The organism is Trinickia symbiotica (genome assembly GCF_003028655.1).
GTDB lineage: Bacteria > Pseudomonadota > Gammaproteobacteria > Burkholderiales > Burkholderiaceae > Trinickia > Trinickia symbiotica_A.
In genome coordinates this window covers 398,083-455,753 of sequence record NZ_PYUC01000004.1, presented here as the reverse complement: position 1 = coordinate 455,753, position 57,671 = coordinate 398,083, and the positions used below count along the sequence as shown (strand labels likewise).

General features: G+C 63.7%; 45 protein-coding genes (2 of these 45 only partly in view). 17 read left to right on the top strand and 28 right to left on the bottom strand.

Features of this window, described 5'->3' with window-relative positions; genetic code table 11:
- Window positions 1-59, top strand: partial view of an RNA polymerase sigma factor gene (locus C9I57_RS10445; protein WP_440130190.1) — the final stretch only. The gene continues 688 nt to the left of window position 1, outside the view; 59 of the gene's 747 nt are visible here — the last part of the coding sequence; the start codon falls outside the window, past its left edge; the stop codon is at window positions 57-59.
- Complete coding sequence (locus C9I57_RS10440) at window positions 59-979, top strand: anti-sigma factor family protein (RefSeq protein WP_107150531.1); 921 nt, start codon at window positions 59-61, stop codon at window positions 977-979. The genes C9I57_RS10445 and C9I57_RS10440 overlap by 1 nt, the downstream gene beginning before the upstream one ends.
- A 26-nt stretch (window positions 980-1,005) precedes the next feature.
- On the opposite strand, the gene C9I57_RS33600 is transcribed toward C9I57_RS10440, so the two are convergent.
- The 6 genes from C9I57_RS33600 to C9I57_RS10410 all read right to left on the bottom strand — a co-directional run bounded on the left by C9I57_RS33600 (window position 1,006) and on the right by C9I57_RS10410 (window position 8,358).
- Window positions 1,006-2,247 (bottom strand): response regulator, encoded by a 1,242-nt coding sequence (locus C9I57_RS33600; protein WP_107150530.1) that lies wholly within the window; start codon window positions 2,245-2,247, stop codon window positions 1,006-1,008.
- A 67-nt stretch (window positions 2,248-2,314) separates the two neighbouring features.
- Window positions 2,315-2,923 (bottom strand): PqiC family protein, encoded by a 609-nt coding sequence (locus tag C9I57_RS10430; RefSeq protein ID WP_107150529.1) that lies wholly within the window; start codon window positions 2,921-2,923, stop codon window positions 2,315-2,317.
- A complete protein-coding gene (locus tag C9I57_RS10425) occupies window positions 2,920-4,245 on the bottom strand; it encodes an MlaD family protein (RefSeq protein WP_107150528.1) in 1,326 nt (441 codons plus the stop codon). The genes C9I57_RS10430 and C9I57_RS10425 overlap by 4 nt, the downstream gene beginning before the upstream one ends.
- On the bottom strand, window positions 4,242-5,507 hold the full coding sequence (locus C9I57_RS10420) for a paraquat-inducible protein A (RefSeq protein WP_107150527.1): 1,266 nt from the start codon (window positions 5,505-5,507) through the stop codon (window positions 4,242-4,244). Before C9I57_RS10420 ends, C9I57_RS10425 begins: the two co-directional genes overlap by 4 nt.
- 97 nt (window positions 5,508-5,604) lie before the next feature.
- Complete coding sequence (locus C9I57_RS10415; RefSeq protein ID WP_107150526.1) at window positions 5,605-6,753, bottom strand: DUF1501 domain-containing protein; 1,149 nt, start codon at window positions 6,751-6,753, stop codon at window positions 5,605-5,607.
- Window positions 6,754-6,756: 3 nt separating this feature from the next.
- Window positions 6,757-8,358 carry a DUF1800 domain-containing protein gene (locus tag C9I57_RS10410; protein ID WP_107150525.1) on the bottom strand — a complete coding sequence of 534 codons (1,602 nt, stop codon included), beginning with the start codon at window positions 8,356-8,358 and terminating at the stop codon, window positions 6,757-6,759.
- A gap of 229 nt (window positions 8,359-8,587) precedes the next feature.
- Between C9I57_RS10410 and C9I57_RS10405 the strand changes: the two genes are divergently transcribed.
- Complete coding sequence (locus tag C9I57_RS10405) at window positions 8,588-9,073, top strand: aminoacyl-tRNA deacylase (protein WP_026229992.1); 486 nt, start codon at window positions 8,588-8,590, stop codon at window positions 9,071-9,073.
- Window positions 9,074-9,114: 41 nt separating this feature from the next.
- On the opposite strand, the gene C9I57_RS10400 is transcribed toward C9I57_RS10405, so the two are convergent.
- Genes C9I57_RS10400 through C9I57_RS10390 form a run of 3 tightly spaced genes read right to left on the bottom strand, consistent with a single transcriptional unit; the run spans window position 9,115 to window position 10,687 of the window.
- Window positions 9,115-9,645, bottom strand: a complete 531-nt coding sequence (locus C9I57_RS10400; protein WP_107150524.1) for a periplasmic heavy metal sensor — start codon at window positions 9,643-9,645, stop codon at window positions 9,115-9,117.
- The gene (locus C9I57_RS10395) at window positions 9,642-10,088 is read right to left on the bottom strand and encodes a hypothetical protein (protein WP_107150523.1); all 447 of its coding nucleotides are present in this window, start codon (window positions 10,086-10,088) and stop codon (window positions 9,642-9,644) included. Before C9I57_RS10395 ends, C9I57_RS10400 begins: the two co-directional genes overlap by 4 nt.
- Window positions 10,085-10,687 carry an RNA polymerase sigma factor gene (locus C9I57_RS10390; protein ID WP_440130189.1) on the bottom strand — a complete coding sequence of 201 codons (603 nt, stop codon included), beginning with the start codon at window positions 10,685-10,687 and terminating at the stop codon, window positions 10,085-10,087. The genes C9I57_RS10395 and C9I57_RS10390 overlap by 4 nt, the downstream gene beginning before the upstream one ends.
- Window positions 10,688-11,104: 417 nt before the next feature.
- Here C9I57_RS10390 and C9I57_RS10385 point away from each other — a divergent pair, with 417 nt between their 5' ends.
- From C9I57_RS10385 to C9I57_RS10375, 3 genes are all read left to right on the top strand, one after another.
- The gene (locus tag C9I57_RS10385) at window positions 11,105-11,320 is read left to right on the top strand and encodes a DUF3311 domain-containing protein (protein ID WP_107150521.1); all 216 of its coding nucleotides are present in this window, start codon (window positions 11,105-11,107) and stop codon (window positions 11,318-11,320) included.
- A complete protein-coding gene (locus tag C9I57_RS10380) occupies window positions 11,317-12,789 on the top strand; it encodes a sodium:solute symporter family protein (RefSeq protein ID WP_107150520.1) in 1,473 nt (490 codons plus the stop codon). The genes C9I57_RS10385 and C9I57_RS10380 overlap by 4 nt, the downstream gene beginning before the upstream one ends.
- A 110-nt stretch (window positions 12,790-12,899) precedes the next feature.
- Window positions 12,900-15,449 (top strand): PIG-L family deacetylase, encoded by a 2,550-nt coding sequence (locus tag C9I57_RS10375; protein ID WP_107150636.1) that lies wholly within the window; start codon window positions 12,900-12,902, stop codon window positions 15,447-15,449.
- A gap of 46 nt (window positions 15,450-15,495) precedes the next feature.
- Here C9I57_RS10375 and C9I57_RS10370 read toward each other — a convergent pair whose 3' ends face one another.
- Window positions 15,496-16,593, bottom strand: coding sequence for a glycosyltransferase family 4 protein (locus tag C9I57_RS10370; protein ID WP_107150519.1), 1,098 nt, complete (start codon window positions 16,591-16,593; stop codon window positions 15,496-15,498).
- Between the two features lie 336 nt (window positions 16,594-16,929).
- Here C9I57_RS10370 and C9I57_RS10365 point away from each other — a divergent pair, with 336 nt between their 5' ends.
- Entirely contained in the window at window positions 16,930-17,727 is a 798-nt protein-coding gene (locus C9I57_RS10365; protein ID WP_107150634.1) for a sulfite exporter TauE/SafE family protein, read from the top strand.
- Window positions 17,728-17,805: 78 nt separating this feature from the next.
- On the opposite strand, the gene C9I57_RS10360 is transcribed toward C9I57_RS10365, so the two are convergent.
- Together C9I57_RS10360 and C9I57_RS10355 are read right to left on the bottom strand one after the other, a co-directional pair.
- Window positions 17,806-18,927 (bottom strand): glycosyltransferase family 4 protein, encoded by a 1,122-nt coding sequence (locus tag C9I57_RS10360; protein ID WP_258187580.1) that lies wholly within the window; start codon window positions 18,925-18,927, stop codon window positions 17,806-17,808.
- Window positions 18,894-20,141, bottom strand: a complete 1,248-nt coding sequence (locus tag C9I57_RS10355) for an oligosaccharide flippase family protein (RefSeq protein ID WP_107150518.1) — start codon at window positions 20,139-20,141, stop codon at window positions 18,894-18,896. The genes C9I57_RS10360 and C9I57_RS10355 overlap by 34 nt, the downstream gene beginning before the upstream one ends.
- 342 nt (window positions 20,142-20,483) lie before the next feature.
- Here C9I57_RS10355 and C9I57_RS10350 point away from each other — a divergent pair, with 342 nt between their 5' ends.
- Window positions 20,484-21,734, top strand: coding sequence for a glycosyltransferase (locus C9I57_RS10350; protein WP_181321797.1), 1,251 nt, complete (start codon window positions 20,484-20,486; stop codon window positions 21,732-21,734).
- Between the two features lie 115 nt (window positions 21,735-21,849).
- Here the strand turns inward: C9I57_RS10350 and C9I57_RS10345 are convergent, their stop codons facing one another.
- On the bottom strand, window positions 21,850-23,085 hold the full coding sequence (locus C9I57_RS10345) for an acyltransferase family protein (RefSeq protein WP_107150516.1): 1,236 nt from the start codon (window positions 23,083-23,085) through the stop codon (window positions 21,850-21,852).
- A gap of 415 nt (window positions 23,086-23,500) precedes the next feature.
- Between C9I57_RS10345 and C9I57_RS10340 the strand changes: the two genes are divergently transcribed.
- Together C9I57_RS10340 and C9I57_RS10335 are read left to right on the top strand one after the other, a co-directional pair.
- Window positions 23,501-25,042: a hypothetical protein gene (locus C9I57_RS10340; protein ID WP_107150515.1), complete on the top strand. Its 1,542-nt coding sequence runs from the start codon at window positions 23,501-23,503 to the stop codon at window positions 25,040-25,042.
- 97 nt (window positions 25,043-25,139) lie between these two features.
- Entirely contained in the window at window positions 25,140-26,342 is a 1,203-nt protein-coding gene (locus C9I57_RS10335; RefSeq protein WP_107150514.1) for a glycosyltransferase, read from the top strand.
- Here C9I57_RS10335 and C9I57_RS10330 read toward each other — a convergent pair.
- The 8 genes from C9I57_RS10330 to tssF all read right to left on the bottom strand — a co-directional run bounded on the left by C9I57_RS10330 (window position 26,339) and on the right by tssF (window position 38,109).
- A complete protein-coding gene (locus C9I57_RS10330; protein WP_107150513.1) occupies window positions 26,339-27,376 on the bottom strand; it encodes a T6SS immunity protein Tli4 family protein in 1,038 nt (345 codons plus the stop codon). The two genes, C9I57_RS10335 and C9I57_RS10330, sit on opposite strands and share 4 nt — an antisense overlap.
- A gap of 1 nt (window position 27,377) precedes the next feature.
- On the bottom strand, window positions 27,378-28,409 hold the full coding sequence (locus tag C9I57_RS10325) for a T6SS immunity protein Tli4 family protein (protein ID WP_258187579.1): 1,032 nt from the start codon (window positions 28,407-28,409) through the stop codon (window positions 27,378-27,380).
- Window positions 28,410-28,456: 47 nt separating this feature from the next.
- Window positions 28,457-28,726, bottom strand: coding sequence for a PAAR domain-containing protein (locus C9I57_RS10320; protein WP_107150511.1), 270 nt, complete (start codon window positions 28,724-28,726; stop codon window positions 28,457-28,459).
- A 297-nt stretch (window positions 28,727-29,023) separates the two neighbouring features.
- Complete coding sequence (locus tag C9I57_RS10310) at window positions 29,024-30,079, bottom strand: DUF6708 domain-containing protein (RefSeq protein WP_181321790.1); 1,056 nt, start codon at window positions 30,077-30,079, stop codon at window positions 29,024-29,026.
- Between the two features lie 3 nt (window positions 30,080-30,082).
- Window positions 30,083-32,665, bottom strand: coding sequence for a T6SS effector BTH_I2691 family protein (locus C9I57_RS10305; RefSeq protein ID WP_107150509.1), 2,583 nt, complete (start codon window positions 32,663-32,665; stop codon window positions 30,083-30,085).
- A 21-nt stretch (window positions 32,666-32,686) separates the two neighbouring features.
- The gene (locus C9I57_RS10300; protein ID WP_258187577.1) at window positions 32,687-33,544 is read right to left on the bottom strand and encodes a DUF4123 domain-containing protein; all 858 of its coding nucleotides are present in this window, start codon (window positions 33,542-33,544) and stop codon (window positions 32,687-32,689) included.
- 39 nt (window positions 33,545-33,583) lie between these two features.
- A complete protein-coding gene (locus tag C9I57_RS10295) occupies window positions 33,584-36,073 on the bottom strand; it encodes a type VI secretion system Vgr family protein (protein ID WP_107150507.1) in 2,490 nt (829 codons plus the stop codon).
- Window positions 36,074-36,213: 140 nt separating this feature from the next.
- Complete coding sequence (gene tssF / locus C9I57_RS10290; RefSeq protein ID WP_107150506.1) at window positions 36,214-38,109, bottom strand: type VI secretion system baseplate subunit TssF; 1,896 nt, start codon at window positions 38,107-38,109, stop codon at window positions 36,214-36,216.
- A 210-nt stretch (window positions 38,110-38,319) separates the two neighbouring features.
- On the opposite strand from tssF, the gene C9I57_RS10285 reads away from it, so the two are divergent.
- On the top strand, window positions 38,320-39,360 hold the full coding sequence (locus C9I57_RS10285; protein ID WP_107150505.1) for a hypothetical protein: 1,041 nt from the start codon (window positions 38,320-38,322) through the stop codon (window positions 39,358-39,360).
- Window positions 39,361-39,487: 127 nt separating this feature from the next.
- On the opposite strand, the gene C9I57_RS10280 is transcribed toward C9I57_RS10285, so the two are convergent.
- Together C9I57_RS10280 and C9I57_RS10275 are read right to left on the bottom strand one after the other, a co-directional pair.
- Window positions 39,488-41,209 (bottom strand): FAD-dependent oxidoreductase, encoded by a 1,722-nt coding sequence (locus C9I57_RS10280; protein ID WP_107150504.1) that lies wholly within the window; start codon window positions 41,207-41,209, stop codon window positions 39,488-39,490.
- A gap of 157 nt (window positions 41,210-41,366) precedes the next feature.
- The gene (locus C9I57_RS10275) at window positions 41,367-42,005 is read right to left on the bottom strand and encodes a putative colanic acid biosynthesis acetyltransferase (protein ID WP_107150503.1); all 639 of its coding nucleotides are present in this window, start codon (window positions 42,003-42,005) and stop codon (window positions 41,367-41,369) included.
- Between the two features lie 200 nt (window positions 42,006-42,205).
- Between C9I57_RS10275 and C9I57_RS32710 the strand changes: the two genes are divergently transcribed.
- The gene (locus C9I57_RS32710) at window positions 42,206-42,883 is read left to right on the top strand and encodes a hypothetical protein (protein WP_181321789.1); all 678 of its coding nucleotides are present in this window, start codon (window positions 42,206-42,208) and stop codon (window positions 42,881-42,883) included.
- 28 nt (window positions 42,884-42,911) lie between these two features.
- On the opposite strand, the gene C9I57_RS10260 is transcribed toward C9I57_RS32710, so the two are convergent.
- From C9I57_RS10260 to C9I57_RS10240, 5 genes are all read right to left on the bottom strand, one after another.
- On the bottom strand, window positions 42,912-43,799 hold the full coding sequence (locus tag C9I57_RS10260) for a transglutaminase family protein (RefSeq protein ID WP_107150501.1): 888 nt from the start codon (window positions 43,797-43,799) through the stop codon (window positions 42,912-42,914).
- Window positions 43,796-46,468, bottom strand: coding sequence for a circularly permuted type 2 ATP-grasp protein (locus C9I57_RS10255; protein ID WP_107150500.1), 2,673 nt, complete (start codon window positions 46,466-46,468; stop codon window positions 43,796-43,798). The genes C9I57_RS10260 and C9I57_RS10255 overlap by 4 nt, the downstream gene beginning before the upstream one ends.
- 28 nt (window positions 46,469-46,496) lie before the next feature.
- On the bottom strand, window positions 46,497-50,021 hold the full coding sequence (locus C9I57_RS10250; protein ID WP_107150499.1) for a transglutaminase family protein: 3,525 nt from the start codon (window positions 50,019-50,021) through the stop codon (window positions 46,497-46,499).
- A 57-nt stretch (window positions 50,022-50,078) separates the two neighbouring features.
- Window positions 50,079-51,074, bottom strand: a complete 996-nt coding sequence (locus C9I57_RS10245) for an alpha-E domain-containing protein (protein WP_107150498.1) — start codon at window positions 51,072-51,074, stop codon at window positions 50,079-50,081.
- Window positions 51,075-51,157: 83 nt separating this feature from the next.
- A complete protein-coding gene (locus C9I57_RS10240) occupies window positions 51,158-52,633 on the bottom strand; it encodes a circularly permuted type 2 ATP-grasp protein (protein WP_107150497.1) in 1,476 nt (491 codons plus the stop codon).
- Window positions 52,634-53,191: 558 nt separating this feature from the next.
- On the opposite strand from C9I57_RS10240, the gene C9I57_RS33810 reads away from it, so the two are divergent.
- From C9I57_RS33810 to C9I57_RS10220, 5 genes are all read left to right on the top strand, one after another.
- Complete coding sequence (locus C9I57_RS33810; RefSeq protein ID WP_440130188.1) at window positions 53,192-53,314, top strand: lariocidin family lasso peptide; 123 nt, start codon at window positions 53,192-53,194, stop codon at window positions 53,312-53,314.
- 82 nt (window positions 53,315-53,396) lie between these two features.
- Window positions 53,397-53,675, top strand: a complete 279-nt coding sequence (locus C9I57_RS10235) for a hypothetical protein (RefSeq protein WP_107150496.1) — start codon at window positions 53,397-53,399, stop codon at window positions 53,673-53,675.
- Window positions 53,665-54,153: a lasso peptide biosynthesis protein gene (locus C9I57_RS10230; RefSeq protein ID WP_181321788.1), complete on the top strand. Its 489-nt coding sequence runs from the start codon at window positions 53,665-53,667 to the stop codon at window positions 54,151-54,153. Before C9I57_RS10235 ends, C9I57_RS10230 begins: the two co-directional genes overlap by 11 nt.
- Window positions 54,122-56,053 carry an asparagine synthase-related protein gene (locus tag C9I57_RS10225; protein WP_146166195.1) on the top strand — a complete coding sequence of 644 codons (1,932 nt, stop codon included), beginning with the start codon at window positions 54,122-54,124 and terminating at the stop codon, window positions 56,051-56,053. The genes C9I57_RS10230 and C9I57_RS10225 overlap by 32 nt, the downstream gene beginning before the upstream one ends.
- Before the next feature lie 74 nt (window positions 56,054-56,127).
- Window positions 56,128-57,671, top strand: partial view of an ABC transporter ATP-binding protein gene (locus tag C9I57_RS10220; protein WP_107150493.1) — the 5' portion only. 211 nt of this gene lie beyond the right edge of the window; the window shows 1,544 of its 1,755 coding nt (coding positions 1-1,544); it begins with the start codon at window positions 56,128-56,130; its stop codon lies beyond the right edge, outside the window.

The following is a 57,671-nucleotide window of genomic DNA, read 5'->3' as shown; positions in this document are numbered from 1 at the left end:
CGTCGATGCGTCGGCAACCGCCGCCCGAGCCCGGCCCAATTTGCGAGGGAGACGCCTGATGGAGTGCAAAGAAGTGCGGCCGCTCATCGACGCGTACGTCGATCGCGAGCTTTCCTCGTCCGAAGCCCGGCACGTCGAAGCGCATCTCGAACAATGCCCCGAGTGCCGCCGCGAGAGCGAAGCCGTGTTCGGCGTCAGCCGCATCGTACGTCAGGCCGTCTATCATCGAGCGCCGGAGCCGCTGCGTTCGCGCATCATGGCAGCGCTGCCGCAGGCGGCGCCCGAAGCTGAGCCCGAAGCGAGGACCGAACCCGGGCCGGCTCCGGAATCGCGCCGCCCCGCGCGCACGAGGTCGTGGCTCGATGGTTGGCGCCTGCCACGCTTCACGGGCGGCGGCGTGGCGGGAGCGCGTGCGGGAACCGGCACCGCGCCCCGCTTCGGCACGCTGGGCACCGTAGGCGCCATGGGCCTCGCGCTTTTCGCGGCGGCGGCCATCGTCGCGGTCACGATCGCCCTTCACCCGCGCCAGACGGCCTCGGGCGCCTTCGTCGACGAACTCGTTTCGAGCCACGTTCGCGCGCAGTTGTCGGGACGTGACATCGACGTCATCTCGACCGATCAGCACACGGTGAAGCCGTGGTTCAACGGCCGGCTCGACTATGCCCCGCCCGTGGAAGACCTCGCATCGAGCGGATTCGCGCTCGTCGGTGGGCGCCTCGACTACGTCGGGCATCGCCGCGTCGCCGTCCTCATCTATCGCTATCGCAAGCATGTCGTCGACGCCTATGTGTTCCCCGATGCCGAATCGGGGGCGGCCGCCGAGGCAGAAGCCGGCGCGCCGGCGCTCGTACGCGACGGGTATGCGCTCGTCCGCTGGCGCGAGCATGGCATGGTCTGGTGGGCCGTCACTGATGCCGCCCCCGACGTGCTGCACCGGTTCGAAGACGCGATGCACGCGAGACTCGCCGCGGGAGGCTGATGCGAATGAGGCCTGACCGATAGGGCCTAGGTCTGCAAGGGCGATTCGTCGATGAACCGCAACAGGGTAGTCGGATCGACCGGCTTCACGAAATGATCGTCGAATCCCACTTCGCGGCTGCGGCTGCGGTCCGCTTCCTGACCGTAACCGGTGAGCGCGGCGAAACGGCACCGGTGGGGACCGAGTACGGCGCGCAGGCGGCCGATCAATTGGTAGCCGTCCATGACGGGTAGCCCGATGTCCACGATGGCGATATCGGGCACGAACTGATGGACGACCTGTAGCGCGGAGGCCGGATCGTAGACGGCCCGCACTTCGTGGCCGCACTCCGAAATCAGCAGCGCGAGCGCTTCGACGCCATCGACGTTGTCGTCGACGAGCAGCACGCGTCGCGGTCGCGGCGCCCGTGTTTTTACCACCACCGTCTCGTGCGCACGAGGCTCGCCTGCCTCGCGCGACGCATCGCGCCGCGATGGCTGGCCCGGCAGGCGAATCGTGAACTCGCTGCCCGAACCGGGGCCGTCGCTCTTCGCGCTCACGGTTCCGCCATGCAATTCCACGAGGCTTTTGACGAGCGCGAGGCCGAGGCCGAGGCCGCCCTCGGCGCGATCGACACTGCGCTTGCCCTGGAAAAACAGCCACTGCGCGATGAGCCGAAACGCATCGGATTCCGTGGCTTGCTCGAGCACCTCGCTCGGCAGCACATGCGTGTGAGCCCGGCAAATACGATCGAAGATGCCGCTTTTCTCCGCGTCCCGGAACAAGTCATCCGGGTACGCACAAAAAAGCGTGAACGAATGGCGCCTGGCGAGTTCGTTCCAGAGTTGCTCGAGGCGCACGGCGGCTTCATATTGCCCCGACGCGCAAAGCACGGCGACCATCTCGCCGTACGCGTGGACGGGCGCCCCCGCGGCCGTCATGCCCACCACGTTTGCCAGCAGATCACCGATCGTCGCAAAGAAGCGCGCCTCGTCTGGCCAGCCCTCCACCATGAATTCGGCGAGTGCCGCCTCCGCATCGACAGCCACGAAGCGCCCCTCGAGCGCCGCCGATGTGTCTTCGTCCGTGGCACGAAACTCAGCGATGCGAGGGACGACTAGGGAAAGATGCGCACGCGTGGCAATGACGATCGCGCCGCCTCGGTGAAGCAGCGCATCGCTTGCAAATTCGACCACCTCGTCGATCAGTTGCCCATCCGAGTGATAAAAGCGGACGAAGTGTCCGGTGGCATGGTCTGGCCGAATCAGCGCGCGGCCGGCGGGCTCCATAGGGTCTCCATGCTTTATCTTCGGAAAAACAGGGCGAGCACCTGGCATGCCTGTTAGGCATGGGCCATCAATGGCCGCCGATCGACTCCGAGATCCGATCCGCGAGCTCGCCCATCGCTCTGCTCAACGCGGCGGCCTGCGCCGCGGCCCCGCTGCCCGAGCCGTGCGTCGCGAGAGTCGTCTCGCGCGTCAGCACCGGTTGCGCCCCGCGCCCCGCCATCAAGGTCCACGCCGCCTGCAACGTCAGCGCGCCATTCGCGTCGGCATCGAGATCGAGGACGGTTACCACGAGCTTGCGCGTATCGGCTGGAGCCGGCGCGTCGGGAAAGACGAACGCTCCGGCCGGCAGGCGGCTATAGAGATCCTGCGCCAGCACGCCGCGCATCATCTGGCCGAGCGGCGCGCCCCAGCGGTCGCTGTCGCCAACGGTAAGACGGTTCGGGGCAACGCGCGTCACGACTTCGGGACGATCGACCATCGCCGGAATGTGTACGGCGGTGAGCTGGACCGGCGGTAGCGGTCCGGACGCGATCGGCGCCGACGCGGGGACGGCATCGAGCGCGAAATAGTGCGTCGGCGGGCTATGGCCGCAACCGGCCGCGAGCATCGTCGCGCACAGCATCGCCGCTGCCGCGAATCGCATCGTCGCCGTCCACCATGCGCGTGCCCGCTTCATTGTCCGCTCCCTTGTCTGCCGCGCACGAGCGCCTCGGGATGGCGGTCGAGGTAGTCGGCGAGCGCGCGGACCGAGCGCGCCATGTCGGTCATCTCGCGCAACGCGGCCGGCAAATCGTTCTGGCTCGTCGCATCGCCGCCGATCGTGCGGTTCGCGGCGGACACGGCGTTGTCGGCGGCGCTCGCCGTTTCGCGCAGTTGCGCGACGAGGGGGCCGACCTGCGGCGACACCTCCCTCAACGTGCGATCGATCTCGGTCACGGCGCGATCGATATGCGCGATGCTGTCGGCCACTTGCGGCGACGAAGCGAGCGCGCCGACGCGAGCCGCCACGCGGCGAACGTCGTTGCCCGTTTCCGCGATCGGCAGCGCGTCGATCTTCGTCATCACATGATTGGCCTTGTTCATCACCTGGTCCGCCTTCGATGTAATCGAATCGATATCGGGCTGGGCGATGCTCGGGATCACGGGCGCATCCGCACCGGCTACCAAAGACGCCGGCGGCGCGCCTGACACGAATTCGAGCTTCACCTTGCGCGGGCCGACGAGGGGTGGATCCTGCGCGAGGCTCGCGCGCAGCCCCTCGCCGACGAGCCGTTTCATCATGTCGTCGACGACGGGGCGCCAGTCTCCGTTCGCGGGCCGCGCCACTTCACCGATGCCGAGCCGCGCGGGTTCGATCGCGATCCGCACGGGCGTGCTCAGCGTGCCGGTAGAGGGGTCGTAAGCGAGGTGGACGCTCGTGACGGCGCCGACCTCGAAGCCGCGCAGCTCGACCGGCGCACCGTCCTCGAGCTTGCCGACGGCGCCGTCGAACCGCACGTCATAGGCGATCGCCGGTCCCCCGGACGCCGTCAGCACGGGACGCTTCGTGCTGCCCGTGAAGTGCCGGGCCGGCTTGCCCGGTCCGGGCTCCATGGCGATTTCGGGCCCCGACAGCAGGTCTTTGAGCGAAGACGGGTCGCTGATATCGAGCTCAGCGCCTTTCAAGAAGAACCGCGTCCCGCTGCGCAGGTAGCGATCCTGCTTGCGATCGATTTCGAGCTTGACGTCGACATGCTGTCCGTCGGGCGCAAGCTCGACGTCGGAGACGTCGCCGATCTTCACGCCGCGCATCGTCACCATCGTCTCGTCGGCCTTCATGCCGTAGGCGTTGTCGAAGGTGACGGTGACGGTTTCCCCGCCATGCGTGAGCGCGCGGATGCCGAGCCATCCCGCGACGCCGAACGCCGCGATCGGGACGGCCCAGATCCAGCCGGGCCAGGCACTGCGGCGCACCTCGGCCTGCGTGCGCCGCAATCGGGCTTCGCGCGTTTCGGTCATGGCAGCGTTCCGGGGGGCGTGGGCAAGCTCGCGGGCGGCGAGCGGCGCGGCTCGTTCGCTCGCCTTTTCCTCGTATGCACGTCCCACATGAGGCGCGGATCGAAGGCGCGCGAAGCCAACATCGTGAAGAAGACGACGAGCGCGAAGGCCGTCGCGCCCGGCGCGGGCCGCGCGGCTGCCATATTGCCGAAGCTGATCAGCGGCACGAACGCGGCGATCGTGAAGACGTCGACGTTCGACCAGCGTCCAAGCTCGTCGATCCATCGATAAAGATGCGCTTTGACGCGCAAATGTCGGCGCGAGCGGCGCATGACCGAGGTGATGAACCATGCCATGCCGACGATTTTCGCGACCGGGATCACGATGCTCGTGCAGAAGACGAGAACGCCGAGCGGCCAGAGGCCGACCTTGAACAGCTCGCCGACGCCATCGATGATGCGTGCCGAAACGTCCTGCCCCATCTCCGTCGAGATCGTCATCGGGTAAACGTTCGCGGGCACGGTGAGGGGAAGCGCGGCAAGCGAGAGCGCGGCGGCGCGGATGACCGCATCCTTCTTGCGCGTGCGCAACGTCAGTCCACAGCGCGGGCAGGGATGCCCTTCGAGTTCCATCGGTGAGATGAGGTCGCAGGCAGTGCACGAGAGCACCGGCTCGCCCTTATGAGGCCAGTGCTCAGGCTCGAGTGCGCGCCAGACCGTGCGGCTGTCGAGCGTCGCCCGAGTCAGCATCGACATCAGCGCGGCAGCGACGAAGCAGTATCCGCCGGGGCCGACCGTGCCGGTGAGGTTCTGCGTCACGCGCGAGTAGCCGATGAAGCAGCCGACGAGGAAGACATCCGGCATGGCCCATAGGTCGAGCGAAAGCGTCCACCGGTAGAGCGGGCCGAGCCCGCTAAAGCGCCAGCCGAGCAACACCGCGGCGAGCGCGAACGTCAGGCCACCGAAGCGAAGGAACGGCAGCACGATGCCGAACGTGCCGAGCAGCGCAGCGAGGATCGGATAGCCGCTTCCCCACATCTGAACAATGCCCGAACCCAGCACCGACGTGCGCTCGCCGTTCAGCAGGTGAACGGTCATGAGCGGCGCGAGGTTCGCCGGGAACAGCAGCACGAACGTCGCCAACGAACAGGCGAGCGCCGCGCCGATACTGCGGCCGGTTCTGCGCTCGAGCGGAAAGTGGCAGATACGGCAGCGCGCCATCATGCGCTGCGTAAGCGGTGGAATGTCCTCGAGCGCACCGCATTCGGGGCAGCCGATCGTCATGTCACCTCGCTTTCGACGAGCCTGCGATTCAAGCCGTCGTGCAAGCTTCGTTCCAGACGCGCGGCGAGAGGCGTCGGTCAGATGCCCCTGCCCCTGCTCAAGCCTTGATGAGCCCCTCGAACGGCTTACCTTCGCTTTTTTGCAAGAACAGTGCCGCCGCTGTGCGATGCCCGTCGAGCCCGAACGTTTCTGCCGCCGCGCAGGCAATCACGGCGTCGAGCGAAGCCGTCGGCTTCAAATCGCGTCCCTCGTAGAGGTCGGCGCTGCGCAAGCCAGGCCAGTCCGCCACGACGCGCCCGCCGGCCACCGCGCCGCCGAGCAGCATCGCCACCGAGCCCGTGCCGTGATCGGTTCCGCCCGTCCCGTTCGCCGCGGCCGTTCGGCCGAATTCCGTCGCGACGAGAACGGTCGTGTCGGCCCAGACAGGGCCGAGGCCATCCCGCAGCGACGCGAGCATCGTGTCGAGCGCCTTCAGTTGCGCCGCGAGCCGCCCGTTCTGCGCGCTGTGCGTATCCCATCCGCCCGTCTCGATCATCGCGATGCGCGGACCGTCGTCGCGCGCGAGAAAGCCGGCGGCCAGCTTGCCGATGCCAGCCGGATCCTGCTTCGCCCCGGTTGGCCCGCCCATCTCGCGGGTCGCCATCGCAGCGTTCCAGAGCGGCCCCAGCTGAGCGTCGCGCTCGTAGAGCTGGCCGACGCGCAGCAAGAGATCGTCGGACGGGCCCGGCAAGCCCGACGGGGCATACGAAGTGACTTCGAATTTGCCGCGCAGCGCCGTCGGCACGGTCGGCGCAATGGCGATCGCCTGCGCGCGATTCGTCGGCAGCATGCCGACGAGACGGTTCAGCCAGCCGTCGCGAAACTGATACGGCGAGGTGCCGCCCGTCTCGAGCACGTTCTGGCCGTCGAAATGCGAGCGGTCGCGATAAGGCGTGGCGACGGCGTGGACGAAGAGCGCCTGCCTGGCCGCATAGAGCTCGGCCGTCCGCTGCAGCGACGGGTGCAGCGCGAATGTGCCGTCGAGCTTCTTCGCCGCCGAGACGTCGACCGTGAGTTCGCGCCGCAAGGTGGCATAGGCGGGCTCGGCATACGGCACGACGATATGGAGGCCATCGGCCGCGCCGCGCTGAATGATGAAGACGAAGCGACGCGTCGTCGCGGTGTGCGCGAACGCGATATAGGGAGCCACGAGCATCGCGCCCGCCCCCGCCGCCGACACGGTCAAAAACCTGCGACGCGAAACCATGGTCTACCTCCGTTGAAAATCGGGCGAGACAAGCAGCAGCGCAAGCGCTGTCGGGGCGCTTTCCGCGCGCGAGATTTCGAGCGCGGTGGTCGGGTCAAGCGGCCCGCCCATGAGCCGCGGACCGAGCTCACGCGCATCGACGCGGTCGCCCACGCGCGCCGCGAGACGCTGAGCGAGCTCGACGCGCCGCATCAGCGCATCGGGTGCCGCCCAGCTCGCCGCCACGTCGTCATAGCCGGCCGGCGAGCCGGGGCGCCAAACGGGCTGGCCGAGCTGGGTCAGCATCGGCGCCGCGTGTTGCCGATCGTCGAGTCGCGGCACGCCGGTCCCACGCAGCGCGGAGATCGTCCAGTCCCATGGCGTCTTGAACTTGGCCGGAAGCGGCGCCCAGGCTTCGGGCGATGCGATCAAGGCGCGGTAGAGGGTCGGCAGATCGCCGCCGCTCGTCTCGAATGCGCTCGCGAGCCGCTCGACCGTCGACGGGCTCGGATTGTCCGAGACGAAATGGCGCGCGAGCTTGAAGGCGATATGGCGCGCCGTGGCTCGCGAGGCGGCAAGATCGTGGAGCACGGCAACCGCCTGCGCCTCGCCTTGCTCGGCATAACGGCGCCCCATGATCGTGCGCTCGCCGGGTTCGTGCAGCTCGGGGCGGAAGATGAAATTGCCTGCTACCGGCTGAGGGGCTACCGGCTGAGACGCCGGAGACTTCCCCATTCCCGCCATCGTCTTGGTCATGCCGCCCACGCGGGCTGCTTGCGGACCGACGACGCTCCATCCCGTCAGTGCGCGCGCGAACTCGGTGACGTCGGCCTGCGTGTAGCCCGTGCGCACGCCAAGCGTATGCAGCTCCATGATTTCGCGCGCGAGGTTCTCGTTCAGCCCGCGCGTATGTGCCGGATCGCGCGCGCTCGCGCGCAAGGCCGCGACGCTGTCGGGACCGACCGAGCGGACTTGATCGAGGAACATCTGCATCGCGGGATGGCGCTCGACGGCGACCAGCAGTTCCTCGAACGTGCCGAGCACATAGGGACGGATCGCCTCCGCCTCGAATGCGCCCGCCAGTGCCGCTACTTCGGGCTTCTCGGTCGAGATCGCGAAGTGATTGGCCCAGAAGTGTACGAGGCGCTCGACGAAGGGAGTGTTCGTCGCCAGCGCGCTATTGACGCGCGCATCCACCGCGGACAGATAGGCGTCGCGCACTTCCATGCGCACTGCCTGCCTTGCAGCTTGCTTGGGAGTCTGACCGGCGGCCTGGCTGGCGACAGCCAGATTGGCCGGCTGGCCCCGCGTTCGCTCGGGATGTCGATTCGGCGCCGGGTTCACGGCGCGATTCGCCATCGCATCGCCTCCCTGGCTCGCCGCCCGGCTCGCGGCCGCTTCGCTCGCCGCTTTCGCCGCGGCCTCGCGGCGCGCCTCGGCATACCGCTCGAACGCGACGTTCGCGCCGGGCTCTCCCGCCCATGCTGCCGGCCACGGCTCATAGGCATCGAGCTGCTCTAGCAGCCACGCTCTCGGATCGGCGGGGACCGCGTCGTCGGGACGCGCGCCAAGGCCGAACCGGTTGAGCGCGACGCCGGCGGCGGTCAAATGAGGTTTGTCGGCCATGCTCCCCTCGTCAGTGCGATGGATACCTGCATTAAACGGGGATCGTCCGATTTTTCCGTCGCACTTTTTTTAAAAAGCTCAGAAAGTGCGTTCAGGAATCCATGGCCTCGCCGCGCCCGCCCCGAAAGCCGCCTATGCTATGAGAACCTTCCGCGAATCCGGCGCGCTCCCCATCGGGCCGCTTCCGTCTTGCGGAGGGGTTCACTCGTCCTATCGAAGGAGGTGCGCCATGTCCATGTCTACCACCCTCGAGGAGTGCCTGCGCACCACGGGCGCCCGCTACGACATCGTCCGTCACCCGTACAGCCATTCGAGCGTCGAGACAGCCGTGGCCGCACACGTGCCCGGCGACCGCCTCGCGAAGACCGTCGTTCTCGAAGACGAGCACGGCTACGTCGCGGCGGTGCTGCCGTCGACGCATTCGGTGCGGCTGTCCGAGCTTTGGGCCAAGACCGGGCGCCATTTGACCCTCGCCAAGGAAACCGATATGCGCGAGTTGTTCAAGGATTGCGATCTGGGCGCGCTACCGCCGGTCGGGACGGCCTATGGCATGCAGACCTATCTCGACGAAGCGCTCACGCGGCAGCCCGACGTCTACTTCGAAGCCGGCGACCACGAAGCCCTGGTCCATATGGACGTCGACCAATTCCTCGCGCTCATGGGCAACGCGGAACGCGTACGGTTCGCCCATCGCAATCAGAGCACATCGGTCTGAACGCGCCGCCGCGGCTTCGAGCCGCGGCTTGGGGCGACTAGCTAGCGGCTCGCCGGGGCCGTCGCGCCCGCCACTGGCGATGCAGCCGAACTCGACGCGGCTCGCTCAGGCTCGCGCCATTGCCCGCGCGACCTGAGGCTCTGCGCGAACGTCGCTCGCTCGTCGGGCGTCAGCGTCGCGACGAAGTCCGCGACACCTGTCTCCACACGCGTGCGCACGGCAAGATCGGCATCGCGTGTTCTCGATAGCGCCGCATCGAGGGCGGCGCGATCGAACGGCTGCGCGCCGATCGCGTGCAGTACCTCACGTCGGCCTGCGCGCGCCGCCTCCGCGAACGGCCGGCCTTCGCGGCGCGCCTCGCGCAAAGCGTCGACGAACTGTTTGCGCCGCTCAGGCGCCAAATCGGCCGCCGCGAACCGCAGTGCATGCGGATCGGCTCGCGCGGCCACGGCTGCCGCGGAGGGATGGAGCGTGGTGAACCATTGATAAGCCGCGCCGGCAATCCCGCCCAGCAGGAAGACATTCAGCGCGAGGGAGCCGATCACGGCCACCTTCCAACCGCGGGCCGTCATTCCGCACTCCCGTCCGCAGCGGTGGGACCGAACGCCGTCGTCAGATAGCTGGGCTCTTGCGGGCCGGCGGGCGGCGGGTTGCCCGTCAGCATCAGCAGCGACACCGCGAGGGCGCCCACTACGCCGCCGGCCAGCCCCACGCCCGCGAGCGCGGCGCCGGGCCACCAGTGCCCGAGCCAACGGCCCAATCGACGGCCGACTTTCCGGTCGGGCCGCCGCGCGCCGGCATCCGCAAGGATGCGGCGCTCCAGCGCGCGACTTGGGTCCGCGACAAGGTCGTGTGCAAGGTACGCGTCGAGCCGCTCGGCCTCGTCGATGAGAACGCGCGCGGCATCGCGATGCTGGGCGGCCCAGCTTTGGGCCGATGCGCGTTCTTGTGCCGGCCATCGACGCGGATCGCCGCCGTAAGCCTGCACGATCTCGCCAAAACGTTCGGGTGTCATCGTCGATTTACCTTTTCCTTCGGATTGCCGCGGGAGCCCTCCAACAGCAGCGCGCGCATGTTGCGGCGCGCCCGCGACAGCAGGCTTTCGAGCGCCTCGACGGTGATGCCCATGAGCCCCGCCGCCTCGATGTTCGAAAGCTCCTGGTAATAGCCGAGAACGAGTGCCTCGCGCTGCCGCACCGGCAACGCGGCTAATGCCGCACGCACGCGTGCCCCCTCTTCGCGCGCCTCGAGCGTCGCGTCGAGCGCCGGCTCGCCGGCCTCTTCGATCGCACCGGCGAGTCCGGTCGCGCTCTCGGCATCGTCCGCGGACGGCAGTTCGCGGCGCGCGCGCAATCTGTCGTAACAGAGGTTGAGCGCGACGCGATGCAGCCACGTATCGAAGCGCGCTTCGCCCGGGCGCCAATGCGGCGCTTGCTTCCAGGCTCGCACGAATGTCTCTTGCGCCACGTCCTCGGCCTCCATGCGATCGCCGAGCATGCGCTGGGCGAGCGCGATGACCCGCGGCAGCTTGCGTGCGACGAGCTCCCGCGCGGCCGCGGGATCCGAGCGGCCCACGCGCGCGACGAGCTCGGCGTCCGGGTCCTCTTCGCTCAACGGGCGCCGCTCCACGGCCAAGCGCCGGGCGCCTTGCCGCCAGGCACCGCGCGAGGCAGGGACTCGGTCTTGCGTGTCACTGTTTCCGCTCCTTCCCTTCGATCTTTCAGCTTTTTTCGTCCCGGTGAAAGCACCGGCGCGGTGGCCACCGGCGACGCCGGACGTCGGTGTCTTCCCGTTTAAACGCACGACGGGGAAAAATCCGTCGCTCCCTCAATCGTAAGGAGATTCCCTAGGTTCGCCGCTCGGCTTATGAAAAGCAATCGGCCGCTGCGCCTTTGCTCTCGGCGAATCCACTGCCTGCGGGCACCCCGACCCGCTTTTTGAAATCCTTTACGCGGCGAAGGTATCGGGCATAGAGTCGTGACGCAAGCGCGCTCTTCGTCGTCCAACTGGCCTTCCAGGAGTGAAACCACCATGTTTCTTCGGTTGCTCGCCGCGCTGCCGTTCATCGGCGTGCTCGTCGGCGTCCCCTTCGTCAATCGCGTCGAACCGCTCGTGCTCGGCATGCCGCTCGTGCTGGCCTGGATCGTCGCCTGGGTCGTGCTGACGTCCATCATCATGGCCGTCGTCTACGCGCTCGACCCGGCCAACCGCGTATCGGGCAAAGCTGCCGAGGAGGCCCGCCCATGAGCAGCGCGCTTCTCATCATCGCCGCCTTTACGGTGCTCGCCCTCGTGCTCGGGCTGCGCGCCCGTCACGGGCACGACATGAATCTCGAGCAGTGGTCCGTCGGCGGCCGCAGCTTCGGCACCGCCTTCGTCTTTCTGCTGATGGCGGGCGAAATCTACACGACGTTTACGTTCCTCGGCGGCAGCGGCTTCGCGTACGGCAAGGGAGCAGCCGTTTTCTATATCCTCCCTTACGCCACGCTCGCCTACATCATCTCGTACTGGCTGCTGCCGCCGATCTGGCGCTACGCAAAGGCGAACCGGCTCGTGTCGCAGCCGCACTTTCTGTCGAGCAAGTATTCGAGCCACGCGCTCGGCGTGCTCGTCGCGGTCGTCGACGTCGTCGCGCTCGTCCCTTATCTCGTCTTGCAGTTCAAGGGGCTCGGGATCATCGTCGAAACGACCTCCTACGGCGCGATTCCCCCGGCCGCCGCAATTTGGATCGGCGCGATCGTCGTGACCGCCTACGTCACGATATCGGGCGTGCGCGGCTCGGCCTGGAACTCGGTCATCAAGGATCTGATGATCCTCGGCGTCGTTCTCTTCCTCGGCATCTATCTGCCGATCCACTATTACGGCGGCATCGGATCGATGTTCCATGCAATCGACGCGGCCAAGCCCGGCTTCCTCTCGTTCCCCGAGAAAGGCTCGAGCGTGTCGTGGTTCCAGTCGACGGTGCTGCTGACGGCGCTCGGCTTCTTCATGTGGCCGCATACGTTCGCCTCGTGCTTCACGGCGCGCGACGAGCGCGTCTTCCGGCGCAACGCCGCGATCCTGCCGATCTACCAATTGATCCTGCTGTTCGTCTTCATCGTCGGTTTCTCAGCGGTGCTGAAGGTCCCGGGACTCAAAGGCACCGACATCGACCTGTCGCTCTTCAAGATCTCGCTGCAGACGTTCGATCCCTGGTTCGTCGGCGTGATCGGTGCCGCAGGCGTGCTGACCGCCCTCGTGCCGGGCTCGATGATCCTCAATGCGGCCGCCACGCTGATTGCCAACGACATCTATCGCGGCGCGATCGACCGCGGCGCGCCCGATGCGCGCGTCGGTCAGGTCGCGCGCATTCTCGTGCCGATCATCGCGCTCGTGGCCGTCGGCTTCACGCTGCATGGCGGCGAAACGATCGTCGCGCTGCTGCTGATGGGCTACAGCTTTGTGACGCAATTGTTCCCGGCTGTCATCGCGAGCCTCGCGGCGCGGCGCTGGGTCACGAAGCAAGGCGCATTTGCCGGCATCATCGCGGGCGTCGCCATCGTTGCTATCACGACACTGACGCATGCGAGCATCGGCTCCTGGTTCCCGTTCCTGCCCGACAAGCTCAAGGATCTCAACATCGGGCTCGTCGCGCTGTCGCTGAACATCATCGTGCTGCTCATCGTCAGCGCGCTCACGCAGCCGCGCGCCGCGGAGCAATCGCATGCGCACACGTAGTCAGCTTGTGAGGGTTACCGCACAGGCTGACACACGCGACGCCGGCACGACACGGTAAGCTCCTTGCCTTGGCGGCGGCGGGAGCGCGCCGCCTTCCGGGGGGAATGTTCATGCCATCGAAGAAGCCGCTGCCAGCTTCGCTCTGGTTGGTCGTCCTTGCGCTGCTCATCGGCACACTGGGGTTTTCCGATCTCATCGCGTTGCGGTACTTCCAGTCGCCGCCGGCAGCACAGGCCGCCACGCCGTTCCGGCTGCCGACGGATTGCGGCGCCGGCACGCTCGTCACCGTCGTCGCCCACCTCGACGACGACCTCCTCTTCGTCAATCCCGGCATCACCGATCGACTCCGCGCCGGCTGGTGCATCGTCACGGTGCATCTGATCGGCGGCGCGAACAATGCGAGTTTCGGGTACGTGCTGACGCGCGAGCGCGGGGTCCGCCAGGCCTATGCGAGGATGGCCGGCGTGCCCGATCAATGGACGGAGTCTACCGTTTGGATCGCGGGCGAGCCCGTGCACAGGATGGTGTTGAACGCGGCACCGCATGTCGTGCTCCTCGAGATGCGCTTGCCCGGCGGCCAGGTGCGCGGCGGGCGCGTGCCGCTCGGCTTGCTGTGGGACGAAGGCGAAACGATCGCCACTTACCCGATGACTGAAAGGAATCCCGGTGGGATGACTGAAAGGAATCCCCGTGGGGCGAGCAATACAGCCGACAAGCAAGCGAGCGGCAGCCGCATCGTGGCGCATTACGATCGCGCCCACATCATCGCCACGCTAGGTGACATTCTCTCGAGCGCCACCGAGATCTATACGCTCAATCCCGATACCCTCCCGTTCCTCGAACACCCCGATCACATCTATGCGGCGCGAATCACGCGTGAAGCCGCGCGCGAGATCGGCACCCAAGCCCCGATCGTCTATCACCTCACCTATGTGACGAGCGCGCTGCCGGCGAACGTGGCGGCCGAAAAGACGCAGAGAAAGCGCGACGAAGTCGCGAGCTACTTCGCGATCGATAGCGATGGCGGCAGCACGGAGCAGGTATTCGGCGAATACGAATGGAACGGCGACTGGGTCGCGCGCCGTTACTTCTTCGATGGCAAGGCCGGCGACGGCATGCCCGCCGTCAGCCTCGTCAACGATCGAACGAGCGAGTGCCTCGCCGAGCCGGGTCCGAACGCGACGGGCGGCCCCGCATCGCCGCGGCTGGCGGCTTGCGACGGCAGCCTCGCGCAGCAATGGCGCTGGCGACCGTTGCCGAGTTATCCCGGCGTTTCGCACGATGCGGCGCTCGTGAGCGTCGCATCGTCGCGCTGCGTGGCCGAACGCCGTGCCACGCTCATCGAGGAAACGTGCGACGCGAGCGATATCGCGCAACGTTTCACGCCTTGGGACTTCGGCATCGTGCGCACGCCGCTCAACCACTGTCTCGGCGAGAAGGACGGCGCGCCCGCCCTCGCCGCCTGCAGCGCGCGAACAGCCGACTATCGCTGGACCATGACGCCGCACTCACGCTGGACAGACTTGCGCTTGTCGGCCGCGATGTACGGTGATGTGACGGGCGACGGTGAGCCGCGCGCCGTCTATGTCGAGCGCCGCGGCGACGGCCCCGGCTTCGACGTGATCGTCGCGCCGCTTGTACAGGACGCGCACGCGACCCGCTGGTACGGCAACGTCGTGCCTTTCGACAGCAAGGCCATCGTGCCGACCTGTCGCGGCGATACGCTTTGCTTCGACTCCACGCGGTTTTTGCTCGCCGACTTCGAAGGCAAGGGCCGAGCCGATCTGATGGCCATCGCCCCGGCCGAGAACGGCGGAACCGCGCTCTGGTTGATGCCGAACGAAGGCGGCGCGTTCGGCGCACCGCGCCTCTGGTACAAGACCACGCCGACACTCGCGCCCGAACGCGCGCAGCAATACGTGGCGGGCGACTTCGACGGCGGCGGACGCGCCGACGTGATGGCGGCCCAGATCAGGCCGGACGGCCGCGGGTACGACTTATGGGTGCTGACGAGCCGAGGCGGCACGGGCAATGCCCCCTCGTTATGGCGCACGGCAGCGCCGCTCGCACCCGCGACGCGATTTTTTGCGGCACGTATCCATGGATCGTCGCGCACGGGGCTGTTCGCGGTCGAAGACAGCGACGGCGGACTGGCCGTTTCGTCGATTGCAAGTTCGGGCCGGGCATTCGGCGCGCCATCGAGCATGCAGCGTTTCGCCGGTTTGCCGTTCGAGCGCGCGAAGATCGCGGTGGGCCCGCTCGACGAGGCAAACGAGAGCGATGGCGGACTCGATGGCCTCGTCGTGTTCAGCGCACGCCAACCGGACAGCGCGGACCACACGAACATCGACGTCTGGACCATCACGCCGGGTCAGCGATTCGCGGCTCCGACTCATGCGGGAACGATCGCCCAAGTCTCGTGGGCCGATATGTTGCCCGCTCTCGTGACGCGCCGCGACGCGACAGGTGGCCGAGCTCCACTCGTCGCGCTCTTCGAGCGCACGAATGCACCGCTCGATGAATTCCACTTCACGGGTGGTGCGCCCGCGCTAGCCGTCTATCCGCTCGACTCGCAAGGCAAGCGGATAGGCTCGCTCGAGCGCTACTCGCAGTTGCCGGGCCGCTATACGGAAACGCTGCGCCTCGACCGGCTCCAATAGACGGGCAGTTGGCCCGCCCCGCTCAGCGAGCAGGGCCTGACCGGGGTTATCCGATCACTTGGCGTGCAATTGCGAGATAACGCTCGGCGGTGTCCTCGAGCGTCATTCCTTCGAGCGGCCGCTCCGTTCGCGGCTCGCCGAGCGCCGCGGCAAGCGCGCGCCCGTAACGCTCGGTATCCGATGTGTCGATGAGCTGCACGCCGGGCCAGCCGCGCGCGAAGTTGAACGAAGGAATCGCGTTTGCGACGATCGGTATCCCCGATGCCAGTGCTTCGAGAAAGCCAATGCTGTGCGCCTCGAAACGAGATGGCATGGCGAACACGCTCGAAGTGCCCAGGATCTCGTCCACGTTTCCCTGCGGCCCTCTGATCTCGACGCGCGAAGCGATGCCGAGCTCGTCGGCGAGCGCCGACACCGCATCGTGATAGGCGCGATCCTCGATCACACCGCACAACAGGAGGCACGCATCGGGCTCGAAGTCGAGCATGCGCTTGAACGCGCGCACCGTTTGGAGCTGTCCCTTCTCTGCAATGTAACGCCCCACCTGCACGACCCGCTTCGAAGGGGCCGGCGCGCTCGTGCCATCCTGCTCGTCGCCGGCCGCGATGCGCTCGTCGTTGAGCGCCCTGCGAAAGCGCGCGGCATCGACACCGTTCGGCACGACGACGAGCGCCGGATGGCGGCCGATCGCCTTGAGATATTCGTCGACGTTTTTCTGCGATACGCCGATGACCGCTTTCGCGCGCAACGACAGAAGACGCTCCGCACGCTGGAGCAGATTGTTTTCGAGGAAGTCGTTGACGCCCGAGTGCATGACCCAGACGATCGGCACGCGAACGGGCAAGGCGCGCACGTAGAGCGCCGGTATGGTCGCATGCGCGAAGATCACGTCGGGCTTGAAACGCCGGATGGCGCGATAGAGAAAAAGCAGGCGGCCGAGCTTCTCGTAGCGCCGCGACGGAAAAACGCATGTCACGCGATGAGCCGCGAGCTCGCGGGCCGCGAGCGCGAAGTCGCCGTGCGCAGGCAACAGCGAAGCGATGCAGACCGTGTGTCCGCTTTGTTGATGATCGATCGCGATGCCTTTGACCAGCATCTCAGCGCCCGAAAGCCGAGGCGCCAGGATCAGCTGAAGTATGCGCATAGTGTCTTTGTCGTCCCCTATTCCCCACCGCTTTCGCCCCCCGCGAGGCCTCGGCATTCATCATTCGTATGCGCCGAACAGTCGCCTTTGCGCCTGCACGAAATTATCGCGCGCCTCTCTCGGCCATCCGCCAACTTGTAGTACCTTTCAGTCGGCCCGCTCGCCGCAGCAGCGGCTGGGCAAAACCCTTTTCCCCGCAGCAAGACAAGCGCCCGCCCGCAGGTTTTGCGACAATGGCGGTCTTTGACGCCGAAATTGTGCGTCGCGATGCCCGCGATTGCCGATCGTTTCAATCACCACGCTGCGCCGCAAAAGGCCGCTCTCCTTATCGAAAACATGGTTTTGCCCCATATCGATCCGCTCTATTCGCTGTCCGGCCTTGCGGTGGGCTTCCTTGTCGGGCTGACCGGCGTCGGCGGAGGCTCGCTGATGACGCCGCTGCTCGTGCTGCTCTTCGGCGTGCATCCGGCCACCGCCGTCGGCACCGATCTGCTTTACGCCGCGGTGACCAAAGCCACCGGTACGCTCGTGCACGGCTTCAAGGGGTCGGTGGACTGGCGCGTGACGGGCCGCCTCGCGGCGGGCAGCGTGCCGGCCGCCGCAGTGACGTTGTGGTTGCTCCATCGCTACGCCACGCATTCGCCGGCGTCGACCGCCTTTCTCCAAGTCGTGCTCGGGGTGGCGCTGCTGATCACGTCGCTCGCCCTCGTGCTGCGTCCGCAGCTGGCCGCCCTCGCCAGCCGCCTGAACGCCGGACAGCGTCGGGAATCGCCCGCGCGCACGACCTTCTGGACGATCGTGACGGGCGCCGTGCTCGGCGTGCTCGTCTCACTGACATCGGTTGGTGCCGGCGCGATCGGCGTGACCGTCCTGCTGCTGCTTTACCCGAGGTTGCCGACGTCACGCATCGTCGGCTCGGACATTGCGCACGCGGTGCCGCTCACGCTGGTCGCGGGCATCGGCCATTGGATGCTGGGATCGGTCGATGGTGCAATGTTGCTCTCGCTGCTGATCGGCTCGCTGCCCGGCATCGCCATCGGCAGTCATCTGTCCTCGCGTTCGCCCGAAGCGCTGCTGCGCAATCTGCTTGCCGCGGTGCTCGTGCTCGTTGGATTGCGGCTCGCCATCATCTGATTCTTCGATGCCGCGATCGGATGGATCGAGTCACGCGAAACCGATCGGACGACCTGCGAGCCGCAAACGCGTCCCGGTTCAGACTCGAAGTTCCGCATCTCGATGCCGCACCACTCGCCGCGCCACGGCCAGATATTGCTCGGCCGAGTCCTGCAGCGTGAGGCCTTTGAGCTCGCGCGCCGCGCGCTGTTGCCGAAGCGCGCTGAGCAGCGCGCGCGCATAAGCGGCCGTATCGTCCGTGTCCAGTAGCTGCACGCCCGGAAAATCTTTCGCAAACGCGAACGGCCCAATGGCGCTCGCAACGATGGGAATGCCCGACGCGAGGGCTTCGAGAAAAGCGATGCTGTGACCTTCCGAATACGACGGCATCGCGAAGACGCTCGCTTCGGCAAGCATTTTCTCGACGTCGGTGCGCGGGCCTTCGACGACGACCGACTCGCCGAGCCCGAGCTTGTCGACGAGCTCGACGACGGCGGCGTAGTAGTCGGGGTCTTCGATGACACCGCATAGCAGCAGGTGCGCGTCGGGCGCTTCACGCAAGACCTCCGCGAAGGCATGCACGGTCTGTATCTGATTCTTGACTTCCGTATAGCGGCCGATCTGCACGATCTGCGGCGGACGCACCACGTCCTCGGGCGGTACGTGGTTGAGAAAGCGAGTCGTGTCGACGCCATTCGGAATCACGATCATCAGCGGGTGCGGCCCGACGTTGGCGAGGTAGTCCTCGACATTCGTCCTCGACACGCCGACGACGGCCCGCGCGCGCGCCGAGAGAATGCGCTCGACGCGCCGAAAGAGCTGGCGCTCGAAATCGTTCGTCGCCGAGTGCATGACATAGACGATCGGCGCGGCGATCGGCAACGCGCGCACATAAAAGGCCGGAATCGTCGCGTGCGCGAAGATGACGTCGGGCCGCATCGAGCGGACAACCTGATAGAGATGCCAGAGCTTGCCCGCGATCGAATGGCGCTTGCGCGGAAAGCGACAGGCCACGTCGTTATCGGCGAGTTCCGTCCGCAGCGGCGCGAAGTCGCCGTGCTCGGGAAGAAGCGAAGTCACGCACACGACGTTGCCTTCGCGCCGCTGGTGCACGGCGAGTTCCTTGGCGAGCACCTCGGCGCCTGACAGCCTCGGCGCCAGGACAAGATGCAAAATGCGCAACGACATCAGCGAGCCTTTACCGTTCGATAAAGCATCCATGCAACAGCGGTTCCGAGCCCTGCCGTCATGCCCCAGGCGATACCGGTTACGCCCCAGTAATGCGTCGCGGGCGGCACGACGGAGAACAATACGATCACCTGCATCACAGACGCGTGCGTCGCCGCCTTCGCATCGCCGACCGCGCGCAGATAGGCGACGAGCACGGCGATGAGCGCACCGAGCGACATGTTGATGACGAAGATGCGAAAGAGCGGCACGGCCGACATCCACTGCGCGCCGAGCACGAGCGAGAAGAGAGGCGCGGCGAGCCAGCGAAGCACGAGCACGACGACGGCAAGACCGACGACGGCGGCCGCGAGATAGAGCTTGAAAATACGCGCCGCCTTCTTCGCATCGCTGCGGTGATGCGCCGAGAACGTCGGGAACAGGTACTGCGACATCGCGATCGCCGCATCGGCGAGCAGCATCTGCGCAAGCCGCGAAGACATTTGATAGGCGCCGAGCTGCGCCGGCCCGAGCATCTTGCCGACGACGATCTTGTCGAACTGATTGAGCACGAGATTGACGACGCTGCTCGCCCAAATCCAGCGCGAAAACGCGACGTAATGGCCGATGCCGTGCCAGCGCACGCGCAGCGGCGGCCGCGGCGTCATCGTTGCCCACGTGAGCGTGCTCTTCAATGCTTCGCCGAGCGCCATGCCGATCAGCACCGAGTAGGCGCCGGCGCCCCCGAGCGCGAGCAGAAGACCGACCGCGCAGTCGGCCATCGCCGCGGCAATCTCGACGAACGCGATGTGCTGAAAGCGGCGTTCCCGCTGAATGACGAAGTAAGTCGGCGACGCGATGCCGCGAATGAGCGGCAGCAAAGCGGCGAGTTGCAGCAGCAACAGCTCGCCCGTCATATGGAACTGACTCTCCATCAGCGGCGCGAGCGCGACGAGCAACAGCCCCACGAAGATGCCGCGCGCGACCAGCGTCGTCCAGACGGCCGAAAGCTCGTCACGCGTGGGGGCTTCGCGGCCCTGGATCACCGCCTGCGCCAAACCTGTGTCGGAGAGCGACTCGGCAATCGCGACGGCCAGCAGCGCCACGCTGACGCTGCCGATGGCGGCTGGCCCCAGAATGCGGCCGATCGCAAGAAACTTGATTGCGACGAGCCCGCGCACCGCCACCTGCTGGAGCAGCACCCAGGTAGCGGCGCTTGCACCGAGGCTCGCGCGCACCGACAAAGCCGCGACCCTGCCTGCTCTCACTTCCCTGCCCCACAAATCACTCACGTGGCCTCACGATGGCAAAACCTACTGAATTGAAAGATTGGTGGAGGACAAAGTAGCGTGTAGACGGCTGCAAGAAGCGCCATCAAATAGGCATCCCACGCCAGCCTTCGCGCATCCCCTGTCGTTTTCCGCCAACGCACCAGCAAATTGGCGTCCCTCAGCTTTGCGCCGGTGCTAGTGTTTCGCCATCGGTACTACGAGACGCGCCAGCGCGCGACAATCGAATACGCGATGACCAATGCAATCTCCTCCCCAGCAGCACATGCCATTCCCGAGGCAGTCCCCAAGACGTTGCAGCCACCGGCGCAGGCCAAACCCATGCGGGAAAGCGTGCTCATCATCGAGCCCAACTTCACCGGACACCGGTGGCGCTATGCGCAGTGGGCCGCCGAAGCCTACACGGAAGCCGGCTATCGCTGCCTCATCGTCACGGAATCGCGCAACGAGGATCATCGGCTCGCGCGCAAGATCGTGGCGGCTGGCCGCAACGATCTCGAGATCGCCTTCGTCGATCCCCCCGAGCCGTGGCGCAACGCGCTGTCGCGGCTCGAGCGCATTCAGTATGTTCGCTATCACCGCTACTTCCGCTATGCATACGGGCTTCTGAGCGACTTTCAACCGGTGGCGCTCGTCGTCGTGCCGTACGTCGACTACTTTCTTTATGCACTGCCGTTCCTCGGCTCTCCGTTCGGCGAAACACCGTGGATCGGCATTACGATGCGCGCCACGTTCCACCATAGGAAAGTCGGCGTGAAGGCGCCCGACCAAAAGGTGGCCAATACCGTCAAGTCGCTCCTCTTTCGCCGGGCCATGCGCGCGCCGGGCATTCGCGCGCTGCTGTCGATCGACCCGACGCTGCCGGAATGGAGCGCGCGCGCGCTCGGCTCGCGCGGCGCCTCGATCCGGTATCTCGCCGATCCGTTTCCCGACGCACGCGCGGACGATCCCGCGCGTGCGCGCGAGCGGCTCAGACTGTCGAGCGGCCCGCATCTGCTCGTCTACGGATCGATCACCGAGCGCAAAGGCATCCGCGAGCTCGTCACGGCGCTCGAGCAGATGAGTCGGGACGAACAGCGCGCCTCGCGAGCCCCGACGCTCGTCGTTGCCGGCGAGCAGGACGACGCGACGCGCGAATTCCTCGCGTTTCATGCGCAGCGCCTCAAGCCGGCACCCGTGCTGCTCGATCTCTTCGTGACCAACGAGATGGAGCTCGATCTGTTTTCCGCGTGCGATGCGGTCTGGCTCGGATACAAAGGTCATTACGGAATGAGCGGCGTGCTCGTGCAGGCGTATCGATTCAAAAAACCCGTCATTGCAACGGCGGATGGGCTCATCGGCTGGTTTTGCCGCAGCGGCGAAATGGGCCCCGTGATCGACGATCTTTCACCCGAGGCGATCGTCAACGCCGTCGAGACCGTATTCGACGACAAGCGCTCCGCCGATCAGTCGAGCGCCGCGACTGCCGCTATCGCCGCAAGTACCGCAATCGGTGGCCCGTCGCACGAGCAATTGCTCGAACGCAATACGCTAGAGCAGTTCAAGCGAACGCTGCGGGAAGCAATGGAATAAAGACGCCAGCACGGCGGCGGCCGCAAGTTGCGTTAGGGCCCCGCCGCTCGCTTGGCCGTGGCTGAGCGCAGGGGCTATCTCTTCCTCAACGACCGCTTCTTCATTCACAACTCGTTCACAGCGTCTGCCCACCGACGATAGGAGGACGTGCGTTCTCGCCGGCAGCCCCCGAAGCAGTCGCTTCGTCTTCCGCGGGTTTCGGCACGATCGGCACAGGCGCCGTCGTCACACCATCGTTGCCCACGAGTGCGCGAGGCGCCGGGAACAGCGCGTTGCGAATCTTGAGGAACGGGAACTCGATGAGACGCGTCGTCGCCCAACCCGTCCCGATCGCGATCGTCGTCTGCAGGGTCAGCGCGGCGGCCCAGATGACGAGCTTCGGCAAGCCCAGCGCTGTCGCCTTCGCAATCAGGATGTCGGCTGGCGTGAAGGCGATGGAGTGCCACAGATAGATGCCGTACGAGTAGACGCCCACCCACGCCACCGCGCGGAAAAGCCAGTTGCGCGCGAGCGTGCCCGAATGCTCGAGCATCAGGACGATGAGCGCGACATAGCCGAACGCCTGAATCGTATAGCCGATACTCTCGTCGAGCGGAATGTGCTTCGTTGCGAAGGCGAGCCATCCCATGAGGAAAGTGACGATCGCAAGCAGCCAGCCCTTGCGGCTCGCGAGCTTCCGATAGAGATCGGGCTTCATCCAATAGACCGCCGCGAGCATCACGCCGGCGAGCAGGCTGTCGATGCGGTACTGCGTATAGAAGAACGCCTGGTCGATCCCGCCGCCGGCCACCTCGATCGAGCGCGCGATGAGCACCAGCACGCAGATGAAGCCGAGCACCCCCAGGATCGCGTTCGCGCGCAGACGCCAGCGTGCGAACAGGAACAGCAGGGCCGGCAGCAACAGATAGAAATGCTCTTCGACCGAAAGGCTCCAGGTCTGCTTGATCGACGTGCCGAGATAGTTCTGCAGATGCAGGGAGTTTTGCCAGAGAAACGTGCTCGTCGGATGGTGGTGCGCGATGACGTGAAACGCGATCAGGACGTAGTAGGCGGGCCAGATCTTGAAGATCCGGCGGACGATGAAAGTCCAGGCGTCGATCCTGCCCGTATCGGCATACTGGCGCAACAGCAGCCCGCCGACGAGAAAGCCGCTCAACGTGAAGAACAGGTTGACGCCCTCACGACCGAAATGCGTGAACGGATATTCGATGATCGGGACAAGCCGAATGCCGGTATCGACGTAATGGAAGTGATACCCCATTACCGCGATGATTGCGATGCCGCGTAGGAAGTCCAGTTCGATCGTCCGATTTCGCACGATCGTCTTGGCTCCCCCGAACAGATTATTCATGGTATCTGGCCCCTTCTTGTTACGAGCAAATGCCCAGGGTCTGTGAGCAAGCGAGTAGAGACAGCGTCTCCGGTGCTCATTGCGATGCCGCTCACCGCCCGCGGGCGGCACGCGTGAAGCACGCCTCGTCGTTGCTGCGATCTTCCGATGCGCCGCCCGCGTGCGTCCGCCAATTTCGCTGCGAACGCCGACAACGCAACAACCTTGCTCGTTAATTGCGTGACCCTAAGAGGGCGAGCGTGCCGCGGCGCAGCATTCTGTCTGTCCGAGTCCGCCGAACGATAGTGCGGAGCCGCCATCAGGCGAATGACGGGTGGTGTGGGGCGCTATAGTCGGCTGGAAAAACCGGTCCTTGCAGCTCCGAGGAAACCCACCACGGACCGTCTCGCCCATGCAACGAAAGGGAACCGATCCGATGGCAGCCGTGCCTTATCACCCGACGCTTGCCGGTAATCGTGCAACGCGCAACAACTTGTACGCCAGTCTGTGGATTTGGCTCTTCATCTGCCCGCTCGCGATGGATTACAAAGCCGTCAGCGACGCATCGAGCCATCTCGCGCAGATCCTGCTCGCCGTCCCGACACTGTTTGCGGGTGCGATGCTCATGCTCATCGCGCCCCGTTTCGCCGAGCACTCGCGCCTGCGGGCGTTCGTTTCTTTTTCGCTCGTGCTTGCCGTGCCGGCAAGCATCATCACGCAACTCGTGAAAGGGAACGACTTCGGCCAATACCTGCGCGTGTTGCTGCCGTTCGTGCTGTTCCAGCTCGGCTTCATCGTCGCCTGCCGGCCGTGGCAGGAAGCGCGCATCGAGCAATTCGAAAAAGCGATCTTCTGGGCCAACGTCATCAGCCTCGCCTTCACGTTCGTCTATGGCATTGCGACGGGCGGCCCGCTCGCCGATGTGCGTTATCGGATCGTGTCCGCCACGTTTCTCGGATTGCAAGGCGTGCTGCTGCACGAGTTCGTCATCGCCAAGCGGTTCACCGTGTTGACGCTCGGCATTTTCATGATGACCGTCGTCATCGAGCTCTTGAGCGTGACGCGCAGCTTGCTCGTCGGTACGGCGCTGCTGTTCGTGCTCGCCATCTGGATGAGCGCGCCCTCGATCCAATATGTCGTGCGCGCGATGTTGCGTGCCACCTTTGCATCGATCCTGCTCGGGGCCATGGCAATCGGCGCGATGTCGTTCTTCCCGAACGTCGCCCAGCACTGGACGGAGCGCCTTTTCTATGCCGAGAAGGACACGACGACGGGCAAAGACCCGACGACGATCACCCGTCTCGCCGAGATGAAGTTCCAGTACGACGAGGTGACGTCGACGACGCTATCGAAGCTGATCGGCGAGGGGTATGGGCACGACTATCGCTATTCGCCCGCCTACCTGCCGGACCTCAGAGGCCAGATGAGCAAGACGGACTTCTACGCGCAGCATGACTGGGCGGCGGGGCACAACTTCTGGGTCTATCAGTTCTTCGCGGGCGGGCTGTTGTTTGGAATCGCGATGCCGGTCGCCATTCTTTATTCGCTGATGCGCGCGTTGATCACTTACCGGCGATGGCGCGCGGCCGTCCCCAATGCGCCCTATCTGCCCGTGCTCGGTCGCGCGATCCTGCTCACGGCCGCGTTGCCGGCGACATCGATCGGCGGCAATCCGCTCGGTCCGCGCTTCTCCGGTCTTATCTTCGGCCTCTCGCTTGGGCTGATGGTCGCCATGCACGTTCAGCTTCGGCGACTCGGCGTGCGGATGCGCCCCGCGCCGGTACCGCCGCAGCCGATCGGCGGCGGCAGCGACGATGGCCCGGGTGGAGTCGGTCCGTCGATGCCCGGCGACTATGCGCCGCGGCTCGAGCCGCGCCTCGTTGCGCCGCCGCGCATGCGTCCTGCGCCGGCGCCTGGCGCCGCGCGTCCGCCCGCGGATGCGGTCGCCGATGACGACGAGCGTACTGAGCCGAGCTGAGCCGAGTTGAGCCGATTGAAAACTACCTCTACGCTCCCTGCGTTTACTGCCCTCGACGGGGCGCTCAGCACGCTCGGGGCTACCCACGCGTACTGAAATGAGAATTCTGCACCTGACAGCCACGCTGGACCCGCGAGCGGGCGGCCCCGCCGAGGGCGTACGGCAAAGCGCGCTAGCGCTCGCGGCGCTTGGACATCGCGTCGAGACTGCTTCGCTCGATGCGCCCGATGCGCCATTTCTCGCCGCGTTTCGCGCGGATTTCCCGCTGCCCGTTGCGGCGCTGGGCCCTGGGCAAGGAAAGTATGGGCGCACGCCGCATGTGGTGCCATGGTTGCGCGAGCACGGACCGCGCTTCGATGCCGTCATCGTGAACGGCCTTTGGCAATATCACAGCTTTTCCGCGTGGCAGGCGTTGCGCGGGCTCGGTGTGCGTTATTACGTGTTTCCGCACGGCATGCTCGATCCGTGGTTCAAGCGCACGTATCCGCTCAAGCATCTGAAGAAGTGGCTTTATTGGCCGTGGGCCGAATACCGAGTGCTGCGCGACGCGCAGGCCGTTCTATTCACGACTGAGGAAGAGCGTGTTCTCGCGCGGCGGTCGTTCTGGCTCTACCGCGCACGCGAGCAGGTGGTCTCGTATGGCACAGGGAAACCCCCTGCCGATATGGCGCGGCATCTTGAAGCGTTTCGCGCGGCGTATCCGGAGCTGGTGGGCAAGCGCATTCTGCTGTTCCTCGGGCGCATTCATCCGAAGAAGGGCTGCGATCTGCTGGTTCAGGCGTTTGCCGCGATCGCGCGCGACGTGCCTGAGGCGCATCTGGTTTTTGCCGGTCCGGGCGAGGATCAGGTCATGGCGGAGTTGCGCGCTGTCGCGGCGCGCGAAGGTGTCGATGAACGGGTCACGTGGACGGGGATGCTCGAAGGCGATCTCAAGTGGGGAGCTTTCCGGGCAAGCGACGCGTTTGCGCTGCCGTCGCATCAGGAGAACTTCGGGATTGCCGTCGTGGAGGCGCTTGCTTGCGGTCTGCCTGTGTTGATCTCGGATAAGGTCAATATCTGGCGTGAGGTGGCCGCCGATGGTGCTGGGTTGGTTGCGCCTGATACCGCGGAGGGCGCTACGCGCAATTTGCGGCGCTGGTTCGCGCTCGATGAAGCCGAGCGCGCGAAGATGCGTGCGAGAGCCGAGGCGACGTTTCGGACGCGGTTTACTGTCGATGCGCATACGCAGCAGCTGCTCGCCGTGCTCGAAGGCGATGCGGTGCATAACCCGTATTCCGTTGGGCATCCGTCGATGATTTAGTGCTTGACGGGCGAGTCCTGAATTTCGGGGGCCTTCGCGGCAGTCACTGATCTCAACCGAACGGAGTTGGCTACGGCGTCGAAGAGCGCAATCGCTTGCTCATCGGTAAGCAGCGGGCGCGTCGGAACGCCGTTCTCTTGCGTCATTCCGCTTTCCAGCTCGACCGTAATGGTGGGCTTGAGCCCGTTGCTAACTTCCGTACCATCGGCCTCCCATCGGAACTGATGCAGGCGATAGCCACCGTCCGTAGGAAGGGTCGACAAAATCTCTTCGCCCGCGCGCCCGTTGATCGTGCGCGGTCCGCGCCGCAATAGCCGAATCTGACTCACCAGATTCCTGAAGGCGTCCGGCGCCTCACCGCTATCGACACGCTGGAGCAAGGAAGGCTGACCGAGTTTGGTGACGGTCATCGTTTCGATGGACACGAGGACTCCAGGCCATTGAGCAAACTTGAAACTGATCGCCGCATCCTCGAACTGCGATGTCCTGCCATCGTTGGCGATAAAACCGGCTTTCAGGCAGTAGCCGGGTTCGGTGGGAATCTCCTGTGCGTGACGTGCGCGAAGGCTTGGAAACACGTCCGTTTTTACGATAGTAATTATCTGCTCATACCTCTCGTCAAGCGTGTCCTCTTGGGCAAGCTCAAACGCCTGACCGTCAATCCATTTGTGAGCCTCGAAGCCCACCGAAGGCCCCATCAGGAGCTGTTGCTGAAGCTCGAAGATCCACGTCGTGGGTGCAGCACGTAACACGCCTTTCAGCTTATAGCCATCCTTCTGTTTACCCGCCCGCAGTTCTTCTTCTCGATGTGCCATCTGTCGTTGAAACCCGACTTCGTCCACTACTGCAGATGATTCTATACGCCCGTACTTGTAGTCGTACGACTGCCCGTTGATTTCTGCGTCAGCCGGAACGTCAACCAGATATCGGCCGATGCAATAGGTTTTCGTGTCGCTCATATAAGGCTCTTTCGCGTGGCAAGTCAGGGTAATGAAACTGGCGCACAGCACCATCAACGTTTTGGCAACGGACATTTCACCCCTCGCACCGGGGAAGCTCGGCGACAGTCGCCGAGGTACTCACCGGCCTCAACCGAACAGAGTTGGCTACAGCATCGAAGAGCGCAATAGCTTGCTCATCCGTAAGCAGCGGGCGCGTCGGAACGCCGTTCTCTTGCGTCATTCCGCTTTCCAGCTCGACCGTAATGGTGGGCTTGAGCCCGTTGCCGATTTCAGTACCATCGGCCTCCCACTGAAATTGATGCAAGCGATAGCCAGCGTCCGTTGGAAGGGTCGACAGAATTTCTTCGCCCGCGCGGCCATTAACCGTGCGTTGTCCGCGCCGCAATATCCTAATTTGGCTCACTAGGTTCTTGAAAGCCGCTGGCAGGCCGCCGCCATCGATGCGCTGGAGCAAGGAAGGTTGCCCGAGTTTGGTGAGCGTCATCGTTTCGACGGACACCAGGACCCCGGGCCATTGAGCAAACTTGAAACTGATTGCTGCGTCCTCGAATTGCGAGGTCGTGCCGTCGTTTGCAACGAAACCATCTTTCAGGCAGAAGCCGGGTGCCGTCGGAATGCTGTCCGAGGGGCGAGCGTGAACGTTGGGCAACAGGTTCGTTTGCAGTTCGGCAAGTACATGCCCAAGAGTCGCTGGTTCGTATCCTGTCTCTTCCATTGAGAAGCTCGTCCCATGCTCCCAAACATGGGTCTCAAACCCAGAAGACGGGCCAAGGAGCAGTTTCTGATAGAGGTCAAAAACCCAGATCGAGGACGATGGGCGCCGGACGTTTGTGAGTTGAAAGCCGTCCTTTTGCTTGCCCGCCCTGAGCTCAGCCTCTCGGGCCTCCATCTTCTCCTGGAAACCCTGCGCCGTTTCCGCGGATTGATCCGTTTCAATCCGACCGAACCGATATTCGTAGGATTGTCCATTAATTTGCGCATCAGCAGGCACATCAACGAGATACCGGCCGATGCAGTAGGTCTTGGTTTCGCTCATTAAAGGCTCTTTCGCATAACAGACCGGGATGAGCAGACTGGCGCAAAGCGCCATGGCGAAACGCATCATTCTCATATTCCTTGGAGGCCGGCGGTTTCAAGCGCCACGGGTTTCGCTTACACGCCTGACTGCAACGACGAAATCAGTCGCGCACCACATTCGGTGGGATCGTTATCATAAGCAACGGCTCGTCCATCGTGAGTCCGTTTGCTGTTCTCCGGCAGAATTCTGAAGTTGCCCTGACACTTCGGGCACCACGTCAGGTCATCCTGCAGCGCCACGGGGATACCCAATGCCTTGATGTCGTCGCACGCCGTGATCACTTCACCGCCGTGCGTTGTCTTGTCATGAAGGCGGACTACGCCGCGGCCGTTTTCGTCTTTCATCGATCGATTCCATTCACTTGCCGACAAGGTCCTTCGGCGGATCGTCCATCACCCAGAGCTTCGCGCGCCGCTTGCCGTAAAGCCGAACGTGTACATCGAAAAGTTCGTGCCACCGTCCCGTAGGTCAGGCCCCAGCGGGCTATCGATATCCAGCGGCCTATCGATATCCAGCGACCTATCGATAGACAGGCGGCTTGGCAGAGCCCACTCCGGGATGGGTTCGCCCACCTGACGCGGGATCGTGGATTCATCCATATATCCAGCTAGCTGCACAAGAAGCCCGATAAGCTACTGCGCTCACGCTTCAGCGAAACCTCTCGGCGGTCGATCTAGCAGCCATAAGTCGGCATTGGCAGCGCCGTCTGGCTCCCCTTGCCAGTTGTCGACCTTGCCCTTCGGATCATCCGGATATTCGCCACGGCGCTGGGCGAGCACTGTTTGCCCCCACCCCACCGGTGTGCCTTCGCACGGTTCCGCGTAGGGATCATCACGCTCGATGGTGCTAATACGTTCAATTGCGTCCGGCCAGATCGGATCGCGGCAGGTCGCGTTCGCGATGATGCGCATCACCGTGAACACTAGGATCAACGGCATCATGATGATGCGGTACAGGACCGGCGCCCGTAGGCCGACGCCGTACAGCGAGAAGAGAAATGATTCGCGCGGGGTCTCTTTTTCCGTATGGAACAACATCGGTTTGGGCAAGGCCGCCGGGCCGTTATTCATGTAGTGGCACCAGTAATTCCACTGCGCGAGCAGCAGCTTCACCTCGGCCTCGCTCATCCATTCGCGACCGATCGAGAATACGCGCACGACGCGGTCACGCTCGTCGAGCGTGTAGTGCCGGATATGAAATACCTTGCCGAAGGTCGTGATTTCCCGGTGCAGGCAGAAGATGGAGTCTTTGGTCCAGGGCACATCCCACACGACATCGCCTTCGCCGGGCTTGGCAAAGAAGCGACGTTTGCGGATCGCGTATAGTTTGCGTTCGCCGCGATGGAAGCGGATCGGGCGTCGGCGCAAATCCAAAAAAAGGCCGCGACCCAGTTTCCATGTTAGCCCCGCAAACCAAGCAGCAATAATGAACGCCATGCAGTTCGTTATGACGTCGCCCGGGTCGTACATATATGGCCCTATGCCTATTGCCGAAAACGCCATCGCCGCCGCCGCAACAAACCATTGCTTCTCAAGAAAAGAGGGATCGATCACATCCATGTAGACCGAATTCATTCGGAAGGTCGCTCCCGTCTCCTGGATGTCGGGTCCTACCGGTCGATCAATCGGCAGGCGATGCGCAATGTCCCACTCAGGCACTGGCTTGCCGACACAGTTCTTCATTAAGCGTTCGTCCACGTGCTAATCTCCTGCGGCTGAGTTGAATGCTTTCAGTTCGGCATCAAGCGAAGTGTAATGCTCAACCGTGCTAAATTTGCAGCGTGAGATCCAATCTTTCATTTGTGATGCTTTCAACTCGGCGATACCGATGCTCACAATAATTGAAAGTACGAAAACCGGCCAGAATCCCGGAACTACGCCAGTAACAGACACGATCGCAACATATGCGCCGAGCGCACCGTTTACGTAATAGAGCCGCTCTAACCACTTGTCACCAGCCTGTTTCGCCTCTGGGGCATTCTTGAACAAATCCGTCCATGCGAGCGCTGCCCCTGCAAAGGCACCAATTGCGCGCCCACCGTAAATTCCTACCTGCGCAAATCGCTCTGCGCCTGCCCACTGCCTGAGGATAAACGACGAAAGCGGGTGCGGATGCTTGCTGGCCGCTTCCACAGCCGAAAATGCCGTCTCAACGACATTTCCGAAGATGGAAGTAACGCACGCAAAGAACTTCTTCCGGTTCTCGTCATTACTGAACTGATCGCTACCCAGCCAGTCCTTCGTCGCAAAACTAAGCGTGAACATCTGAATGACCGCAGTCGCGACGCCAAGGTTGAAGTCCGTCGATGCCGCGGAGCCAAACCACTTTTTCATCGTCTCGACCCCAGGCACCTTGACGCCCTTGATCGCACCTTCTTCGATCTTGCCAGTACGCTGCAACGTATCGGTATCGAGTTGCAGTAGCACGATGTCGGCGTCCGCACCCGCCGTCTTCAGCGCTTGCTTGGCTACTTGTGTGGCCGCTTGCCGCTGTTCACCACGGCTTGCTTGGAGGTCGATACCGTGCGCTCGCGTCTCATCCATTATCCAGTTGCGGACCTGGGCCTTGCTAACCGCCGACGGCTTGATCGTCACGCCTGCCTGCAAATGCAGACGGATGATCAAGAGACTCCAGCCAGCGCCGTGTGCCCCGTTCGCCAGCGTCGATACAAGGACATTCGCCGTGGTCAGCATTAACCGGTCGCGCAGCGGGACATCGCCGTGAGAGTCCTCGAACCTTTTGATCGCCCCCTTGTAGATGTTCATAAACGCTTCGTACTGAACGTCCGATCCGTGTATCTGCGCATCGGCGGCCTTCATCAGGTCGTCCTGGCTGAACAGTAATGCGCGCGCAAACAAGTTGCGAGTATCCGATAGGCGCGGCAATGCCAGCCAGTCGTTCAACAGTTTCATGCAAGGGTCGGTGCCCGCGCCAGCGCCGATCGCCTGCGCCACCGATTCACTGTACGCGTAGCCGCTACGGATATCTTTGCGGTCAGTGACACCTGTCAGCCAGTCTTTCAGCAAATCCGAATTCAGCCAAGCCACATGTGCATGCACGAGTGCTTCCCAGGTTGGCCGGAACTCGTCGAGCTTTTTCTGATATTCGATTGGGAAGTCCTTGATTGAGTTTTCGTCGAGCACACTGACCCGGCGGCCCTGCGCATCAATCTTCGTCGAAGCGTCTTGCCACGCTTTTTCCGCTGCTGCATCTTGGGTAGCGGCGATGTGGTTCATCTTCTTCTCGTCGTCCTTTGCCGCTTGCTCGATACTACCGCTCTTGAACGCACCCGCGATGACCCTGAAAAAACCCAGCATGTCGGGCACAGGCTCGCCGACACCCGCAGCGGCGTTCGCAACGTTGGCGTCCGCGATAATCTTGGAAACACCGTACGATAGCCCAGTGGTTTCGCGCGCACGCGCGCGAATGCCTGCCTCGGCTCGCTTCAGCAGTTGCAGGCTCGTCGCCTTCCAAAATGTTTGCTCATCCAACCCGTTGTACGCGCTCGGCACCGTGAGCTCTGCCAGGTCGTTGGTTAGTCCCACCGGATCGCTAACCGCAACGATGAAGCCCTTCTTGTTCGGCGTTTGCGCCATCGCCTGGCCGATCTGGTCGGCGACATTGCGCTGCTGGCGTTCCGCTCGTGTCGGCGTGTTGCTAAACTCGAACGCCTCCTTTAGAGCACGATCGTCCATCGAAAAGTGCGCGACATCGCGCCGGTGAGCCTCAAATTCGCCCGTATGCTCCGCGCCGCCCTTTAGCATCGAGTTGATGTCGATGCATTGCATATGCAGCTTGCGCCACTGCGGGCCGCGCTCCGCGCTGCTCGCGTTTTCGACGAGCGTCTTCGTCCACGCGACATTCGACCAGCCAATCCACAGGTTGGTCGCTTCATCGACGCCCGGCGTATGTTCGACGTCCACGCAGCGGCCCAACGACATGAACTTCAAATCGCCTGCGAACACGCAGCCGTTGGCGGCTTGCGCCACCAAATCTTCCGGAGGCGGCCGCATGCCCGGGACAAAGCTCCACATCAGCCCATTGGGAAGCACCATGTAGGCGCGCAACCGCTCGCGCTTCTCGTCGTACGTGTAGAGGTAGCCTGCGCGCAGCGCACGTAATGTGTATTTGGCAGTGGCGACCGACCCGGGAGCGCGACTGTCGATCTTGAAGTTCCCCGATAATGCAGGCGCTTTTGCGGCACCGCATGGACATGCCACTGCATACCGTACGGGGTACAGCAACAGCGATTTCCGATCACAAAGGGAGCAGCTTGCAGACACAGTTTTTTATTCCTTCAGGTTTTACGCGACGCGGGCCGTTGTCCCCGCTGCTCGGAAATCGTCGAGAGTGAGCTGCGCCTTGACGTCGCGCCAGGCTACCTCGCCTCTAACAAGTGCTGACCAGACCTCCACCACTGCGGGATGCTGTTCGAGCGCTTGGCCGTATCGCAGGCAATGCCATGCGTAGTCGATAAGTGCGTCTGCATTGCGCAGCCAGCCGCGCCGGGCCACTTCGGAGAAAATGCGATCTAGTTCCGCTGGCAGGCGCACCGCTTCTTCCACGGACATCACCGATAATCGCGCGACCACGCTCGCCGCAATCTCACTGCAGTTGATGCGCGGCCACTGATCCGGCCTCGGCCACGCCGGCACATGCCCGTCCATGTCGTCCGCGAGCGTCCCGGGACCGCTAACCCGCCAGTGATGTCCCGCCCATGCAAACTGCCAGTCCGTCACTGGACCAAGCACCGCCGTGCGCTGTGTTGGATCAAGGACGGCGAGCGCCAGGCTCAATACGCGCGGATCGTAGTAGCGCCAGAAGACGGGCCTGCCGTCTTCACCTGGACCGACGAGGTAGCGTGCGATATGGCCGGCCAGTTCGTCGACATCACCTTCGCTGTCGAGCCACGCGCAGATCACAGGTGGCCGGTGCGCTGTGGCCTCACCGCGCCAGATATCGCTCACCCATTCCTGCTGATCAGGCTCGAGCGATGTCAAATCGACAAGCCGCGGCATCAGCTCTTCGCGATGCGTCAGCGCACGCGGCGTGCACGGATGCATAGCAAGCGTCTGCAAGATGGGCTCATAGCTCATCGTCGCCGGTTCGATAAGCAAAAAGCCGTGCGTGAGCGGTAGCGACGGCTCGGGTGTAACTTGCATCGGCGGGAGTTTGCTCATATGTACACGACCGTGCCGAAGTTACGTAAGAGCAACGGACGCTGCGCCACTCTGCGCCGCTCCGCTCGACAGCGAGGAGCAGAGGTCCGCGCCCGGGAAACTCGCGGGTATGCTCTGGGGCCCCATCGTGCCGTGATTGCCGGCATGCACGATGTGCTCGCCCGGCGTGAAGCCCTTGATGCCGTCCGCGCTGATCACGAGTTCGCTGTTACCCGCGTGCAGGCGGATGCCCTGCTTCGCCGTGAGGTTGATCCAGTCCGTCGTGCTGATGATCGACACGACCTTCTTCGCCAACAGTTCGAGGTCGTCGTTTTGCGCTTGTACCTGGACCTTGCCGCTCGCGGCGATGAGCTTCATACCCATTCGATGCGCGAAGACTGAGAACTTCTCCGAGACGCTGGCAAGCAGCGACTTGCCCGTGGCAAGCGAGACGTTCTCGCCAGAAGTGATGGCGACGTGCTGACCACCCGTGACATGCGCCGTCGCCGGGGTAGTGATCGCCGTCCCCGCAGCGCCCGCGAGCAGCAAATGCGCTTCGTCGAGCTCGGGAAACGAGCCGTCGCTAGTCACGCCGCCAGTGCCCTTGATCCCATTGACCTGCGACTGCAACGCATCAGCGACACACGTCTGGTCGGCCCCACTGTCTTGTGCCTGATGCTGTTGCGCAAGCTTGCCAAGCTGTTCTTGCAGCTTGCCGGCCTTCGCGAGCCGAGATGCGGGCTCGCTCACGTCGGAGATATGTGCCTTCCCGAGCGGCCGTACTTCGGTGCTCACGAGCATACCCTTGCCCGAGCGGATCGCGCCAACCGCATCAGTACGCAACTCGAAGCCCTCACCTCGCGCATCCTGGCGCCCCCACCAGTTCTCGATGCGTGTGATGCAGCCCAGCGAGAGCTGACTGGCCGCATGATCGCTGCGTAGCTGCGTCTGAATTGCATTCACCGTGTCGTCGAACAGCAAATGATTGCTGCGGCCCGATGCGGCATTACCCGCATCGCCGTTCAGCTCGCGGCTGCGGATACCGGTGAGCGCGCGCTGCTGCGGCAGTTGCCAAGCAGCGAGGTTCTTCGCGTTCATCACGCGTCCCGTGATCACGGGACGGTCGGGATTGCCGTCGAGCCATTGCACGATGACTTCCGAGCCAATGCGAGGCAGCGCAACCATCCCTTGGCTACCGCCGGCCCACGCACTCGACACGCGCACCCACGTGGTGTTCGTCCCTTCCCGATCCCACTGAAAGCGCACCAGGCAGCGCCCGTGTTCATCCGTATAGAGGCTCTCGCCCGGTGGGCCCACGACAGTTGCCGTCTGCGGCGCGAGAATCCTCGTGTCGACGCTGCTATAGCCGCGCGGTGGCCGCCACGGCGTGCTCCGGCTGACGCAGGTGAATTCGTTGCGATACGTCGCGGCGGCGCCCGTCCCCTGCAAGTAGTTGTTCGTCGCAACGTGGCGAACCGAGACAATCAGAAACTCGCTGTCTTGCCGCGCGCCGTTCAGTGACGAGCCATAGTGGTCGATCAGCCGAAACCAGCGGCCGGGCATGAGGAAGCGGCTGTTACCCGCGCCGGCGAACTGCCGGGCGCCAGCGGCAATTGCGTCAATCCGGCGCGCAGCCTGTCGCGCACCGTCGCGCGAATCGCGATAGCCGTACGCCCCCGCGTACTCGTACCACTCGAGCTTCGGCCCCCGGCCGTTCCAGCCGTCGATCTGCGCATCGGCTACGCCCGAAACCGTGCCCGGGTTGATCCCCGGGTTCTTGAAGTCGGCCCGCGTCAGCGCCGTATGCGTGGACGTCACCCGCTGAATCGGCGACCACGACGCAATGCCGTCCGCCTCGAGCGATCCCGCCTCGCTCTGAAACTGGATGGCGGGCGTCTCGCCATCGATCGCGGGCACAACTCGCGTCGGGTCCGCCACGATGAGTTGATGAGAGTCGGCCGCATGCTCGTACCAGTACGTCAGGCCCGCGTGCTCCCAGCGCCGATGCAAGTAGTTGTGATCGTCTTCATCGAACTGGCACGCCATCGTCATGGGCGGATCCGCCTCGCGCACCCGCCAATCCCAGACGGGCAGCGCGCCGTAATCCTGGAACAAGGTGGCCGTTTGACCACGCAAACCCATGTCGCGCAACACGCGGTTGTTCTTGCGGTATTTCAGGTAGCGCAGCCATGGCCCGACTTGCGCCTCGTAGAACGCAATGCCGCCATCGGTTTTGACGCGCAGGAACGCGAATATGTACCCGCTGAAATACCGCACGCTGCCGTCATTGCGTAACAATTCGACAGAAATCAATCTTCCCGTGAAATCGTTAACGTCGAGCTGCGCACTATCGGACAGTATCTCGACGGCAAATTTGAAATCGCGGGATAAGAACTCATTTCCCTCCAAGCGATTGACGACCAAAACATCGTGGGGCGCGTCGCCTTTCGGAAATTTCAGCTTGAGCAACCGGTTGTGCTGAAGCCCGGAGGCAAGGGTCCGCAGATCACGCGCGGAAAGACGTGTATCCATCGTAGTGCTGACAAGTGCGATCGCGCGATTCTACTGAAGAAATTGCACGACCAAAACCTATCAGAAGTGTCAGCCTATCTAATCCGGAAAATTCTTATAAAAATCTCGAAGGTAAACGTTTCCCTCCGCAGCGGCAATATTCAAAGAATCGGTGTCGCCCCCATCAGCGGCTTGCCGCGCCAAAGTTCGATCCCGTATTGCCCGGAAATCAGCACTAACTGTACAAAGCTGTATTCCGGCGCATAGGGCGTAAAAAACCGCTCCATTACGCCGGCGAAAACGGCGATGCTGTGCGCTGCGAACGCTTGATCGCTGATCGTCAGGGTGATTTCGATCCCGCGAACGAACCCCGGCTGTGGCTGCATCACCAACCACTGCATCACGGATCGCCGGGCAAGATGCGTGACGCCGTCGATCTGCTTGCCCTGCATTCGCGAGAGGCTTGCGAACTGACGGAACATCTCCTTCAGTTCGTCGAGTCCTTTCGGGTTGAGTCTCACCGGCTGCGGCACTTGCATTGAAATGAGCCGCCAAAGCGAGCCATCGGTCCGAGGCAGTTTGCCCACGGACGTGGGCACATGCAGCAGCGTAATCTTTTCCGCGACGGCATCGCGCTCCATCTGCAGGTCGCCCTCTGGCGCGCCCACCGGCAGCGAATGCGGCAGATCGCCGTTCGAACAGGTGACATCGACGGTCAACTGGCCGACGTCCGTTGCCATCGACTTGCCATCGGCTCCGACGAGGTCGAGCGCGGCCGGGCTCGCGCCGCGAAGCCACCGCTCGGCATTACGCGCAATGAATATCCACCGTGGGTCGTTCAGCCCAGCCGAGCCGCCGATCAACGACGTCAACGGACGGGCCTCCTTTCCATCTGCGGTGCGCACTGCGTCGATGGACCAAGCCTCAGCGGGCGCACTATCGTTGCGCTTGACATTGATCGGCCATACGCCCGTCTTCGGCTCGCGCGTAAGGGGCACGTTCGCCTCGGCGAACAAATTCACGACTGGTGTACAGAAGAGCTTGAAATGCCTCGGGGATACCTGCATCAGGCGATGCGCATTCCAAGAGTCCGGGTGAACGGCCCGTACGGCCAGATGCAGCGTGACGTTTCCTCCGTCGCCGGCGGCGCGACGCAGCGACGCGAAGTCGACATCGATGAAGTCGAAGCGCTCCGGGAACGCGAAATACTCGGTCAGCAATTGAAACGAACTACTCGTTCGATCAGCGTGGACGAGCCCGTCGTGCGCACCAAACCCCGCAGCCGCGATAGGCACGGTCTCGAGCCGTTTCCAGTGTCCGGCACTGTCCTCCACATAGGCCACAGCCGTGCGCAACAACATGGTGTCCATGAGGGACGTCACGACTTCGCGCGAGCCCGCAAGATGCATGCGGACAGTGGACGGCAACGTCATATTGGGTTGCCCGGCGCGCACGGCCGCGCTGAATGCGATCGATAGCATACCGCTCGTATCCGGGGGCAGCGTTACGCCGGACGGTGCGCTCGGCATCGGCAAGTACCGCGCCTCCGTAATGCCGAGCGGTGCGAGCACGACGTCATAGACCGTGCTGAAATAGCACTTGCCCGCCTTCGTCAATAGTTCGGTCCCACGCGGAACGGTGACCGGCTGCATCCGGTTCTCGAACATGCCGGCGATGTCGAACTGCGCAATCGAGCACGAGGGAAACGGCCGCAGGTACTGCGGATAGATGATGCTCAACAGCAGTTCCGCGAGCTCGGGGTAGTCGTCGTCAATCCTTGCGCTGATACGCGCGGCCAGGAACGCGAACGACTGCATCATCCGCTCGACGTGTGGATCTTCCGACTGTCCGCCGCTTATCGACAGGCGCGCCGCGGCTCTCGGATACTGTTCGGCGAAATTCTGTAAGCTGCGGCGGAGCAGCGCGAGCTCGCGTTCGTAGTAGTGCAGTAGCTGGTCGTCGTCGATCATCGGATAGGGATATGTAGCGGTTGCGGCAAGCCTCGGCAGGCCGGCTTGCTGACTAATTGATGCCTGAAGGCGCCGTTTGCGCTGCATTGCCAGCGCGAGTCGCTACATTAGTTCGTCCGAACTCTCGGTCGGGCATCGCGCGAAAAAATCGGACTGACGCACGCTCTGGGGCGGTTCGCTTCGAGGTCGCTTGCGATCAGCAAGAGGCATGTTGGTCCGTCGCCGGCCTCCTCGCGCGGAAAAGAGTATAAAGTTTCGATAACAACGCGAACGTTTTTGCAATCGAATAGAAAACCCATGCGAATGCTCTTTTTTGCTAACGATCTTGGCGGCGGCAACGCTTTATTGCCACTCATAGACAAAGCCGGAACAAGTGTGAATCGATGCTTTCTGATTGCGATGGGGCCGTCTTTTGACTTGTGGGAGACAAGCGGGCTCAATCCATTCAAAGCAAATCCAAAGACATTTCGCATACAAATCCATGCGCTTATCGAGAAGCATCGACCAGACGTGATCGTCACGGGAACAAGCATCGGCTCACGATTCGAGCACATTGTTTGGAGCGAAGCAAAGCGCGCCCGCGTTCCGACGCTCGCGATCATAGACGGCTGGGTAAAGATTCGCGATCGCTTTCTCGGCGCGGATCGTCGCCGAGCATTGCCCGAGCGTTTCGGGGCAGTGGATCTTCACATCAAGCGGACCGTCGTTCGAACATGCAAGGTATCCCCGTCGAGAATCGACGTCGTCGGCCATCCGCACTTGCAGGCGATCACGGCCGATCTTCGCCGCGAAAGGCGTACACGAGCGATCAAGTCTTGCCCCACGATTGGATTTTTCTCGACGCCCTTGGTAGATAGTGAGTCGACTCACGGCATTGCGGCGGCCAATGATTTGGTTCGTCAGCTAGCCGCTCGCCCCCGAATCAAACTGTTAATTAAGCCTCATCCGCGCGAGCGGATCGAGCCATGGAAGGAATGGATTGCAAGCCTACATGCGGACCCGATTCATCCGGCAATGGAAGTTTGCATATCGGACAGTCTGCCGACCAAACAGATTCTCAAAGAAGTCGACATAGCGATCGGCTTGCCGACATCGGTAATGATTGAAGCGGCGTTCGCCGGGATTCCCGTCATCATCCTCGAACCAACCGAGCGGTCTCATCGGAATCCTGCCATCGATCGCTACCTCAGCGACCGCGTCGCGCGAACCTGCGACGAGCTGATCCGAAAGATGGACGCTTTGGCGTCAATTGAAGAGACGCGCATCTTCGACGATGCGATCACGCGCGAAGCCGATTCTCGAGCAATGAGGGTGGTACGAATTCTGGGCAAGGCGTAGCGCGCCATGCCCGCTACCCTTAGCTTTCGCGATCGGACATGTGCCGAGAGACCTATACCCTCACGGCACGACAAGCGTCTTGGCCCCACGCCTTTGCTGCTTAACATTCAAAGACCGTGGAGACGTCTCACTCCTTCGCAACATGCGAAAGCGTCGCCGCGGCAAACGGCAGCGTATCGACCGACGAAGACAAACCCGCCCCCATGCCGATCCGAGCATCGTTCGCCGCGACGGCATCGGGCTTGCCGAGCAGGTTCGCGAGGCGCTCGGCCAAACGAAGCGCGAGTGCGGTGATCGTGATCGTCGGAAAGTTCGCGCCAACGCTTGGGAACACCGAGCTTCCCGCGATATGGAGGTTGGCCACGCCGTGCACGGCGCAGTGTCTGTCGACCACGCCTTCGCGCGGCGAATCGTGCATACGCGTCGTGCCCATGTGATGCCAGGTACCCTCGAGCCCCGACGGCCATTCGCGCCCCTGGAGCGGCTCGTCGAGCTTGACCTCGGCCACGCCGCCGGCACGCAGCTCTTCGGCGACGAGCTCGAACGTGCGGTCGAATGTGCGCTGCACGAGTTCGTCGAGTAGCCACGCGACTCTCACGCGCGGCATGCCCAGCGCATCGCGCTCCGTGCCGAGCGTCACGCGGCTGTCGGGGTTGGGCGCGGCCTCGACGATCGCTTGCAGCCTGACGTCGGTGATCAGCGAGCGCGGCTGCAATAATCGCGTCATCAAAAAGCCGGCCGTGTCGACCGGGTGCGCGGCCATTGTCTCGAGATCGTCAGCCAGCTTCCAGCCTGGTTGCTCCTTCTTCAGCAGCGCCTGCTTGCAGCGGATCAGCGCCTCGGCACCGGCACTGCCCTCGCCGTAAAAGAGCGAGAAGAACCAGACGCGCGCGTTGAGCAGCCGCTCGCGCGTCAGTACCTCGGGCGTGAGCGCGAACTGCGAGGAAATCGGCGTGCCGTGCGCGGAAACAGCCGCGTTCTGATAGTGGAACTTGATGTCGTAGAGCTTGTTGCGCGCCCACTCGTCGGAGAAGCGCACGCTCGCCGACATGATGCGCGGGTGATCCATGAAGAAGCGGCCGACGATATCGTGTCCGTTGCCGAGCCCGGCCGGCTGCGTGCGATTCGAGGCGAGAAGAAGCCGCGCGTTTTCGATGCCGCCCGCGGCCAACACGTAGTGCTTGGCGACAAAAGTCAGGCGGCGGCCCGTGAGGGTCGCCGCATCAATGCGCGCGACACGTGCCCCGTCGAGATTCGTCTCGATGTTGACCGCATTCGCATGGAGGAACACACGCACGAACGGCGATCGCTCGAGATCCTTGCGATAGAGCTTGCCGAAACGCGCGGGCGGGCTGAACTGCGCGATCGTATCGCGCACGTTGCCGGTCACGAAGGGGATGCGGCGCACGTCGGGGCGGTTGATCGCCCCTTCCCAGAACGCCGGGTCGAACGTATTCGGCCCGAGCTTCAGCAGCGCATGCGTACGCGCATAGTATGGCGCGAGCTCGTCGAGCCCGAAGGGCCAGCCGCTGTGAGGCACCCAGTCACGCTTCTCGAAGTCCCAAGGGTCGAGCGGACGGCACCAGCCGCCCCAGCAGTTGCTGCTGCCGCCGAGATAGCGGCTGCGGCTGCCGTCGGCGAAGGTGTAGGGCAGCCCGACATTCTCGCCGCGATAAAGGTCTCGGGTTTCGTCATCGGGTTTGTACCCGCCGCTTTCGAGCAGACAGGTGTCGATGCCCATGCGGTTCAATTCGAGCGCGAGCGTGATCCCCGCTACGCCAGCGCCGATGATACAAACCGTCGTCTCTACCTGGTGCCCCTCATCGACGGTACGTGTGTCGATAAACATGGTATTCCCCTTGTTTCTTGTGATCTTCGTTCGCGTGAGCCGTGGGTATCGGCCAACATGGCGCAGCTTGCTGCCAACGCGCACTGCGCGCCGCGAGCGCCGCGCGCTACGCATACGATCAGAGCAAAGAGCTTTCCGCTTCGCATGCGGCGAAACATCAGGAGTTGAAGCGCTTGCGCAGGAATCGGCAGGGATTGCCGCCATAAACGCCTTCCGGCGCGAGCGATCGATGCACGACGGAGAGCGGCGTGACGACGGCCGAGCGGCCGATGGTGACGCCCATTTGTACGACGCATTTGGAGGTGATCCACACCCCGTCTTCAATGACGATCGGCGCTACGCGCAGATCCATCGTCGTGCTCATATCGTGCGAGCCGGCAGTAAGGAACGTGCCTTGCGAGATGCATACATGCGACCCGATGCGGATGGGCGCTTGGTTATATATCCATACGTCGACTCCGAACCAGCAGTGATTCCCCACTTCCAGATTCCACGGTGCCTTGACACGCAGCGGGTGCACGAATCGGCAACCCGTGCCGATCCGCGCGCCAAAGAGGCGCAACAGCGCCACCCGCAGCGCCGAGCTGGGCACGAGTTTGTTGTTGATGATGCAGGCCTCGACGAGGAACCAGAGCGCCTCGATCAACACGCCGCGCCTCGCGACGTAGTTGCCCTTGCCGGCCCGCGAGAGATCGACGACGCGGCCGGTCTTTCGTCCGGACCACTGACGCCGCTCGAAATCGTCTTCTCGCGCTTGCGCGCCAACTACCCTTTCCTGCTCGATATGGCTTTCCATCGCCAATTACCCTCGGATTCCCTCGTATGTTTGCGATGTTTTTTCTTATCACCGACGAAACTCATTATTGGCTGGGCCGTCTATCGAGCTTTGTAGGCGTCCGCACCAATGGCGGGTTCGGGCGGTGTTTTGGCGGCGCCGGGCGTGGGACGCGCGCGACGATGAACGAACGACAGTCGAGCCGCTCAAGGAGTCCATCTGTGTCATTACCACTATGTGCACGATCGTCATTCGACATTGAGTCAGTGCCCATCCGGTCATTCCCGATTGGGTCATTCCCGACAAGGCCTGCCCGCGGGCACGAGCCTCGCAGAGCCGTTGCGCTGACGCACGTCGCGCGCGCCGCCTGCGTCGCGCTCGCGCTTGCCGCGGCCGCGCCCGTCGCCGCTCAACAAGCCCAGCAGCAAGCCGCGGGCGCGAATGCCGCCGCGGGGAACGATCGCGCGACCGCGCGCGCCGTGAATGAGCCCTTGCGTGGGATTAGCAAGGAAGATGCACTCCTCGGAGGCCCCGGCGCCTATCGCGACCCCTATCGTTCGCAATACGACGCAGGCGAGACCGGCGAATCAGATCTGATGAAAGCCGAGCGCGTGCCGAACGGCGCGACCGATCAGGGTGCGAAGGGTTACGACCCGTTGCCGCCGGGCGGACGGCGACAGCTCGGACGCGCGGCGGGCGCTGGAGGCGCGGCGGCCGATGCGGGTGGAGTAGGCGCCGCTGGCGGCGCCGGCGCGGGCAACGTGGCTGTCGCGGGTGGCAAGGGCGCCCCCGGCGCCGCACCGCCCGATACGGCGCAACAGGCCGCGAAGTCGCTCTATAGCGACCCGTTCGGCGGCGCGAAGGGCGCGGCACAGCAGGTCTATCACACGCCCTGGTAAGGCTACGCGCCGTGGCGCTCTTTCGCTTTCAACCCGCGGCGACGCTCACGGCGACGTCGACGCTGTGCTCGCCTCCGCCGAGGATGATTCCGCGCAGCAGCGACACGTCGCTATAGTCGCGACCTCGCGCCAGCGTCACATGATTGAGATCGGCGAGCACGTCGTTGGTCGGATCGAGGTCGATCCAGCCCGTGCCCGGGCAAAACACCGACACCCACGCATGCGACGCATCGGCACCCACGAGTCGCGGCTCGTCTGACGGCGGCAACGTGCGCAGGTATCCGCTCACGTAACGCGCGCTCAATCCAATCGAACGCAAGCACCCGATCATCACCTGCGCGAAGTCCTGACAGACGCCATGCCGCAAATCGAATGCACGCATCGCGGGCGTATCGAATGTCGTGGCCTGCGGCTTGTACTCGAAATCGGCATGGATCCGGTGCATCAGGTCGATTGCGGCCGCGGCGAGCGGCGTGCCGTGCGCGAAGCTTGGCAGCGCGTAGGCGCGCAACTCGGGTTCGAGCGCGATGTTGGGCGACGCAAAGCGAAATTCGGTCTCGGGCAGATAAGCGCCACCCGCGCGAAACCGCAACGCGTCGGCGACGTCTTCCCAGGCAGGCGCTGCATCGGGATCGAGATCGCGCCAGCGCGGCGTGAGGACGACGGTCGTCTCGCTCGTCAAGCGCAGACTCTCGTGCGGTGTATCGAATATGAAGTAGAGCAGTTCATTGCCGAATGCATCGACGCGCGAGGTGCTATAGGCGGGCGCCGGCTCGATCGTCTCCTCGTGCGTCACGACGCGCTGCCAGGGGCAATCGAGCGGCCTGATCGTCGCAAGATGACGGGCCGTTTCGACGGGCGTCGAATAGTGATAGGTCGTCGCGTGCGAAACGCAAAGCGTGACTCCATCGCTCATGACGACACCTGTGAAGCAAGCGCGCCTTCGGCATGGATGAAGTAGCGCGCGCTGACCTCGTTGGACGCCGCGGCAACATGCGCGGCCAGTTGATCGCATAGCGCGAGCAGCGCCGCGTAGCGCCCCGCCTCATCGAGCGTGCAGAGCGCTTCGAGCGACGGCAGCGATTCGACAGGCGGCATCGACTCTCCGAAGGGCCGCCGATTGGCAGCGCCCGCGGCCGCGGCGATCTCGTCGAGCTTCTTGCGCAATCGCTCGTAGACACCGTAAAGGCCGCGCGGATTGGTCGGATCGACGACGATGAGATCGACGAGCGCCGGCACCTCGAGCCGCCCCGGATAGAGCGAGCGATAGGTGAGCGTGCTGTCGAAGAGTTGCAGCAACAGATCGAAGCCGGCCGGCGTCGCAAGCGTGCCCGCGTCAGTCACGACGTGCAGAAACGTCGTCATCGCGATGACGCGCTCGATGTGACGCCCCGCGAACAGCAGCCGCCATGCCTCGTCGCGTACCATGCGATCGCCCTGCGCGCCGCTGATCGCCGAGAGCTGCATCGCAAGCACCTCCAGCGCGTTCATCAGTGCGACGCGATCGTAGCTATCGTAGCGATCATGTCGTGGCGAATCGCCTCGAGCCTGCGGCGACGGCGCGCCGTGCACGGCGGCCGGCACGAGCGACAGCGCAAGGAGCGCATCGCGGAAATCGTTGCGCGCGGCGAGGATCGCACGCCAGTGATCGTTCGACAGACGCGCACGAATTTCACCGCTCGCGCGCGCCTGGCTCGCCAGCACGTTACCGACGCTCGCGATGCCCGAATGCTCGTGCAAGCTCGCGACGAGCGCGCGCTCGAATGCATGGCGCGTCTTGCAAGCATCGCCGTCGCCGCTCGCAATGAGCTCGAAGCGGCGCGCGAGCTCGGCGAGCGTCGGCAGCATCTCGTCGGAGTCGTGGCTTTCGAGCGAGCCCAAAATGAGCCGCGCGAGGCGCACGCTGTTCTCGGCGCGCTCGCTATAGCGGCCGGCCCAGAAGAGATTCTCCGCGGCGCGGCTCGAGACGGTGCGATGGCGGTGGCCGCGCGCAAGATCGCGCGGGCTCATCGGCGAAGGCAACAACGAAAACGACGAACCGGGCTGGCTCGAGAGCACCCATGTGTCGACGCTGCTACCGCCCGACTGCATCGAGACGCTCAACTGCCGCTCGTCGGCAAGGCGCGTGAAGCCGCCGGGGAATACATGCCAGCCGCCATTCTCGCCGGCGATCGCATAGGCGCGCAGCGTGCAGGGACGACGCGTGAGCGTGCCGTCCTGATAGCGCGGCGCGCACGAATAGGGCAAGGGTGCCTGGATCGCGAACGCATCGGGCCGCTCTTCGATGCGCTCGCGCCATTCGTCGAGGCGCTGCGGCCCCGCGGCAAGCCCGGGCGGCATGTCGGACGAAGAGGGATGCGGCACGCCCGTCCATGCCGGTGCGAGCCACGCCTCGGAGAGTTGCGCGAAGGCTTGCTCGCGCACGGTTTCTTCACCGCACCACCATGTCGCGATACCGGGCAGCACAAGGGCTTCGCCGAAGAGCGCGTCGGCGATGCCGGGCAGAAAGCCATGCAGCGCTGCCGATTCGAGAAAACCCGCGCCCGGCGAGTTCGAGACGACCACATTGCCGGCGCGCATGACCTGCAACAGGCCCGGCACGCCGATCGTCGAATCGGCGCGCAGCTCGACCGGATCGCAAAAGCTGTCGTCGAGCCGGCGCAGCATCCCGTGCACACGCTCGAGCCCGGCGAGCGTCTTCAGATAGAGCTTGTCGCCGCGCACGGTGAGGTCCGTGCCTTCGACGAGCGTAAGCCCGAGGTATCGCGCGAGAAAGACATGCTCGAAATAGGTCTCGCTGAAGGGGCCGGGGCTCAGCAGTGCGATATGAGGTGAATCGCCGCGCTCGCGGCGCTCGTCGAGCGTCATCGTGGCCCGCGCCGATTTCGCGAGCGTCGCGATCAGCTGCGAGTACGACGGCGCGAGCCGCCTCACGCGCAAGGAGCGGAACGGCTCGGCGAAAAGCCCTGCGACGATGAGCCGGTTCTCGAGCGCATAGCCGAGGCCCGATGGCGCCTGCGTCCGATGTCCGGTGACCGTCCATTCGCCGTTCGGCGCTCGCGCGAGATCGACGGCGACGATCTGCAGATAGCGCCCGCCGGGCGGCACATAGCCTCTGAGCGGCCGCAGATAGCCGGGATGACCGAAGACGAGCGCGGGCGGGATCAGGCCGCGCGCGAGCAGCGTCTGGCCACCGTAGGCGTCCGCCACGACCGCTTCGAGAAGCTGCGCGCGCTGCGCCACGCCGCGCTCGATCGTCGCCCACTCCGCCTCGTCGACGATGAGCGGCAGCATATCGAGCGCCCAGGGACGCGGCTCGCCGTTGTCGGCATAGACGTTGTAAGTGATGTCGTTATCGCGGATTTGCCCGGCGATCGACGCGGCCGCCTGCTCGAGGCCCGCCGCGCCCTCCTCGCCGAGCAGGCCGAAGAAGCGCCGCCAGGGCTCGCGAATCGAACCCGTCGCGTTGCGCAGCTCATCCCAGTGGCCCGCGCGCGCGGGCACGTCGCGCAACGAGGCGAGCACTTCGGCTGAATCGCTCGTCTCAGCTGCGGCATCGAACGGCAAAGTCGATTGAAAAGGCAAGGTCGTTCTTTATGGAGACGCCGCTCCGTCAATCAGCACTCGCGCGTCGCAGATCGAGTGTGAACGGCAACTCGAGGCTGCGCTCGCGCGCCCTCACGACCACCGGCCCGGGCGTGTGACCGATCGTGAAAAAACGTGCGCGCCGCCGGCTCTGCGCTTCGTAAGCGTTGACGGGAAACGTCTGGTAATTGCGACCGCCCGGATGGGCGACATGATACTGGCATCCGGCCACGGCGCGGCAAGACCAGGTGTCGACGATGTCGAACGTCAGCGGCGCGTGCGCACCGATCGTAGGATGCAACGAAGATGCCTGCTGCCATGCGCGAAACCGCACGCCGGCCACATACTCGCTCGCGCGGCCGGTCGGCTGCATGGGCAGCGGCACGCCGTTGACCGTCACGACGTGGCGGTTGTCGTTCAAGCCGAGCGCGCGCACCTCGATGCGCTCGAGCGACGAGTCGACGTAGCGGACGGTGCCGCCGATGGCCCCTTCTTCGCCCATCACGTGCCAGGGCTCGAGCGCATGACGCAACGTCAGCGCGATGCCGTCCGCTTGAAGCTCGCCGACGAGCGGAAAGCGGAACTCGAAGTGCGGCTCGAACCAGGCGGGATCGAATGCGTAGCCTGCCGCGTTCATATCGGCGAGCACATCGTCGAAGTCCATTCGCACGAACGTGCCGAGCATGAATCGATCGTGCAGCTCCGTGCCCCAGCGCGTGAGCCGCGTCGTGTAGGGGGCGCGCCAGAAGCGCGCGACGAGCGCGCGCAACAGCAATTGCTGGACGAGACTCATGCGCGCGTGCGGCGGCATCTCGAAGCCGCGCAACTCGAGGAGACCGAGGCGGCCGGCCGGGCCGTCGGGCGAGTAGAGCTTGTCGATGCAGAACTCCGCGCGATGCGTGTTGCCCGTCACGTCGATCAGAATGTTGCGCAACGTCCGGTCGATGAGCCATGGCGGCACCCGTCCGGCTTCCTCGCGCGGAAAGCCCCCGTTCGACGCGAGCAAGTCGACTTGGCGCTGGATTTCTCGAAAGGCAATCTCGAGCTCGTACACCTGATCGTTACGCGCCTCGTCGACGCGCGGCGCCTGACTCGTCGGCCCGATGAAAAGCCCCGAAAACAGGTATGACAGCGACGGGTGGTTGTGCCAATAGGCAATGAGGCTCGCAAGCAGATCGGGGCGGCGCAGAAACGGGCTGTCGGCCGGCGTCGCGGCGCCGAGCACCATGTGGTTGCCGCCGCCCGTGCCCGTATGGCGGCCGTCGAGCATGAATTTCTCGGGCCCGAGATAGGACTCGCGCGCGGCTTCGTAGAGAAACTCCGTGTGATCGACGAGTTGGCCCCAGCTCGAAGCCGGATGGATGTTGACTTCGATGACACCGGGATCGGGCGTGACCTGCAACATTTGGAGTCGCGCATCGCGCGGCGGCGGATAGCCTTCGACGACGATTTGCATCCGCAGGTCGGCCGCCGTCGCCTCCACGGCGGCGAGTAGATCGAGGTAATCGTCGAGCACGGCGAGCGGCGGCATGAAAACGTAGAGCGCGCGGCTACCGCGACCGTCCTCGGCCGCCTCCACCTGCGGGCCGGCCGCGCGCGCCGTCGCGCGCGCTTCGACAACGAGCGCCGTGCGCCGGACCCATGAAGCCGATTCTCCGCGCAGCGGCATGCGGCCCTCGACGGCGCGGCTCTCATTGCTCGCCGCGCCGGTGTCTATCGCGCGACGCGACTGCGCATCGCCTTCTCCGCCGCCTGCTTTTCCGTCTGCGCCGCCTGGGCCACCCGCATCGTCGATCCCTGCCTGCCCCGCATACTGCGTGCGCAACTGCGCGGCGCGGCGCAACGGAGCCGGCGGTGCGAACGGATCGTGTTCATGCAGCCACGGATAGTCGGCTTCGGAGACCCACGGCAGCGAGTCGAGCGGCAGACGGTAGCCCATCGGCGAATCGCCGGGAATCAGATACATCCGCTCGTCGCGGAAAAACCAGGGGCCGGTCACCCAGCGTGGGCCGCCGACGGGGGGCGTCGCGCCCGGCGTGTCACGCTCGCGCGCAAGGGGCAGCGCATAGCCCGTCACGGCCGGCAATCCCGCATCGAAGACGCGGCGCAACCGCACTCTTTCGAGCTCGTCGTCGAGCCGCGAATCGAACGGATCGACGTTGACGGGCAGACGTCGTTCGCGCCAGAGGTAGTACCAGACGTCCTCGTAACCGGCCTGGACGTGTTTCTCGTCGAGCGCAAGCTTCCCCGCGAGGTGGCGGATGAAGTGCTCGGCATGCTCGGACGTGTATTGCATCGGCTCGCGTTCGTCCGCGAAGCGCGCCGGATCGTGCCAGCACGGCTCGCCGTCGGCGCGCCAGAACAGCGAGAGCGCCCAGCGCGGCAACTGCTCGCCCGGATACCACTTGCCCTGCCCCACGTGCAAGAAGCCGTTCGCGCCGTAGCGCGCGCGCAGCTTTTCCATGAGCGCGACCGCGTAGCCGCGCTTCGTCGGCCCAAGGGCGTCCGTATTCCATTCCGCCGCGTCGCGGTCGCGCACGCAAACAAAGGTCGGCTCGCCGCCCATCGTGAGCCGGACATCCATCGACGAAAGATCGGCATCGACCTGCCAGCCCATGAGCTCGACAGCGGCCCATTGGGCGTCGGTATAAGGCTTGGTCACGCGCGGCGTTTCGAGCATCCGCTCGATCGACATCGAATGCGTGAATTCGACCTCGCACTCGTCGAGCGCGCCCGAGATCGGCGCGGCGCTGCCGGGCTGCGGCGTGCAGGCGACGGGGATGTGCCCCTCGCCGGCCAGCAGCCCCGATGTCGGATCGAGCCCGATCCAGCCGGCGCCCGGCAAGTAGACCTCGCACCAGGCATGCAAGTCCGTGAAGTCCGCTTCGGCGCCGCTCGGACCGTCGATCGCTTTCTCATCGGGCGCAAGCTGCAGCAGATAGCCCGAGACGAAGCGGGCCGCAAAGCCGAGCTGCCGCAGCGTCTGAACGAGGAGCCAGCCCGTGTCGCGGCACGAGCCCGACGCCTTCTCGAGCGTTTCCTCGGGCGTCTGCACGCCGGGCTCCATGCGGATCAGATAGCCGATCTCGTGCGCGAGGCGTTGGTTGAGCTCGACGAGGAAATCGATCGTCTTGCGCGGCGTGCGCGAGATGCTGTCGATGAACGCGGCAAAGCGCGGCGTCGCCTCGGCCGTGCGCACGAGGTACGGCGCGAGTTCGCCCTCGAGCTCCGGTGGATAGGCAAACGGGAACTGCTCCGCATACGGCTCCAGAAAGAAGTCGAACGGGTTGTAGACCGACATCTCGGCGACGAGGTCGACGGTCACACTGAATTCGCGCGTCGGTTCGGGAAAAACGAGCCGCGCCTGATAGTTCGCGAAGGCGTCTTGCTGCCAGTTGACGAAGTGATCGGCCGGCTCGACGCGCATCGAGTAGGAGAGGATCGGCGTGCGGCAGTGCGGCGCCGGACGCAGGCGGACGATTTGCGGCCCGAGGGCCACGAGCCGGTCATAGCGGTACTGCGTGACATGGTTTAACGCGACGCGGATCGACACGAAGGAACCTCGGTGCGGTGAGGAAAGGGAAATGCGCTCAGGACGTTAGCAAGGCCGTCACGCCTCGTGCGTCGGCGCGGGCACGGCATCGGGCTCGGGCGCGAGCGGCACGAGCAGGTCGCCGCTCACGCGGCTCGCGAGCTCGTTCACGCGTGCGAGAAAGTCCGTCAGCCACGCATGAAGACCGCCGCGCAAAATGTCGCCGATGCGAGAGGCGCACACATGCTCGTGCAGCTTGATCGCCATCGCTTCGGCCTGCGCGCTGCGCGCGTTGCGCACGCGCGCGAGGATCTGCCGCACTTCCTCGAGGCTCGCGGCGAGCGAGCGCGGCCAGTCGGCAAAGAGGATCAGGAGGTCCGCGATGCGCTCGGGCGTGATGACGTCGCGATAGACCTTGCGGTAGACCTCGAAGCCCGAGACCGAGCGCAGCAGCGCCGCCCAATGGTAATAATCGAGCGACTGCGCGAGCGGCTGCGCGTTGCCGCCGCCGTGCTGCTCGAGCATTTCGAACTTGACGTCGAGAATGCGCGCCGTATTGTCGGCGCGCTCGAGGAACGTGCCGAGGCGCATGAAGTAGAACGCTTCGTCCTTCACCATGGTGCCGAGCTGCACGCCGCGCGAGAGATGCGAGCGGAACTTCACCCATTCGAGGAACTCGCACGGATCGCGCACGAGCACGCCGTCGGCGAGCATACGCTGCGCATCGAGCCACGTGGTGTTGAGCGTCTCCCAGAGCTCCGTCGTGATCGAGCCGCGCACGGCGCGTGCGTTTTCGCGGGCGGCGCGCAGGCAGTTGATGATCGACGAGAGATTGTCGCGGTCGCTCGTCATGAACTCGATGACTTCGCGGCTTGCGAGTGTAGGATGCGCGGCGCAGTAGATGCCGGCAAGCTCGGAGATCGACAGCATGGCGCGCCAGCCGAGCGCCGCGTACTCTTCCGACTGCGGCAGCAGCGACATCTGATAGTTGGCATCGAGCATGCGAGCCGTGTTCTCGGCGCGCTCGGTGTAGCGAGCCATCCAGAAGAGATGGTCGGCGGTGCGGCTGAGCATAATGTCTCCAGTCCAGAACGGTGTTGAACGGCCAACGTCCGCAGGAAGCCCCGCGATGCGGGACGGATGCGGCGACGCAGGCGTTATTGCTCGAGCACCCAGGTATCCTTTGTACCGCCTCCTTGCGACGAATTGACGACGAGCGAGCCTTCTCGCAGCGCGACGCGCGTCAAGCCTCCGGGAACCATGCGCACCTCGCTGCCCGACAGCACGAACGGGCGCAGATCGATATGGCGCGGCGCGATGCCCGCTTCGACGTAGGTCGGGCAGGTCGAAAGCGCGAGCGTCGGTTGCGCAATGTACTTATCGGGGTGCGCGATCAGCACTGAGCGGAACGCTTCGATTTCGGCCCTCGTCGACGCCGGCCCGATCAGCATCCCGTAGCCGCCCGCGCCATGCGTTTCCTTCACCACGAGCTCGGACAGATGATCGAGCACGTAGCTCAGATCCTGCGGCTTGCGGCACATCCATGTCGGCACGTTGTTGAGGATCGGCTCCTCGCCCAGATAGAAGCGGACCATGTCGGGGACGTACGGGTAAATCGACTTGTCGTCGGCGACACCGGTGCCGACCGCGTTCGCGAGCGTCACGTTGCCGGCGCGATAGGCGGCGAGCAGTCCCGCCGCGCCGAGCACCGAATCAGCCCGGAACACTTCGGGGTCGAGAAAATCGTCGTCGACGCGCCGATAAACGACATCGATGCGCTGCGGGCCCTGCGTGGTGCGCATATAGACGTAGCCGTCCTCGACGAAGAGGTCCTTGCCCTCGACGAGCTCGACGCCCATCTGCTGCGCAAGAAAGGCGTGCTCGAAATAGGCCGAGTTGTACATGCCGGGCGTCAGCACGACGACCGTCGGATCGTCGACGCCCTCGGGCGCCGCGGCGCGCAGCGTATCGAGCAACAGGTCGGGATAGTGCGCGACGGGGGCGACACGGTTGCGCGCGAAGAGATCGGGGAAGAGCCGCATCATCATCTTGCGGTTCTCGAGCATATAGGAGACGCCCGACGGCACGCGCAGATTGTCCTCCAATACGTAGAACTCGCCGACGCCCGCCCGCACGATGTCGATGCCGGCGACATGCGCGTAGACGTCGCGCGTCACCTCCACGCCTTCCATCTGCGGCCGATATTGCCCGTTGCCGACGATCTGCTCAGCCGGGATGATGCCGGCGCGCACGATCGCCTTGTCGTGATAGATGTCGTGGATGAAACGGTTCAGCGCGTTCACTCGCTGACGCAGGCCGCGCTCGAGCGCGGCCCATTCTTGCGCGGGGAAGATGCGCGGGATTACGTCGAACGGGATCGTGCGCTCCGTGCCGATGCCGGTTTCGTCCTTGGCGCCATAGACCGCGAACGTAATGCCGACACGGCGGAAGTTGAGGTCCGCCTCCGCACGCTTGTTGCTGATCTGCTGCTCGCTTTGCGCGCGCATCCAGGCGATGAACTCGCGGTAATGCGTGCGCGGGTCGCCCACATCGAGAAAGGTCGCTGGCGAAACGCCCGCGGTGCCGGCGGCACTGCGCTCGAACATCTCGCTGAAGAAAGCTTGAGTCGTCATGGCCGCTATCCATTCGTTATCGGGACCAGGCACGGGCCGAGAAGCGCCCCGCCGCAGCACCTGGTCGAGCTGTCGCCGCCCTTACGGAGCAGTTGGGCGGGCGAGACGCAAGTCGCATGCCTAGCGTCAAAACCGTTAGCCAGGGCGGCTCCGGCAGCGGTTTATCGTGCGGTAGTGCAGACAGCCTCGCCCCAAAACGGGGCGCACATCGATAGCGCGCACCGTCAGAATGCACATTGCGGCGTTCAAGGCCCACAAAGCCTCATCACTGGCAGCCTTTTCGCACGCCAACCCGCGAAGAGGCATCGTCGCTCGGACGGGAGCACTTTGTCGACTAATTAGCAAACCAATCGCCCCCGCCCTCCGCGTCGTCCAGCCTCGCTCGTCGACTTTCAATGAGCGTTTTCGCGCGGTTCCATTTTTCCGTAGTGCAGCCATTCTAGCTTTGCGCGTTCTCTTTCATTTTCAATATAAGCATACTTCGTCTGCCTTGTTATTCGTATTTCGTCAATTGATTCGAAAAGCACGGCACAACCCATTCATTTTTGAGGAGCAAAAATGGTCAACGCATTCATTCAACCATCCAAGATCGTCTCATATGGAAAGTTTCTCGCCGTGATTTTGTCAAAGAAGTCAGTCCCGGGTGATGGTTGGTTGGGCCGCGGCGCAAAGGGTATGTAAGGTGATATAACGGAGCACGCAGGGCGAGCGATGAGCTTTCCCTGCGGCAGTTACAAGGTCGCAATCACAAAAGAGGAAAAATATGGAAACCGCGGATACCACATTATCAATCGATACAACGGACTACTTTGTGCTCGATGACGAACTGATAGTTTTCAGCGCAACGAAGCAAGAGTATTTCGGAATTCACGGTGCTGCGAGACTCGTCTTCGACACGCTGGCCGAAATCAACGGCAGCGCAACGGCAAAAGAAGTCGAGCAACTCATCCGCAATTCCCGCGAGATAATGCCCACTGATAGCGCACTGATCCATGAAGCGGTCAAGGCGTTGCTTGAACTCGGGGTGCTGCGTGAACTCTGAGCAACGGCACATTCTTCTGTTACACGGTTTGGTCCGCGCCCTCCTACTCGAGCGAGCAATCGACGATGCCTATCTCACCATCTGCAAGAACGTCTTCCCAGGGGCGGTTCTAGGAAATTTTCCAGCTTCGCCAAAAACAATCGATCATCATTACTTGACCAGGATCTGCGATTTCATTTACGAACTCGACGGGAAAGAATGGAGTTACGCCTCATGTTATTCAGCGAGCATAGTCGTTCAACTTATATCTCTTGTCTTCGGAGTCGACTCAGAAATCATCATAGGAGTTAAGAAACAAGACCAAAAGATGATCGGCCATGCATGGGTAGAGCTTAGCGGAGTGAACCGCAAACAAATCATTACGCCGGGGCGAATTGGTATCAACGAATTCAAAGTAATCAAGCGGCTTCGCCCCGAAAACGCAATTCAATCATGGATGGAAAAACGTGCGACTTTGGACGCTGCTGTTAAATCATGAACCCGATCAGGCTACTCGTTATGTGGAGCGCCTGCTCGCGGCTGTCGAGGACATCGACGTGCTCCGATTCCGACGCAAAGATCTTCCTCACGCGCTACTGCTGCAACTTGACGTCAGACTGGTCCCAGGAAGTGGCGCAAACGGACTGCACCCGGAGACATTTGGTAGCAACACCGTCTACAGTGGCTGGTTACGAGATACGCGACACGATCGCCTATGCTCCTGGCTGCACGATGATGAGCTCACCATCGATCCGCTCGCGGCATCAGTCATCGGCGAATTCAGCTATGCCACCATTGGCACGACGGTCGCCAGCATCGTCTCAGATCATTACGCAACGCATCCGATCTATTACCATCGTGCACCCGACGGGCAATGGACTGTCAGCAATGACCTTCGGCTAGTCCTTCTGTCACCTGATGTTGCTTTGCGGATTGAACGCTCGGCATGCAGCTACTTTCTCACGTCTGCGGTGATGGTAGACGAGAACGAATTCCCGCGCGGGAAGACATTCTTTGCCGATATTCGAAAAGTTGAACCCGACAGCGTCCTCACCATCGCACTTGATGGGCTGACGCACAAGATAGTTCCTCGTGAACGGTTCCCTTGGCCCCGACTAGCAAGCATCGCCCCAAAACGCGACGAATGTGTCGAAGCGTTCAAGGATGTATTTGAACGGTCGGTGCGTGATCGCATTTCAGCCGGCGCCGGCGGGCTTTTACTGAGCGGCGGTATCGATTCGAGTACCGTACTCGGCGCTTGCCTTTCTTCGGGTATCAATGCTCCTTTTAGTGTCAGTATGGCATTCAGAGACCCCGACCTCGTGATGAGCCATGACGAAAAACTGCTCGCCTCACTCTTCGGCACCCACAGCCTTCCACACACGATAATCCACGCCGATGGAGCTTTGCGTCTTCCCGCGCTGGACGACCCGTCTCCATTCGTCGATGGCCCCAATTCATCAGCGAACCCACTGGTCGCAGAAGCCTTTGCCGCCGAATTCGAGCGGCGCCACGTCTCACTTGTCATGACGGGAGAAGGCGGAGACATCGTGCTTGGCGAAGGAATGCATGACTGGATTTTTGATGGCGTTCGTCAAAGCGAGGGAATCGCAGGCCTTCATCGCTACCTGACAAATCGACTAGGCATGCGGTTCGGATCGACCGCGTACTTGCGCGGCGTGCTCGGCTCGTTTTTGCCATCGCTTGGCCGCTGCGCATTGGTTTGCGAGACGCGACAACAGCGTGTAGCGCGGTTGCCCGGCTATCTCAAGCGGCCCATCGCCCAGGCAAACACCGAGGCCTCGGCGCCGGCACCCGGTCAAGGTCGAGGTCGAGCGATGCGATTCGCCTATGCTGCCCACCACTACATGCATAGCATGTTGTTTCCGCGCGCATCGTACTTTGACGCAATAAACGTCCAGTGCATCCACTCGCATCCATTCCTCGATCCGAGGGTGATCCAATTCGCGCTAACCTGTCCACCGCATGTCCATCACGACTACTTCAACCTGGACCGGCGCAACCCCTACGCGAGCGCCAAAATGCTTGCCCGTCTCGCTTATCGCCGAGAGCTGCCCGAGGCGATCACCCAAAAGACGCACAAGACCAGCTATGCGTCAATGGCGCGCCGCATGTTCCACAATAGTGCCGGTTCGCTTTATTCCCTTGCTTCACGCCCAATGTTGCTAAACGAATGGGGACTCGTCGATCAATCGGAGTTTCGTCGCCAACTGATGGCGTACATCGCCGCGATGGAAGACCCAAACGCAAATCCGGGTATCCGCTACCACTACATGCGGGGCGTATACGAGCTCGAAACCTGGCTGCGGCGCTTTTCAGGTCCGCGCGCGCAGCTTGAACAGCATTTGAAATTTCGCCCCGTTCGCCGCTTTCTGTGAATCGCCGGACCACCACTGGCGGGAACGCTGTAAGCCGCGCCGCCATAGCATGTCCATCTGACCATCTCGTTCTTATGACGCAAACCGCCTCATTCGTCCGCAACCTGGCTTTTGCAATATCGCTGCTAAGGAGGTCATCTCCACACGCCTTTCATTTCGCGATAGGCGCGAACGTCGCGACAGGGCTCATACCGGTCGCAGTCGTCTATTTCGGCGCGCGTCTGATCGAGCAACTTACCCAAGGCCACACACTAGCGGCGGTCGCGGCGCTGATCGTTGGTTACGTCGTTCTATGCGCCTTCCAGGACAGTCTTGACGCCATCTCCAGCTTCGTTCTCGATACGCTCAGCGATGCTGTCCGAATAACGGTGAAGGGAGAAGTCAATCGCGCCGTATCGACGTTTCCCGACCTTAGCATTCATGAGGATGCCGATCTACGTGAAACTGCCGTGCTCAGCGCAAGCGCTGGCGAACGAATTGCCGAACTCGTGATGCGTCTCTATGCGGTCTCCGTCGGCATAGTCATCGTCATTCCGGTGACTATTCTTACAGCCAGAATTGCATGGTGGGTCCCCGTTCTCATGTTGCTTGCAATGGCCCCCGCGACGTTACTTCGTGCGAAAGCGGAACGTGCAAGTTGGGACGTTTGCGAACACCACGCGTCCACGTTCAACGAGCTTCGCCTTCTGGAACGCGTCCTCACGCAGCCAGACTATGCCAAGGACTTACGCACCTATGCGATGCAGGACTGGCTACTTCATCGCTGGCATTGGCGCTATCGAGGATATTTCTCAGCGGCGAAAATGGTTCGGGTGCGGAATGCCGGAAAGCTGGCAGCAGCGTCTCTCTTCGCGAGTGCGTGTCTTGGCGTGTCGCTCGCCGTGATCGCCGATGGCTTCTCGGCGAGCCGATTCAACGTCGGCGACCTCGCGATTTTTCTCGGTGCACTGGTGCAATTGAGGGACGGTCTCAGGGCCATCGTCTATAACTTCGGCGACACGCTCGCGGTAACGTATGCGGTGCATCCCTATCGGAGACTATTGGAGGCGCACGCCGCGCATCGGCGCGAAAGACGGTGCGAAGCGCCAAAGCAACCGGATGCGACTCAGCCACCCACGGCACAGCTGTCTCTTGATAGCGTGACGCTGGAGTACCGCGGTGCGGCCACGCCGGCGCTTATCGGCATCGACCTAACTGTTCGAGCCGGTGAGACTATCGCTGTGGTGGGCGATAACGGCGCTGGAAAGTCCAGCTTGATGAAGCTTCTCTGCGGGCTTTATGAGCCATCGTCAGGCTCGCTGACGTGGGAGGGAGCGAGCCATCGCGTACCACGCATCGTCGCCGTGTTTCAGGACTTTGCACGCTTCCCGCTGACGCCCCGAGAGAATCTGGTTCTGCCGGACCGCGATGACTCGCGCGCCGCAGCATCACTCCAGGCAGTCGGGCTGAACGCTCTGTTAAGCGGGCTCGACAAGCCGCTAACGACTGAAATGGAAGACGGCTCCGATCTTTCAGGAGGCCAATGGCAGCGCCTCGCGATCGCCCGCGCCGTCGCGCATGCGCACGACGCCGACCTGCTCGTCTTCGACGAGCCGACCTCCGCGCTCGATCCCGAATC

What these genes read in the sequence shown, in the direction of transcription:
- C9I57_RS10440 (WP_107150531.1), top strand. Translation starts at nt 59, where the DNA reads ATGGAGTGCAAAGAAGTGCGGCCGCTCATCGACGCGTACGTCGATCGC.
- C9I57_RS33600 (WP_107150530.1), bottom strand. Translation starts at nt 2,247, where the DNA reads ATGGAGCCCGCCGGCCGCGCGCTGATTCGGCCAGACCATGCCACCGGA.
- C9I57_RS10430 (WP_107150529.1), bottom strand. Translation starts at nt 2,923, where the DNA reads ATGAAGCGGGCACGCGCATGGTGGACGGCGACGATGCGATTCGCGGCA.
- C9I57_RS10425 (WP_107150528.1), bottom strand. Translation starts at nt 4,245, where the DNA reads ATGACCGAAACGCGCGAAGCCCGATTGCGGCGCACGCAGGCCGAGGTG.
- C9I57_RS10420 (WP_107150527.1), bottom strand. Translation starts at nt 5,507, where the DNA reads ATGACGATCGGCTGCCCCGAATGCGGTGCGCTCGAGGACATTCCACCG.
- C9I57_RS10415 (WP_107150526.1), bottom strand. Translation starts at nt 6,753, where the DNA reads ATGGTTTCGCGTCGCAGGTTTTTGACCGTGTCGGCGGCGGGGGCGGGC.
- C9I57_RS10410 (WP_107150525.1), bottom strand. Translation starts at nt 8,358, where the DNA reads ATGGCCGACAAACCTCATTTGACCGCCGCCGGCGTCGCGCTCAACCGG.
- C9I57_RS10405 (WP_026229992.1), top strand. Translation starts at nt 8,588, where the DNA reads ATGTCCATGTCTACCACCCTCGAGGAGTGCCTGCGCACCACGGGCGCC.
- C9I57_RS10400 (WP_107150524.1), bottom strand. Translation starts at nt 9,645, where the DNA reads ATGACGGCCCGCGGTTGGAAGGTGGCCGTGATCGGCTCCCTCGCGCTG.
- C9I57_RS10395 (WP_107150523.1), bottom strand. Translation starts at nt 10,088, where the DNA reads ATGACACCCGAACGTTTTGGCGAGATCGTGCAGGCTTACGGCGGCGAT.
- C9I57_RS10385 (WP_107150521.1), top strand. Translation starts at nt 11,105, where the DNA reads ATGTTTCTTCGGTTGCTCGCCGCGCTGCCGTTCATCGGCGTGCTCGTC.
- C9I57_RS10380 (WP_107150520.1), top strand. Translation starts at nt 11,317, where the DNA reads ATGAGCAGCGCGCTTCTCATCATCGCCGCCTTTACGGTGCTCGCCCTC.
- C9I57_RS10375 (WP_107150636.1), top strand. Translation starts at nt 12,900, where the DNA reads ATGCCATCGAAGAAGCCGCTGCCAGCTTCGCTCTGGTTGGTCGTCCTT.
- C9I57_RS10370 (WP_107150519.1), bottom strand. Translation starts at nt 16,593, where the DNA reads ATGCGCATACTTCAGCTGATCCTGGCGCCTCGGCTTTCGGGCGCTGAG.
- C9I57_RS10365 (WP_107150634.1), top strand. Translation starts at nt 16,930, where the DNA reads ATGGTTTTGCCCCATATCGATCCGCTCTATTCGCTGTCCGGCCTTGCG.
- C9I57_RS10360 (WP_258187580.1), bottom strand. Translation starts at nt 18,927, where the DNA reads ATGGATGCTTTATCGAACGGTAAAGGCTCGCTGATGTCGTTGCGCATT.
- C9I57_RS10350 (WP_181321797.1), top strand. Translation starts at nt 20,484, where the DNA reads ATGCGGGAAAGCGTGCTCATCATCGAGCCCAACTTCACCGGACACCGG.
- C9I57_RS10345 (WP_107150516.1), bottom strand. Translation starts at nt 23,085, where the DNA reads ATGAATAATCTGTTCGGGGGAGCCAAGACGATCGTGCGAAATCGGACG.
- C9I57_RS10340 (WP_107150515.1), top strand. Translation starts at nt 23,501, where the DNA reads ATGGCAGCCGTGCCTTATCACCCGACGCTTGCCGGTAATCGTGCAACG.
- C9I57_RS10335 (WP_107150514.1), top strand. Translation starts at nt 25,140, where the DNA reads ATGAGAATTCTGCACCTGACAGCCACGCTGGACCCGCGAGCGGGCGGC.
- C9I57_RS10330 (WP_107150513.1), bottom strand. Translation starts at nt 27,376, where the DNA reads ATGTCCGTTGCCAAAACGTTGATGGTGCTGTGCGCCAGTTTCATTACC.
- C9I57_RS10325 (WP_258187579.1), bottom strand. Translation starts at nt 28,409, where the DNA reads ATGATGCGTTTCGCCATGGCGCTTTGCGCCAGTCTGCTCATCCCGGTC.
- C9I57_RS10320 (WP_107150511.1), bottom strand. Translation starts at nt 28,726, where the DNA reads ATGAAAGACGAAAACGGCCGCGGCGTAGTCCGCCTTCATGACAAGACA.
- C9I57_RS10300 (WP_258187577.1), bottom strand. Translation starts at nt 33,544, where the DNA reads ATGCAAGTTACACCCGAGCCGTCGCTACCGCTCACGCACGGCTTTTTG.
- C9I57_RS10295 (WP_107150507.1), bottom strand. Translation starts at nt 36,073, where the DNA reads ATGGATACACGTCTTTCCGCGCGTGATCTGCGGACCCTTGCCTCCGGG.
- tssF (WP_107150506.1), bottom strand. Translation starts at nt 38,109, where the DNA reads ATGCAGCGCAAACGGCGCCTTCAGGCATCAATTAGTCAGCAAGCCGGC.
- C9I57_RS10285 (WP_107150505.1), top strand. Translation starts at nt 38,320, where the DNA reads ATGCGAATGCTCTTTTTTGCTAACGATCTTGGCGGCGGCAACGCTTTA.
- C9I57_RS10280 (WP_107150504.1), bottom strand. Translation starts at nt 41,209, where the DNA reads ATGTTTATCGACACACGTACCGTCGATGAGGGGCACCAGGTAGAGACG.
- C9I57_RS10275 (WP_107150503.1), bottom strand. Translation starts at nt 42,005, where the DNA reads ATGGAAAGCCATATCGAGCAGGAAAGGGTAGTTGGCGCGCAAGCGCGA.
- C9I57_RS10260 (WP_107150501.1), bottom strand. Translation starts at nt 43,799, where the DNA reads ATGAGCGATGGAGTCACGCTTTGCGTTTCGCACGCGACGACCTATCAC.
- C9I57_RS10245 (WP_107150498.1), bottom strand. Translation starts at nt 51,074, where the DNA reads ATGCTCAGCCGCACCGCCGACCATCTCTTCTGGATGGCTCGCTACACC.
- C9I57_RS10240 (WP_107150497.1), bottom strand. Translation starts at nt 52,633, where the DNA reads ATGACGACTCAAGCTTTCTTCAGCGAGATGTTCGAGCGCAGTGCCGCC.
- C9I57_RS33810 (WP_440130188.1), top strand. Translation starts at nt 53,192, where the DNA reads ATGGTCAACGCATTCATTCAACCATCCAAGATCGTCTCATATGGAAAG.
- C9I57_RS10235 (WP_107150496.1), top strand. Translation starts at nt 53,397, where the DNA reads ATGGAAACCGCGGATACCACATTATCAATCGATACAACGGACTACTTT.